Here is a 55,716-nt window from a genome sequence, read left to right on the forward strand (position 1 = left end):
CGGCCAGGTGAGCTTCAGCGCGGCCCGCTCACCGGAGGCACGGCGCACCGGCACCACCAGCGCACACTCGCCGTGCCACGCGTCGCCGTCGGGGGCCAGCTCCCACGCCGCCAGCCGATCGGCCAGGAGCGACGGCAGGCGGGCGAGCCACGCGTCCCCGCTCACCGGGCCCCCGGGGCCGGCGCCGCGGGCGTCCGGCTTGCGCCCGGCCACGGTGGCGCGGAAGGACTCCGGGATCGGCGTGCTCACCGGGCCATCCTCCCCGGGGCCGCAAGCGCGCGGGATGACCCCGGCACCTACGGAACGGTAACCTCGGGCAGGGAGAGCGGCCGCGGGGGCGATCGCGGCGCCACGACAAGGGAGTTCACGCATGGACCAGGCCCATCTTGCCGTCCGCATGGCGGAGGTCTACGCCCGCCACGGTCGCCGACCCGCGATGCGCATCCTGCGCGGGGACGACTGGCAGACCCTCACGTATGCCGACGTCGAGCGGCGCGTCCGCAGCCTCGCCCGGCACCTGGTGGACGCCGGCGTCCAACCCGGCGACCGCGTCGCGCTGTTCAGCACCAACCGGCCGGAGTGGTCGATCGTCGACCTGGCGCTCCTGACCGTCCGCGCCGTCGTCGTGCCGCTCTACCCGACGAGCACGCCCGACCAGGTGCGCCACATCCTGGCCGACTCGGGCGCGGTGTTCGGCGTCGTCGAGAACGACGGCCTGCTCGGCCGGCTCGCCGAGGTGTGGGACGACCTGCCCGACCTGCGCGGCGTGTGGACGATGGAGGACGCCGACAGTGAGGACGAGCGCGTCACGACCTTGGCCGACATCCTCGCGGCGCCGGCGTCCGACACGGCCGAGGGTGAGGTCGCGCAGCGGCTGGCCGACGCGTCCGGCGACGACGTCGCCTCGATCATCTACACCTCGGGCACGACGGGCGACCCGCGCGGCGCCACGCTGACGCACACCGGCTTCACCTACGAGCTCGATGCGCTCGACTCGTTCTTCACCATCACGGCCGAGGACAGCTCGCTGGCCTTCCTGCCGCTCTCCCACGCCCTGGAGCGGGCCTGGACGTTCCAGGTGCTCATGTCGGGGTGCCTCAATACCTATGTGGCGGATGCCCGCACGGTGGCCGACCAGCTCGTCATCGCCCGGCCCACCATGTTCGTCTCGGTGCCGCGCCTGTACGAGAAGGTGTTCCTGACGGTCCACGAGCGGGTGGCCGGCTCTCCGGCGAAGAAGAAGATCTTCGCGTGGGCGATGGGCGTGGGCGTCCGCGCCCAGCACGCCTTCCGGCAGGGACGCCGCCCCTCGGCTTCGGTGCGCGCCCAGCTGCGGCTCGCCGACAAGCTGGTCTTCACCTCCATCCGCGACGCCCTCGGCGGCCCCAAGACGGTCATGGCCTGTGGCGGCGCCCCCCTGCGGCCGGAGATCGAGGAATTCTTCGGTGCCGCCGGCATGCTGCTGTGCCAGGGCTACGGGCTCACGGAGGCCTCCCCGCTGATCTCGTTCAACGCGCCGGCGGCGTTCAAGTTCGGCACGGTGGGGCGCATCATCGACGGCGGGGAGGTGCGCATCGGTGAGGAGTCCGAGGTGCTGTACCGCGGCCCCAACGTCATGCGGGGCTACTGGAACAACCCCGACGCCAGCGCCGCGGCCGTCGACGACGAGGGCTGGCTGCACACCGGCGACGTCGGCTACGTCGACACCGACGGTTACCTCGTCATCACCGACCGGTTGAAGGACATCATCGTCACCTCGGGCGGCAAGAACATCGCCCCCGCTCCGATCGAGGGCCTGATCCTCGCCGACCCGTTGTTCGAACACGCCGTGGTGCTGGGCAACAACCGGCCCTACGTCACCCTGCTCGTGCGTCCCTCGCCGCCGGCGCTGGAGGAGCTGGCGTCCCAGCTGCAGATCGCCGCCGCGGACGCCGCCGAGCTCGTTCACGCGCCCGAGATCGTCGCCGAGATCAAGCGTCGCGTCGCCGTCCTCACCGAGCGGCTGCCCTCGCAGGAGCAGATCAAGGACCTGCGCGTCGCCTGGGACGAGTTCACGATGGACAACGGGCTGCTCACCCCGACCCTGAAGGTGAAGCGCCGCCAGGTCGAGGAGCGCTTCGCCGCGCTGATCGAGGACATGTACGCCCGCGTCCAGGACGTGCGGGGCAAGAAGGACTGATCGCGCCCGACCACGCTGCAACGCCGCGTGGCCCGCACGCGTGGGACGGGTGTGACGCTGGAGGTGGCCCGGGACATGGAACCCGACGAGCGGGCGGTTGAGCCGCAGACGTTCGACGCCTACGTGCGGGAACGCTCCGTCGCGCTCCAGCGCTTCGCCTACCTGGTGACGCGGCACCCCGAGGACGCCCGCGACGCCGTGCAGGACGCACTGGTCGGGCTGTTCCCGCGGTACGCGCAGGTCGCGGCGGCGGGCTCGGTGGACGCCTACGTGCACCGCTCGATCGCCAATGCCGCGGTGTCGCGGTGGCGCAAGGGGGGTCGCCTCGTCCCGGTCGCCGAGCCGGAGGACGTCCGTGCCGACGGGCGTCCGCTGGAGGAGGCCGTGACCGACGCCGAGGTCGCCTGGGATCTCATCGGGGAACTCCCGCCGGCCCAGCGCACCGCCGTGGTGCTGCGCTATTGGTCGGACGCCACCTTCGCCGACATCGGCGCGGCCCTCGGTTGCCCCGAGGCCACCGCGCGTTCACACGTGCACCGGGCGCTCGCCCGGTTGCGCGCCCACCTGGGGGAGGATGACCATGCCTGACCACCTGCGGCTCGTCGGCGACGCCCGCGACGGGGGGACCGACCGCGCCGAGGAGGCGTTGCGCGCTGCGTTGGCGTCCCGGGCCGCCGACGTCGACGCCGCTCCGCTCGACCCGGACGACCTGCGGGCGCAAGCGGTGCGTCCGGTCGACCTGGGCGCCCGCCGCCGGCGTCGCATCCTGCTCGCCGCCGCGGCCGCCGCCGTCGTGCTGGTGGTGCCCGCCGGGTTCCTGCTGCAGGGGGGCGACCGCTTCAGCGCGGTGCCCGGGGACTCCTCCGCCCGATCGGAATCCGCAGTCGCCGCGGGGGGTGCACCGACGCAGGACGACGCCGAGGCCAGCGACGACGCTGGCACCGGGGTGGATTCCGCGGACGCATCGCAGGGCGACGTCACCGCGTCGGGCGACACCGGGGCCTCCGAACCCGTCGCCTGCCCGACGGCGGGGCCACCGGTGGGGGGCATCGTCGACTTCGTTGCCGTGCTGGAGTGGCACGGGCGCACCTACGCGTGGGCTGCGGACGAGCCGGTGGCCGGGTTGGGGGCGGTGCTGGGTGAGGTGCGGTGTTCGATCATCGAGATCTCCGAGGACGGCACGCGCACGGTGCCCGGCCCCTGGCCGGACGGCACCGCGACATTCCTGCCCGTCGGGGCGACCATCCACGAGGTGCCGGGCTTCGACCCGCGCTGCGCCGTGGGCGTCCGCTTCAACGACGCCGACACCCTCCTGCGCGCCATGGACACCCCCGGCTGCCCCTCCTCCTGACGCCGGCCCCGACTGGTCCGCCGCGCCCGGTCTCGCCCACGGGGGCCCACGCCCTGGGGACATCACTTCGCTCCTTGGCCGTAGCGGGGCTCTTCGTGCACGAAGAGCCCTGCTACGGCAGGGGAGCGAAGTGCTTGGCGCATGAGAGCAGCGCTATGTCCGGAGAGCACCGCCACGTTCGGGGAGCGAAGTGGCCCAGGACGACGAGGAGCGCGGCTCCGTGCGGGGAGCCCGGCCAGGGAACAGGAGCGAAGTACGCCGGACGTGGGCGGCTCACGGCTCTCGCGCCCGCTGCCCGTGCCCAGGACGCCTACGGCTCGTGCCCAGGACGCCTACGGCGCAGCCTTGGACGCCCGCGGCTCAGCCCCCGGACGCCTGTGGCTCAGGCTTCGGGGTCGTCCGGGGTGTTCACCAGGAAGTGCGCGGCGCGCACCAAATATTCGCGGAGTTCGGCGTCCTCAGCCGCGGGCAGTTCGAGGCTGTCGACGGCGGCCAGCATGTGGAATAGCCAGCGGTCCCGCTGGGTGGGCGTCACGGCGAACGGGCCGTGGCGCAGCCGCAAACGGGGGTGGCCCCGGGTCTCGCCATAGGTCTTCGGGCCGCCCCAGTACTGCTCGAGGAACATGCGCAGCCGGGCGGCGGCCGGGCCCAGGTCCTCCTCCGGGTAGAGCGCGCGCAGCGGCGGGTCGTCGGCCACCCCGGCATAGAAGCGGTCGACGAGGGCCACGAAGGTCGCGTGGCCGCCGACCCGGTCGTAGAACGATGCCGTCACGGCGTCCATGGTGGCAGACGCCCCATTCCCACCCCCGCCGGCGGTCGCGTCAACGACGCAACTCCTCGATGAAGATGTCATTGCCCGGCCCGAGCGGCAGGCCGAGGGAGTAGAAGACGAACAGCAGGGCCAGCCAGCCCAACCAGAACGGCACGACGAACGGGACCATGCCCGACATCAGCGAACCGAACCCGGCCTGCGGGGTGTACCTCCGCAGGTAGGTGAGCAGCACGATCATGTACGGGTTCATGGGTGTGATGACCTGGGTGGCGGAGTCGCCGATGCGGAACGCGGCCTGCACGAACGCCGGTTCGAAGCCCACCAGCCCGAACATGGGCACGAAGACCGCGGCCATGATTGTCCACATCGCCGACCCGGAGATGATGAACAGGTTCAGCAGCGAGCACAGCAGGATGAACAGCACGATGACGCCGAAACCGGTGAGCCCGGTGGCCTCGAGGCCGTCCGCGCCAGCCACGGCGATCCACGAGCCGATGCCCGACCAGTTGAACAGCGCGATGAACTGGCCCATCACGAAGGCGAGCACCAGGAACGGGATCATGTCCTTCAACGCCAGGCCCATCAGGCGCGGCACGTCGTTGAAGCCCTCGATGGTGCGCGCGCTGCGGCCGTAGACGTAGCCGCCGACGGCGAAGAGCGTGAACACGATGAACACGATCGAGCTCAGCAGCGGCGAGCGCGGCAGGAAGCCGCCGGCCTCGTTGCGCCACGGGGAGAACGGGACCAGCGTGGCGGCCAGCATCACGACGCCGACGCCCAGGACCGCGAGCCCGCCCATCACCAGCCCGCGGCGTTCGTCGGCGGTGAGGGCGTGGTTGACCTCCGCCGCGGTGTCGACGACGACCTCGTTGCCCTCGTCGTCGATCGTGTGGGTGGTGGGCGCGCCCGGGTCGGACGCCTGCGGCGTGGTGGGGACGCCGGTGCGGACGAGACGCGGCTCGATCACCTTGTCGATGATGAACCCGGCGATGAGGCTGAGCAGCAGGGCGGCGACGATGTTGAAGTAGTAGTTCGACACGGGGTTCACCGGGGCGGCGGCAGCCTCGACGGTCGGGACGGTCGGCAGCACCGCGTTGGTGATGCCGGCGAACAGGGCATCCAGCGAGGTCGGGAAGATCGACGTCGAGTAGCCGGCGCCGGCCGCCGCGAACCCGCCGAGCAGCCCGGCGACGGGGTGGCGTCCGACCGCCGCGAACGCCAGCGCGGCCAGCGGCGGCAGGATGACGAACACCGAGTCGGCCATGATCGAGCCGACGACGCCGAGGAAGCCAACCATGTAGGGCAGCAGCCAGCGCGGCGCCGAGCCGATGGCCGCCCGGATCGCCGCGGAGAGGAAGCCGGTCTTCTCCGCGATGCCGATGGCGAGCAGGATCGGCAGCACTGTGACCAGCGGCGGGAAGCCGAGGTAGTTCGGCCCGAGGTTGGCCGTGAACCACGCCAGCCCCTCGCCGGTGAACAGCCCGCGGACGGGCGTGACCTCCTCGGCCCCGGGCACCTGGACGCTCACGCCCGCCCACGCCGCGATCGTGCCGACGACGCCGACGATGCCGAACAGCCACAGGAACAGGTTGAAGGGCTGCGGCAGCTTGTTGCCTGCCGCCTCGAGCCCGGAGAGGAAGCGGTCGCTGAGCGCGCGCTTCTCGACGGTGCCGTGGGTCATGGGGGCCTCCTCGGTCGGTGGGGGGATCAGGGGGGACGGATGGGGCTCAGGTCAGGTCGTCGAACAGGTGCTCGACGTCGACGACACCACCTGCGGCGGCGAAGTCCTCGGCCACGGCGGCGGCCAGGGCGTCGTCGGTGAGGAAGTCCAGCGCGGTCGCAGCGAGCCCGTAGGCGCCGTCGGCCACGGCGTCCTGCGCGGCGTCCGAGCCGGCGGCGTCGGCGAACGCGCGGGTGTGGAGGGCGACCGAGGAGTCGGCGATCTTGAGCAGCGGGTGGATGCCGGGGACGCGCAGGCTCACGTTGCCGAAATCGGTGGACGCGGCGAGCGTCTCGGGCACGACGCCGAACGGCAGCGCCTGGCGTCCGCGCCGCGCCTGGGCTTGGGCCCACCGCCCGGTGAGCGGGCCGTTGCTGCGGACGGGGAGCGAGGGCGGGTGGGAGTCCCATTCGAGCTGGACGCCCACGCCGGCCATGAGCGCTGCGCCGTGCGCGAGGTCGTTGACGCGGGCGGACAGATCGACGAGGCTCTCGGTGTACTTGGAGCGAACGTAGAGCTGCAGCGAGGCCGTCTCGGGGATGATGGACGGCCGCGTGCCACCGTCGGTGATGACGGCGTGGACGCGGTCCACCGGCAGCATCTGCTGCCGCAGCAACCCGAGCCCGGTGTAGAAGAGCGTGGCGGCGTCCAGCGCGTTGCGGCCCATGAACGGCTCGGCGGAGGCGTGGGCCGTCACCCCGGTGAACGTGAGCCGGGCGGTGCGGCGTCCGAGCCAGGCCTGGTCGGCCAGGTCGTAGCCGTAGGGATGCAGCATGATCGCGGCGTCGAGCCCGTCGAAGGCGCCCTCGCGGGCGAGGTACTCCTTGCCGGTGTGGCCCTCCTCGGCCGGCGTGCCGAGCAGCACGACGCGGCCACGGACGGCGTCCGGGTGGGCCTCGGCGAGCCGCCGCAGCGCCAGGAACGCACCCACGGCCGCCCCGGCGATGACGTTGTGGCCGCAGGCGTGGCCGATCTCGGGCAGGGCGTCGTACTCGGCGAGCAGCGCCACGGTCCGCCCGCCCTCGCCAGCGGTGAACTCGGCCCGCAGTGCGGTGTCGAGGCCGTGGACGCCCACGCTGGCCGCCTGGCCCTCGCGCTCGAGCAGGTCGGCGATCCGGGCGACGCTGCGGTGCTCGGCGAACGCGGTCTCGGGGTCGGCGTGCAGGGCGGCGGCCAGCTCGGCCACGGCCGGGTGGACGTCGGCGACGGCGCGCTCAAGTGCGGCGTGGGCGTCCTCGGGGGCGCCGGCGAAGTCGGACGTGAGCCGGCCGGCGGCGCAGCGTCGATCCTCGGTCTCCCGGGCGGTCTGCTCGGAGTAGAAGGCGGACGGGGTGCTCGGCGTCGTGGGGGAACTCACGGAAAGGCACCCTAGCCAGATCGGGGTGCGCGGGGTGTTGCGATCATGTGAACCCGGGGCGGCGTCACGTGGTGGGGCGCCGATTGGCCCGCCCTCCGGAGCGTGGAGTAACATGGGCCGTTGGTGCGTCCTTCGGGAGGCATCGGCATATGCCCTCCTGCCCCGGGAAGTCCCCGTGGCCGCCAGACCAGAGGAGGTGGGGATACACGTATGCGTTCCTACGAGATCATGGTGATCGTGCACCCCGACGTCGATGACCGCCAGGTCGCCGGCGTCGTCGAGAAGCCGCTCGAAGGCCTGAAGGCCGCGGGTGGCACGGTGGACAACATCGAGCACTGGGGCCGTCGCCGGCTGGCGTACGACATCCAGAAGAAGTCCGAAGGCGTCTACTCGGTCATCAACGTGACCGCCGAGCCGGACGTCGTCAAGGAGCTCGATCGCCAGTACACGCTGAACGAGCAGATCATGCGCACGAAGGTGCTGCGCCCCGATCTGCACCACTGACGCGAGTTCTCCACAGGGTTGGTCGCGGACGCTACCGCCGCCTCGGCGGGGCCTGCGAGACTGACCCAGAACTCACTCATCACGACCGATTTCGGAGACATCCATGGCAGGCGAAACCACCATCACGCTCGTCGGCAATCTGACCGCCGATCCTGAGCTGCGCTTCACCCCGTCCGGGGCTCCGGTCGCCAACTTCACGGTGGCGTCCACCCCCCGCACGTTCGATCGCCAGACGAACGAGTGGAAGGACGGCGACGCCATGTTCCTCAACTGCGCTGTGTGGCGCCAGGCCGCCGAGAACGTGGCCGAGACGCTCACCAAGGGCATGCGGGTGATCGTGCAGGGCCGGCTGAAGAGCCGCTCCTACGAGACCCGCGAGGGCGAGCGCCGCACGGTGTTCGAGGTGGACGTCGACGAGATCGGCCCCTCCCTGCGCTACGCGACGGCCAAGGTCAACCGCACCAGCGGTGGCGGCGGCGGTGGCTACAGCCAGGGCGGCTCCGGTGGGGGCGGCGACTCCTGGTCGTCGTCCAACAACAGCCAGGGCCAGGGTGGCTCCGGGGGCGGCGGTTACAGCAACAACCGTCCCCAGCAGCCGCAGAACGACCCGTGGGCCAGCGCGCAGAGCGACGAGCCCCCGTTCTGATCGGCGGTTCGGACGCCGCGGCGTCCGGTCGGCCACCCGTTCATCCACACCCACGTCATTCCGGCCCCGTGCCGGGCTCGCTTGAAGGAGCACCACAATGGCTGCACAGCGTAAGCCTGTGAACAAGAAGAAGATCGCCCCGGCGAAGTCGATCAAGATCGGACACGTCGACTACAAGGACACCGCGACCCTGCGGAAGTTCATCTCCGAGCGCGGGAAGATCCGCGCCCGCCGCGTGACCGGCCTCTCCGTGCAGGAGCAGCGCAAGGTCGCCATCGCCATCAAGAACGCGCGCGAGGTGGCCCTGCTGCCCTACGCGTCGACCGCTCGCTGAGAAAGGACGTCGGACATGAAGCTCATCCTGACTGCCGCCGTCGACCACCTCGGCATCGCCGGTGACATCGTCGAGGTCAAGGACGGCTACGGCCGCAACTACCTCCTGCCCCGGGGCTACGCGATCCGCTGGACGCGCGGCGCCGAGAAGCAGATCGAGGGCATCAGCCGGGCCCGCGAGGCCCGCACCGTGCGTGACAACAGCCACGCCCTGGAGCTGCGCGGTCAGCTCGAGGACCTGTCGGTCGAGCTGTCGGCCCGCGCCGCCGGCGAGGGTCGGCTGTTCGGTGCGATCACGGCCGCCGACGTGGCCGCCGCGATCAAGAAGGCCGGCGGCCCCGCCGTCGACAAGCGCGCCGTGCAGATCGCCAAGCCGATCAAGACGGTCGGCGAGCACAAGGTCGGCGTCAAGCTGACCGAGGCCGTCACCGCGCACCTGCCGGTGAAGGTCGTCGCCGCCTGAGGCGTCGAGCAACGCAACGCACCGCGCACGCCGGTCGGATCCCCGGGATCCGGCCGGCGTTCGCCTATCCTGACGCCATGACCGACGCCCCCGAACCCGACGTCGAGGCCCTGGACGAAGGTCCGCACGACGCCGGCGGCCCGGTCATCGGGCCGACCGAGCGCGTGGTGGGCCTGGCGGCGTTGGCCGCAGTGCTGGTGGCGGCCGGGTTCGGGCTCCAGGCGGTGCGTGGCGCGGCGTCCGACGCGGTATCACCCGCCCCGGCGCCGGCACCGACCTACACCCCCGTCGCGATCCCCGACGAGGCCCGCACCACGGTGTACCGCTCCGACGTGACGGCCACCGGTGAGTTCGCGGGCGCGAGCCTCACCATCGACCCGGTGACGGCGGGGGAGTCCACGAACGCCTACGCCCTGCAGGTCGAGACCGGGACGAACATCGACCCGGACGCCGCGGCCCGCGCCGTCCAGGCGGCGCTGGACGACCCGCGCGGCTGGGCCGGGTTCGGCCGCAACGACTTCCGGCTCGTGCCGTTCGGGTCGGCGCCGATGGCCGGCGCCACCGCCCAGAGCGACGCGGCGGCGTCCGGCCTCGCCTTCGTGGTCACGATCGCGTCGCCGACCACTGCGGACACCCTGTGCGGCGAGGATGCCGCGACCGAGGGCCTGTGGAGCTGCACGGTCGGCCAGCACATCGTGCTCAACAGCGACCGGTGGCACTACATGGTGCCGACCTTCAACAACCTCGACGAGTACCGCGCCTATCTCGTCAATCACCAGGTCGGATTGTTCCTGGGCCAGGCGGTCGGCTTCTGCACGACGCCGGGCGAGCCCGCCCCGGTGATGGCTGAGCAGGAGAAGGACCTCGCCGGCTGCCTCCCGAACGCCTGGCCCCACCTCACCTGACCCACCCCGTGGCAGCGCCCGTGCCCGACTCGTGACCGATTCGTGACCGCACCGGCCGCCACGAACCGGGCGGGTGGCGCGTGGGGCAGTCATGGACACCTTGCCACTGCCCCGGGCCCTCGGCGCCCTGGCCGCCGCCCTGATGCTGCTTGCCGGTTGTTCGAGCCCGGCAGGCACCGACACCGCCGCCTCCCAGCCGGCGCTACCGAGTGTCGGCGAGGTGTATCCCGGCGACGCCGCCGACGCGTCCGGCGCCGAGGAGGGCAGCGGCGGGGCACCCGTCGGGGCCGGGGACGAGCGTGCCCAGCGGCAAGTGGCGCGGTCGGCGTCCGTCACCGTGGCGACGCCGGACGCGGCGGCCGCGGCGCAGCGCGTCCGCGACATCGCGGCCCACCGCTCCGGCTGGATCGCCAGTGAGTACCTCGGCATGCAGCAGGACGGCACGCGGCCGAGTGAGGCCCACCTGACGCTGTCGGTGCCCGCCGACGCCTTGGACGCCACCCTCGACGACCTCGCCACGGTCGGCACCCTGCTGAACCGATCGATCCTGGCCGCCGACGTGACCGACATGGTCGTTGACGTCGATGCCCGCATCCGGAGCCTCGAGGCCTCCATCGCCCGCGTGGAGGCGCTGATGGAGCGGGCCGGCACGGTGGCGGAGATCGCGACGGTGGAGAAGGAGCTCGCCAGCCGCCAGTCGGAGCTTGAGGTGCTGCGCTCCCAGCAGGCGTACTACGCGTCGATCACGCAGCGGGCCAGCGTCGACGTGGCGCTCACCGCCCCCGCCACGGCGTCGGCCAACCCGCTGTGGGCCGGCCTGCTCGGTGGCTGGGACGCCCTCGGCGCCTCCGCCCGGCTGCTGCTCGTCGTCGTCGGCGCGCTGCTGCCGTTCGCGGTGGTGGCGCTGCTCATCGCGGCGCCGGTGGTCTGGTTCGTACGCCGCCGCCGGACGCGCCGGGACGCCGCTGCCGCCGCCACCGCACCCGGGGAGGCCGAGGCGTCGGGAGAGACATCCGGGGCCAGCTCCGTCACTCAGGGCTGAGGCGACGCGACGGCCTCGGGCGGCTGGTGGCTCCGGGCCACCCAGACAGCCCGGGCCACGAGCGCCAAGGTCAGCACCACGCCGACGATGCGCCACACGAGGCCCTCGGCGATGAACAGGCACACGAGCGCGGTCAGGGTGGGGACGAGGAAGACGAACGTCCAGCGCACGTAGCCGGCGAAGCTCGGCATCCGGACGCCGGCGGCGTCCGCCACGGACTTCGTCATGAAGTTCGGGCCGTTGCCGATGTAGGTGATCGCCCCGCACAGCACGGCGCCCAGCGAGATGGCGACCAGGTAGGCCTCGGGCACGTCGGCGACGCGCGGCTCCCCAGGCAGCTGGGCGGCCATCTCGAAGAAGGTGGCATAGGTGGGCGCGTTGTCGAGCACCGCCGAGAGCCCGCCGGAGAACACGAAGAACGTCACCCGGTTCAGCGGCAGCGACGGCGCGACCTGAGCGAGGTAGATCAGGGCGGGCACCATCGTGACGAAGATGCCGACGAACAGGGCGGCGACCTCGCCGATGGGGCCCCAGGTGAATTGATTGAGCCGGAACCGCACGTCGGAGTCGCCGAGCACGAACGAGAGGGCCGCCGCTGTCAGGAACATCAACTCGCGCCACGGCACCCATGCCGTCCAGGCGGCGTGGCCGGCGTCGATGGCGTGCAGGTCGACCGACGGCACGAACGCCACCGCCACGATGATCAGGGCGAAGAAGGCGAAGTTCAGGCCCCCGGCGATGCCCAGCGGACGCTGCGCGCTGGCGTCCCACGCGAGGGCCTCGGGGGTCTCGCGGGCGTACTCACGGCGGTCGAGGGCGTAGTAGGTGAGCAGCAGCAGTCCGTTGACGAAGAGCCACTCGGGGAACAGGGAGAGGGTCCAGGTGAAGGGGACGCCGCGTAGGAACCCCAGGAACAGCGGCGGGTCACCGAGCGGCGTCAACAGCCCGCCGCAGTTCGCCACGATGAGAATGGTGAACACGACGGTGTGGATACGGTGGGCCCGCTCGCGGTTCGTGTTCAGCAGCGGCCGGATCAGCAGCATCGCCGCCCCCGTCGTCCCGATGAAGGACGCGAGCACGGCGCCGACCGCCAGGAAGAGGGTGTTGTTGCGTGGGGTGGCGCGGATGTCGCCGAGCAGGAAGATGCCGCCCGACACGACGAACAGGGCGAGGAGCAGGGTGATGAACTGCACGTACTCCACCAGCGCGTGGGCGATCTCGGTGCCGTGACCGGCCAGCACGAACCAGGCGGCGACGGGGAGGGCGAGCACGAGCGCCACCGTCAGCTTCGTCGTGTTGCGCTCCCACACGTGCTCGGTGGCCGGCACCAGCGGCAGGATGGCGATGGCCGCGAGCAGCAGCGCGAACGGGATGATGCTCCACCATTCGACGACCATGATGCCGGGTCTCCTCGCGTAGGGGTGCGATGGAGCAAGTCTGGCAGGGCACGGACGCCGCCGCGGCCCGTTCCGCGGCCTGCAACAGGGCCGTTACGTCGCCGGGTCGTCCTTGGCAGCCGCCGCCCCGGTGGGCGACTCGAGCGGGGCAAACGTGAACGAGCCGAGCGCGGACGTCGGCGGCAGGTGACCCGGGCGGAACGCCTCCGGCTCGCTGCCGGGTGGCGGGGCCGTGGGATCCTCACCGGGCGTGAACGGGCGCGGGTTCTCACCGAGCGCAGCCTGGATCGCGCGATCCAGGTCGTCGCGCGCCACCGGGTGGTGCTTGCGGGTCTCGGGCATGCCCGAATCCTAGCCCGGGCGCCCCCGTCGACCCGGCTACGGCGTGGGGGTGGCCGAGGCGGTCGGCGTGGCCGACGCGGTCGGGGTCGCCGAGTTGGACGGGGTGGCGGTGGCAGAGGGGCTCGCGGAGGCACTCCGCAAGGCCGGTGCGAGGGCGGTCGGAGTCACCGGAGCAGCGGAGGCGTCCGAGCTCGGCGACGCCGAGGGCGTCGGGGTCGGGTCGGGGCTGGGCTCCGGCGTCGGCTCCGGCGTGGGCTCGGGAGTCGGGTCCGGCGTCGGCTCCGGCGTGGGCTCGGGAGTCGGGTCCGGCGTCGGCGTTGAGCCGTCGGTGGGCGGGGTCGGCTCACCGGAGGGATCCGGGACCGGCGTGCAGGTGGGCTGCGGCGCCGGGACGTTCTCACCGGGGGCACCCGGGTCGGCGGGATCGGTCGGAGGCGCGGGATCGGTGGGCGTGGGTTCCGGGGGGCATGGCGGCAATGGGTCGCCCGGCTGCGCCGGATCGGGCGTGGGCGTCGGCGTGGGGCTGGGCGTCACCGGCGCGCCCGGGTCGGGCGTGGGGGTGGGGGTGGCGGGATCGGGCGTCACGTCCGCTCCCGGGGCCGGCACCGGGGCGGCCGGCTGCGGCGTCACGACCGGCGTGGGCAGCGAGCTGGACGGCGCCCTCGGCGGGGTGACCCGCGTGGTCGGGAGCTGCGTCAGGGTGGCGGTGGTGGGCACCGAGCGGCGCGCCATGCCCATCAGCTGCGCGTGCGGGGCGCCCGCGAGCACACCGGCGGGGTCGACGAAGTGCCCGTTGATGAGCACCTCGAAGTGCAGGTGGCAGGCGGTGGACAGCCCGGTGGTGCCAGAGAGGCCGATCACCTGCCCGCGCGTGACGCGGTCACCCACCGCGGCGCCGAGCACCGACAGGTGGGCATAGCGCGTGGTGAGACGGTCCTCGTCCACCGTGCCGTGGTCGATCTCGACGAGGTTGCCGTAACCGCCGGCGGACGCCGAGCGCGTCACCGTGCCGTCGGCCATGGCGACGACGGGGGTGCCGCAGGCGGCGGTCATGTCCGAGCCGTTGTGCATGCGGGAGTACTTCAGGATGGGGTGGAACCGCATGCCGTAGGCCGAGGTGATCGGCCCGGGCACCGGGGACATGTAGCGGGCCAGGGCCAACGGGTTGGCGGTACCGAAGTACCGGGCGGCGGCATCACCGGTGAGCAGCGTCCCGGTCGTCGGGTCGAACACGCTCAGCGACGGCACGCCTCCCAGCAGCATCCCGGCGGGCCGCGGCAGCCCGCTCGCGCCCGTGGCCACGAAGCCGTCGGCCATGCTCAGGTCGCCCGAACCACCCGTCAGCGGCAGGGCGCGTTGGGAGGCCAGGAGCTGTGCGGCGTAGGAGTCGACCTCGGCGTAGCTGGCCCGCAACGGCGTGCTCGACGTGCCGGGGGTGGCACGCTCAGCCACCGGACGCGGCGCCGGCGCCGCCACCGAGGGGGTCCCGGTGGCCGCAGCGGCCAGGGGCGCCAGCAGAAGGCTGGACGCGGCGATGACGGAGACGGCGAGAGCAGGGCGAACAGCAGCGACGCGCCGGGGTGGCACTTCTCGCCGTGAGCGAGCGTGAACGCGTGACATGGCTTCCTTGGGCTAGGCCGGGCGGGGGGGAAGGCCCCGGACGGAACTGCTGCTCGAAGCTTCCCTCACCGGGCCCCAGAAGTCCAGTCCCCCGAGGGGGACGCAATTCAATCTTCCGCGGCCCTCGGACCCTGCCGAGGCGGGCTGGGAGGGGGTTCGGCCGGGGGCCCGTCCGCCCGGAGGGGTGGAACTGGCCGTTGGCTAGCCGCGAAATCGCACGGAGCGGGGTGCCCGGCGGTGTAGACTCTTGGCAGGTTGATGTTTGGCCGCACGTGTGTGCTTCAGCGTCGAGCTCATCCTGGACCCCCTGTCCCATGGGGAGTCACGCAACACAACGAAAGCAGGATCCATGGCAACCGGAACCGTGAAGTGGTTCAACCCGGACAAGGGCTACGGCTTCATCTCCCCCGACGACGGCTCGGCCGACGTCTTCGCGCACTTCACCGCCATCAACTCGCGCGGCTTCCGCTCGCTCAACGAGGGTGACAAGGTGGAGTTCGACACCGAGCAGGGTGCGAAGGGGCTTCAGGCCAGCAACATCACGCCCCTCTGAGCTGACCTCAGAAGAACGCCGCGGCCCGTGGGGCCGCGGCGTTCCGCATTCTCGGGCCGGTCGTCTCAGGCGGAGGCCCGCACCACGACCCGGAAGGGATCGCTGGGCGGCGGCGGATCGGTGGGGATGCCGAGCCCCGTCAGGATGGCGGCGGTGGCCCGGTCGATCCCCGAGTTGAGGTCGAGCGCGACACTGGTCAACGGCGGATGGGTGAGCGCCGCCAGGGGAATGTTGTCGATCCCGATCACCGCGAGATCGGTCGGGGCCGTGAGCCCGCTCAGCCGCAGCCCTGCCAGCACCGCGATCGCGTACTCGTCGTTGTAGGCCGCCACGCCCGTGACGCCCGCCCCGCGCAACGCCGCGACGGCCGCGACGGCGTCCTCACCGGTGAGCCCGAGCTCCACCTCGACGGGCTCGGCCAGCCCGCGTTCGGCACAGCGCCGTCGGACGCCCTCGGCGCGCGGCTCGGCGTACACGGTGAACTGGGCCGAGCGGGGCCGGGCGAAGCCGATGCGCCGGTGGCCCGCGTCGGCCAGGTGGTCCACCTGCCGCATCGCCATCGCGTCGTGCGCGTAGGAGGTTTCGCCCAGGGCCCCGCCGGGCCCCTCACCGAGCAGCACGATCGGCAGGGACGGTGCCGACGCCCAGCCCTCGTCCTCCGGGCCGAGCTCGCCCAGGCACAGCACGGCGGCGGGGCCGATCTCGGCGACGAGGTGCCCCATGTCCTGCCCGGTGCGCTTGCGCCGCGAGACAGCCAGGAAGCCGTGGGCGTCCATGGCGTCGGTGAAGCGCTCGGTCATGCGGGCCAGGTTCTCGCCGACGGGGGCGTCCGGCAGCAGGAGCAGGACGAGATCGGAGCGGCCCGAGCGCAGGGCGCGTGCGGTGCGCGACGGGGTGTAGCCGAGGTCGCGGGCGGCTTCGCGGACGCGCTCCTGCGTGGCTGGGGTGATGGTCTGCCCGGCGGTCTCGTTGAGGACGTAGCTGACCGTGGCCTGGGAGACCCCGGCGCGCTTGGCCACGTCCTTCACGGTGACGCGGCGCTCAACCATGGCAAGCCTCCCGGAGGTGTGACGATTCAGGCGGAGCGTAGCGCGTCGCTCGACCCCGGGCCAGCGGACGCAGGACTCGGCGGGCAACTCGACCCCGCCGTCCTGGGGCCACACGTGTCGCCGGCCACCTCACACGCCGAGCCGCTGCCAGGCGACGCCCCGGGCCCGGACGCCCAGCGCGACACCGCGGCCGAGCATCGACACTCCGTAGGCCACCCACAGCCACACCAGGCCGGCGCCCGCGGCGTCCACCGCCAGGGCGAGGGGCACGTACACGACCGTGACCGCCAGGCCGGCCAGCGCGAGGTAGCGGGTGTCCCCGGCGCCGATCAGGACGCCGTCGAGCACGTAGACCAGCCCCGCCAGCGGCAGCAGCGCCGCGAGCACGAGCGCGGTGCGGGCCACGAGGGCCACGACGGTGGGGTCGGGGCTGAAAAGCACCCCCAGCCACGGGCTCGCCGCGGCCAGCGCCAACCCCAGCAGCACCCCGAACCCGACGCCCCAGCGCACCATCATCGCGGTGAGAACGCGGACGGCCGAGGCGTCCCCGGCCCCGAGCCACCGGCCGATGATGGCTTGGGCCGCAATCGCGATGGCGTCGAGGGCAAACGCGAGAAACACCCACAGAGAATTCACCACCTGGTGGGCGGCGAGCGTGGTCGTGCCCATGCGGGTGGCGATCACGGTCGTCACGGTCACGGACGCCTGCAGCGCGAGCGTCCGCACCACCAGCCAGCCTCCCGACCGGGCCGCCCGCAGGACGCCCGCCCCACGCACCTGCAGCGGGACGCCCGACCGCCGGGCGCCGCGAACGACCACGCCCGCCAACAGCAGCGACGCCGCCGACTGCGCGAGCAGGGTGCCCCACGCCGCACCGCGGATGCCGAACCCGAAGCCGTGGACGAACGTGAGCGTGAGGGCCACGTTGGTGAGGTTGAGCGCGACGACCACCACCAGCGGCGTCCGCGTGTCCTGCAGCCCGCGGAGCACGCCGGTGGCGGCCAGCATGATGAGCAGGAACGGGAACGCGAAGGTCACGACGCGCAGGTAGGCCACCGCCTGCAGCGCCACGGCGGGCGGGGCGCCGTAGAGGCCGACGACGGCGTCCAGGCCCAGTTGGAGCGCCAGCGTCAGCGCTGCGCCGATCAGCGCGGCGAGCGCCATGCCGTCGATGCCGCCTGCCAGCGCCCCGCGGTGGTCGCCGGCGCCGAGCCGGCGGGCCACGGTCGCCGTGGTCGCGTAGGCGAGGAACACGCACAACCCGGTCAGCAGCCCCATGAGGCTGCCGGCGATGCCGAGCCCGGCGAGCTCCGCGGTGCCGAGGTGGCCGACGATGGCCGTGTCGGCCAGCAGGAGCAGCGGCTCGGCGACCAGCGTGGCGAACGCCGGCACGGCCAGGGCCAGCACCTCGCGGCGATGGGCGCGGGGGGTGCCCATCGGTGGGGGCGGGGCGGCGGGATCGGGCACGGTGCCCAAGGGTAGGACCTCTACCGAAGGAGGGTTGCGCGCGGCAGGGCGGCGCGCGCACGCAGGCCCCGGCTACCGTGGCCGTGTGACCCGGCCCACCTCCTCCGACGCCGCCCCGGCCGCCCCGGCCTGGTCGGCGGCGTGGTGGCTGCGGCTCGGCCAGGCCGTGCTGTTCGTCGGCCTGCTCGTGCTGGCCACGGCGTTGGCGGCCGGCCGCGGGGCCAGCTGGCCGGTGGTGGCCGCGTCCGGCGCGGTGCTGGCCGTGTTCGCGGTCGGCTTCGCCGGGCACGGGCGCCTTGGCGCCCGCGGCCGCGCCGTGTGGGTGGCCGTGCTGTTCGCCGGCGTTACCTGGCTGATCCTGCACGCCCCCGAGTACCTGTGGGTGGCGTTCCCCCTGTGGCTGCTGGCGGCGGCCGTCCTGCCACTGCTGGGCGCCCTCCTGCTCACGGCCGTGACGCTCGCCGCCATCGTCACTGCGCTGGCCATGGCCGGCAACGACGCGCCCGCCGCCGTCCTCGGCCCGGTCATCGGCGCCCTCGTGGCGCTCGGCATCGCGCGCGGCGTCCTGCGCTTCGAACACGAGGCCGCCGAGCACCGCCGGCTCGTCGGTGAGGTGCTCGTGGCGCAGGAGGCGACGGCGGCCGCGCAGCGCGAGGCCGGCGTCCAGGCCGAGCGGGCGCGCCTCGCCCACGACATCCACGACACCCTGGCCCAGGGGTTCAGCTCGGTGATCCTGCTGGCCCGCGCGGCCGGGCGGGAGCCGGACGCCGCCCGCACCGCCGCTCTGATCGAGCGCATCGAGGCCACCGCGTCGCAGAACCTCGCCGACGCCCGCCGCGTCGTCTACGCCCTGGCCCCCGAGGAGACGAGCGCGGGTGGCCTGGCGGCCCCCTTGCGTCGGCTGGCCGGCGAGGCGGCGGACGCCGTCGGCGCGACCGCGTCGGTGACCATCGACCCCGACCTGCCTCGCCTCGGCACCGCCACCGAGGTCGCCCTCCTGCGCGTGGCGCAGGGGGCGCTGGCGAACGTCCGCGCCCACGCCCGCCCGGGACGCGTCGCCGTCGAGCTGAGCCGCAGCGGCGAGACCGTCCGGCTCGACGTCGTCGACGACGGCGTCGGGTTCGACCCGACCCGGCTGGGTGCGGCCACCCTCGAGGGGGGCTACGGCCTCCGGGCGCTGCGCGAGCGCCTCGTCGAGCTGGGCGGTGGCCTGGCGATCGAGAGCGAGCCGGGCGGCGGCACGGCCGTCTCGGCGCACCTGCCATTGCCGGGGGATGCCCTGCCCTCCGGACAGGGGACGCGGCCGTGATCCGGGTGCTCGTGGTCGACGACCACCCCGTGGTGCGCTCGGGGCTGCAGGCGCTGCTCGCGTCCGAACCCGGCCTGAGCGTGGTGGGGGCGGCGGCGTCCGGGGAGGAGGCGCTGGCGCTGGTCGCCGCGCACACGCCCGACGTCGTCCTGTGCGACCTGCGCCTCGGCGAGGGACTCGACGGCGTCGGGGTGACGGCGGCGCTGCGGAAGGGCCCCGGCCCGGGCCCGGCCGTGTTGATCCTCACCACCTACGACAACGACTCCGACATCGCGCGCGCCGTGCTGGCCGGCGCGGCCGGCTACCTGCTGAAGGACGCCGAGCCCGCGGCCATCGTGCGCGGCATCGCGGACGCCGCCGCCGGACGCCTTGTGCTCAGCCCCGAACTGGAGGGCCGCGTCGTCGACCGGATGGCCCGCGGCGTCCCGCAGCTGAGTGCCCGGGAGATCGACGTGCTCCGCCTGGTGGCCGACGGCTTGGCGAACAAGGAGATCGCCCGGCGCCTGTTCATCTCCGAGGGCACGGTCAAGACCCATCTCGTCCACGCCTTCGGCAAGCTCGACGCGGACTCCCGCACCGCCGCCGTCGCGGCCGCGCGGCACCACGGCCTGCTCGGCTGAGCGTCGGTCACCCCGACTACTCGGACGCCGCCTCCTCGGCCGGCTCCACCGCCGGCGGTGTGGGGCTGCCGGGGAAGCGGGCGACGAACTCCGCCCCACCCTCGGCCGAGCGGCCGGCCTTCACCCAGCCGCCGTGCGCCTGGATGGTCTGGGCGACGATCGACAACCCGAGGCCCGAGCCGGGCGTGGTGCGGGCGTGCTGGGAGCGGTAGAAGCGTTCGAACACGTGGGGCAGGTCCTCCTCGGCGATGCCCGGGCCCTGGTCGGAGACGCGGAGGCGGTCGCCCTCGAGGTGGACGTGGATGGTGCCTCCGGGCGGGGAGAACTTCACCGCGTTGTCGAGCAGGTTGGTCACGGCCCGCTCGAGCGCGTCGGGCTCGCCCATCAGGTAGAGGGGGTCGAGCTCGACGTCCCACGTGATGCCCGGCCCGCGGCGCCGGACGCGTTCGAGGGCGTTCTCGACCACGTCGCGCAGGTCGACGGGTTCGGGTGCGGCCTGCACGGTCTCCTCGCGGGAAAGCTGCACGAGGTCACCCACCAGCGTGGTGAACTCCCCGAGCTGCCCGGCGACGTCGCGCAGGATGTCGGCCCGGGCGCCCTCGGGGAGCATGCCCTGGCGCTCGTCGGCCACCAGCAGTTCGACGTTGGTGCGCATCGAGGTCAGGGGCGTGCGGAGTTCGTGGCCGGCGTCCGCGATGAGCCGTCGCTGGCGCTCGCGCGAGCTGTCGAGGGCCTTGAGCATCCGGTTGAACGAGCGGCCGAGATCGGCCACCTCGTCGTCGCCCTGGATCTCGATGGGGGTGAGCTTGTTGGTCGCGGCGATGGAGGCCACGGCGTCCGACAACTTGCGGATGGGCTGGATGCCGGACTTGGCGATGCCGTAACCGGAGAGTGCGGCCACGGTGGCGCCGAGCCCGCCGAACAGCACCAACGCGAACCCCGTGGTGCGCAGGATCGCCAGCGTCGGGTCGAGCGGGCGGCCGAGCACGAGGGCGTACTGGACGCCGGCGTCCACGAGGGGGACGGCCACGATCCGCATGGGCGCTCCGGCAGTGTTGGGCCCGGTCCGCGACGACCAGCCCATGCCCGTACGGGCGATGGCCAGCTCGTCGGCGCCGGGCTCCAGCGTGGTCTGCCCGCCGGGCCCGGTGATGACGTGATTGTCGGCACGGACGAGCACGATGGTGGTGTTCGCGGCCTGCAGGGCTGCCGGATCGATGCCGCCCATGTTCTCCAGGTCCTCCACCAGACGCCCGGAGAAGATCGAGGCGACGTCGACGAGCTCGTTGTCGAGCTGGTCGTAGACGGTCAGGAGGGTGAGGAAGTAGGCGGCGACGGCGGTGGTGGCCACGGCCCCCGCCACGGCGGACGCGATGAGGAGGGCGAGGCGCTGTTGCAGGGGGCGGTGGGCGTTGCTGAAGAGCCGGCGCAACCGGATCACGGTGGGGCCGCGCTCACGGCGCCGTCTCGCGCAGCACGTAGCCGATGCCGCGGACGGTGTGGATGAGCCGGGAACCGCCGTTCACCTCGGTCTTGCGCCGCAGGTAGCCGATGTAGACCTCGAGCGAGTTCGCGGTGGTCGGGAAGTCGTAGCCCCACACCTCGTTGAGGAGCCACGAGCGCTCGAGCACGCGGCGAGGGTGCTCGAGGAACGTCTGCAGCAGGGCGAACTCCGTGCGGGTGAGGGACACGCGCGCCTCGCCGCGCGTCACCTCGCGGCTGCCCAGGTCGAGCCGCAGGTCCTCGAACGTCAGCACCTGGCTGGACGCCGGCGCCGTGCCCGGCTCCTCGTTCTCCGGACGCGAGCGCCGCGTGAGGGCGCGGAGGCGGGCCATCAGCTCGTCGAGCGCGAAGGGCTTGGCCATGTAGTCGTCGGCGCCGGCGTCCAGGCCGTCGACGCGGTCGCCGACGGCGTCGCGCGCCGTCAGCACGAGAATCGGCACATCGTTGCCCTGGCCGCGCAGCATCCGGGTGGTCTCGAGGCCGTCGAGGCGCGGCATCATCACGTCCATGATCACCGCATCGGCGCGGTGTGTGGAGAGGTGGGCCAGCGCCTCGACCCCGTCGGATGCGGACGCGACCTCGTAGCCGCTGTACTGCAGGGATCGCTTCAGCGAATCCCGCACGGCTTGGTCGTCATCCACCACGAGGATGTGCATGGGCGTCATCCTAACGGTGCTGGAGCTCGCGCACCTTCGCAAGCACGCCGGGCAGGGCCGCCTCGATGGCGGCCATGGTGGTGTCGAACCCCTCGGGCCCGCCGTACCACGGGTCGTCGACGCCGGAGCCGGGCTCGGCGTCCGGGTCGAAGTCGGTGAGCAGGGCGAGCTGGTCGGCGTCCGGGGCGATGCGGCGCATGCGGTCGAGGTGGATCTGCTCCAGGCCGATCACGAGGTCGGCCCCCGCGATCTCCTCGGCGGTGATGCGGTGGGCGCGGTGGCCCTCGGCGTCGTGACCGTGGCGCGTGAGCACGGCGCGGGCGCGCGGGTCGATGGGGTTGCCCAGCTCCTCGGAGCTCACACCGGCCGAGGTGAAGCGGACGCCCTCGAGACCCTCGGCGCGGGCCGCCGTCTGCGCCATCCGCTCCGCCATGGGTGAGCGGCAGATGTTGCCCCAGCAGACGAAGACGACCTCGATGTCGCGGGCCATCAGGTGTGCCGCTCCCCGCGGTTGCCGACGAACGAGTTGAGGATGAAGCTCACCACCGACACGATCACGGCGCCCCAGAACGCCGACCAGAAGCCGGTGACACCCCACCCGACGCCGATCTGGGCGCACACCCAACTCGTCAGCATGAGCAGCGCGGCGTTGATGACGAGGAGGAACAGCCCGAGCGTGATCAGCAGCAGGGGGGAGGTGACGAACACGAAGAGCGGCTTCACCAGCGCGTTCACGAGCCCGAAGATGGCAGCCACGATGAGGATGGTGAGCACGGCGTCGGCCGGCCGGTCGGTGACGTCGAGCCAGATGCCGTCCAGCACCCAGGTGGCGAGGCCCAGCGACAGGGCGCTGACCAGGAAACGAATGATCACGGCCCCCATCCTCCCATGTGCGCAACAATGGCGGCTCCGGGGCGCAGGCCCCGGTGCCCCCGATGACCCCCCGGCACCACAGAGAGGCCCCGCCGTGATCGACCTGGCCGGACGCCACTTCCTCAAGGAGGTGGATTTCACCCCGGACGAGTGGAACCAGCTCGTCGCGTTGACGCGGCAGCTGAAGGCCGAGCGCCGTTCCGGCACCGAGCGGCAGCGGTTGGCGGGCAAGAACCTGGCGCTGATCTTCGAGAAGGCCTCCACGCGCACGCGGGCGGCGTTCGAGGTCGCGGCCCGGCACCAGGGGGCCTTCACGACGTACCTCGACCCCGCGGGGTCCCACATCGGCGCCAAGGAGTCCGCGGCGGACACCGCCTGCGTGCTCAGCCGCATGTACGACGGCATCGAGTTCCGGGGAAACAGCCAGGACACGGTGGAGACGCTGGCCGAGTTCAGCTCCGTGCCGGTGTGGAACGGCCTGACCGACGAGTGGCACCCCACCCAGTCGCTGTGCGACGCGTTCACGATGGTGGAATCGGCCGGACGCCCCGGGAGCGACATCGCCTTCGCCTACCTCGGCGACGCCCGGTTCAACATGGGCAACTCGATGCTGGTGATGGGCGCGATGATGGGCATGGACGTCCGGCTCGTCGCCCCCGCGGCCTTCCAGCCCGACCCGCGGTTGGTGTCGGGGGCGCGGGAGATCGCGTCCATGACCGGGGGACGCGTCACCGTGACCGACGATGTGGCGCACGGCGTCGAGGGCGCCGACTTCGTCCACACGGACGTGTGGGTGTCGATGGGGGAGCCGAAGGGCGTCTGGGCGGAGCGGTGCCGCATGTTGGCGCCCTACCGGGTGACCCGCCAGGTGATGGAGGCCACCGGCAAGCCGGAGGCCAAGTTCATGCACTGCCTGCCGGCCTTCCACGACCTCAACACCTCCACGGCGCGCATCGTGCACGATCTGACGGGGATGCGGGAGCTGGAGGTCTCCGACGAGGTGTTCAACTCGGAGGCGTCCCTGGTGTTCGAGCAGGCCGAGAACCGGCTTCACTCCATCAAGGCCGTGCTGGTCGCCACGCTGTCGGGCTGCTGACCCCCCCCGCAACGCAGACGAGCGAGGCCGGAGGGCCTCGCTCGTTGCTGGGGGAAAGGGTCGGGGTCGCTAGAAGACCCGGATGCGGTTGCCGCCGATCGGAACCAGGTTGAGGATCAACCCCACGACGATGAGGATGATGCCGATCGTGGTCAACGGGAATCCGGTGTCCACCAACAGACCGATGATGAGCAGGATGACGCCCAGCGAAACCATCAGTTCGCTCCTTCCTGTTGCCCTTTCCCGGACGGTTGTCCGGTGGCGCGAGCATGGCACCCTTGGTGGCCGTCTGCCCGCGGATGCGGGCAGACGCGCCGCCAAATCCACCCTTTCGGGTGAGCTGTGGGGCGTGGGGACGCTGCGGACCGCCACTCGCCCCGCGAAGGCCCGCCCCGCGGCGCCCCGTCGCCCGTCATGATGGACCCTGTGCAGACGTGGGATGGCCCGACGATCGCCGCGACCGTGTTCCTGGTGGCCGAGTACCTCATCAAGATCTGGGCGATCGGCGTCGTCCCGGAGAATCGGCGGCCGTCGTCGTCCAACGCGTGGCTGCTGCTGATCCTGCTCCTCCCCGCGGTCGGCCTGCCGTTGTTCTTCCTGCTCGGCAGCCCGTTCATCAACGGGCGACGCCATGAGATCCAGCGCGAGGCGAACCAACTCATGGCGGCGCGCACCGACCACCTGCCCGACGTGCCCGCGGGGGTGGACGTGCCGGTGGAGCTCGAGTCGTTGATCCATCTCAACCGGCGGCTCACCGCGCTGCCTGCGGTGACCTCGGTGAATCGCGGCCTGAGCAGCGACTACGCGGAGTCGATCGCGCGCATGACGGCGTCGGTCGAACGGGCCGAGCACTACGTGCACATCGAGATCTACATCGTCGCGTGGGACGCGACGACCGACCCGTTCTTCACCGCCTGCGCGGCGGCGGCCGCCCGCGGCGTCCGGGTGAAGCTGTTGCTCGACCACATCGGGTCGCGCAAGTACCCCGGCTTCCGCCAGCTCCTGCCCCGCCTGCACGCGGCCGGCATCGACGCCCACCTCATGCTGCCGTTGCAGCCCTGGCGGGGACGCTGGCGGCGCCCGGATCTGCGCAACCACCGCAAACTCGTCGTCGTGGACGGCCGCGAGGGGCACATGGGCAGTCTCAACATGATTGACTCCAGCTACCTTGTCCGGAAGAACCAGAAGCTCGGGCGGCACTGGCACGAGGTGACCGTCGAGCTGAGCGGGGAGATCGTCGCGGCGCTGGATGCGGTGTTCGCCGTCGACTGGTACACCGAGACCCACCAGGCGACGCCGGAGCGCCACGTCGACATCGGGGACCGGCCGGTGGGGGGCCCGGTGAACCTGTTCCAGCTCGTACCGTCGGGCCCCGGGTTCGAGACCGAGCCGAACCTGCGGTTGTTCGTGAACCTGATGCACCTGGCCCAGGAGCGGTTGACGATCTGCAGCCCGTACTTCGTGCCGGACGAGTCACTGCTGAACGCCATCACGACGACGGCGATGCGGGGCGTCCAGGTGGAGTTGTTCGTCAGCGAGCAGGCGGACCAGTTCATGGTCGACCACGCGCAGTCGTCGTACTACCGGGCGCTGCTGAACGCGGGCGTGCGCATTTACCGCTACCCGAAGCCGGCGGTGCTGCACGCCAAGTTCTTCACGGTCGACGACCTGGTCGGCGTCGTCGGGTCGTCGAACATGGACATGCGCTCGTTCGGCCTCAACTACGAGATCAGCCTGTTGGGCTACGGGGGCGACATGGTGGACGAGCTGCAGCGCATCGCGGCGGAGTACCGCGAGGAGTGCATCGAGCTGACTAGCGAGGCGTGGGACGAGCGTCCGTGGCACCAGCGGTACCTCGATTCGGTCTTCCGGCTGACGTCGGCGCTGCAGTGAGGCCGGGGTGCGCCACGTCACGGCGAGGGGTGGCCAGCGGCGGACCATGACTGGTGACCTACGGTTACGTAACGGTAGAATCTTGGCGATGGACACGCGCGACGCCTCGGCACCGGATGCGGCCGACCTCATCCAGCTGCTCACGCCGACCGGGCAGCGGGTCGATCACGCCCGGTTCACCTGGCGTCACGATGACGCCGTCCTGGTCGACCATCTGCGCACGATGGTGCTGGCGCGGCGATTCGACAGCGAGGCGACGGCACTCCAGCGCAAGGGGGAGCTGGGGCTCTGGGTGCCCATGCTCGGCCAGGAGGCGGCCCAGGTGGGGTCCGGCGCTGCCGTGGGCCCGCACGACATGGTGTTCCCCAGCTACCGCGAGCACGCCGTGGCCATGATGATGGGCGTCGACCCGGTCACCATGCTCGGCACCTTCCGCGGCACCACGATGGTGGACTGGGACAGTCGGGCCCTCCGCTTCCACCTCTATTCCTTCGTCATCGGCACCCAGGCCCTCCACGCTGTCGGCTACGCCATGGGCCTGCAGCGCGACGGCCTGGTCGGCAACGACGATCCGGACGCCAACGGTGCGGTCGTCGTCTACTTCGGCGACGGCGCCACCAGCCAGGGTGACGTCAACGAGGCGCTCGTGTTCGCGTCCAGCTATGCGACGCCGACCGTCTTCTTCGTGCAGAACAACCAGTGGGCGATCAGCGAGCCGATCGCGCTGCAGTCCCGCATCCCGCTCTACCAGCGCGCGAGCGGATTCGGCATCCCGGCGGTGCGCGTCGACGGCAACGACGTGCTCGCCGTCCAGGCCGTCACCGAGTGGGCGATGAACCGCGCCCGCAGCGGCGAAGGGCCGACCTTCATCGAGGCCTTCACCTACCGCATGGGCGCGCACACCACGTCCGACGACCCCACCAAGTACCGCCGGCGCGAGGAGGAGCAGGCCTGGCGCGCCAAGGATCCGGTGGCCCGGCTCACCCTCTACCTGCTCGGGCAGGGGGCCATCGACAAAGCGTGGCTGGACGCCCTCGACGCCGAGGCGGACGCGTTCGGCGTCCGCATCCGCGAGGGCTGCCTGGCGCTGCCGGTGCCGAAGCTCGAGGACCTCTGGGCCCACACCTACGCCACCCTGCCGGACGCCCTCGTGGCGCAGCGGGCGGATCAGCTCGCCTACGAGGCGTCCTTCGAGGAGGCCTGATGGGGGAGCAGATGACGATGGCGCGGGCGTTGAACGCCGGCCTGCACCGCGCCCTCGAGGCGGATCCGAAGGTGCTGCTGGCGGGGGAGGACATCGGCAAGCTCGGCGGCGTCTTCCGCATCACCGAGCACCTGCAGCGCGACTTCGGGCCGGAGCGGGTGGTCGACTCCCCGCTCGCGGAGTCGGGCATCGTCGGTACGGCGCTGGGCCTGGCGTTGCGCGGCTACCGTCCGGTCGTCGAGATCCAGTTCGACGGTTTCGTCTACCCGGCGTTCGACCAGATCGTGTCCCAGGTCTCGCGGATGCGGTTCCGGTCGATGGGACGCCTCAGCGTGCCGATGGTCGTCCGCATCCCCTACGGCGGGGGCATCGGCGCGATCGAGCACCATTCGGAGTCACCCGAGGCCTACTTCGCGCACACCCCCGGTCTCGTCGTCGTGACCCCGTCGACGCCGCTGGACGCCTACTGGATGATCCAGCAGGCCATCGCGCACGACGACCCCGTCATCTTCCTCGAGCCCAAGCGCCGCTACCACGAGAAGGGCGAGGTCGACCTGTCCGAGCCCCCACTGCGTCTGGACGCCGCCCGCACCGTGCTGACGGGCGACGATGTGACCCTGCTCACCTACGGGCCGATGGTGAAGACCTGCGTCGAGGCGGCGCTGGCCGCGTCCGCCGAGGGCCGCAGCGTCGAGGTCGTCGACCTGCGCAGCCTCGCGCCACTCGACGACGCGACCGTCCTCGCCTCCGTCGAGCGCACCGGGCGCGCGATCGTCGTCCACGAGGCCGTCCGCACCGGCGGCATTGGCGCGGAACTCGCCGCCCGCATCCAGGAACGGTGCTTCTACGCGCTGGAGTCCCCCGTGTTGCGCGTCACGGGTCACGACCTGCCGTACCCTCCCAGCAAGGCCGAACACACCTACCTGCCCGACCTCGACCGCATCCTGGATGCCGTCGACCGCAGCCTCGCCCACTAGGAGTCCGCGCATGTTCGAGATGAAGCTGACCGACCCCGGCGAGGGGTTGGTCGAGGCCGAGATCGTCGCGTGGCACGTCGCGCCCGGGGACGCCGTGAAGATCAACGACGTTGTCGTCGAGGTGGAGACGGCCAAGTCCGTCGTCGAGCTGCCGAGCCCGTTCGAGGGCGTCGTCGGTGAGCTGCGCTGCGAGGTCGGCGACGTGGTCGAGGTGGGCAGCGTCATCATGACCGTGTTCGACGCGGACGACCCGGGCGAGAACCCGCCGGACGGGGCGACGACCGGGGCCGAGTCCGAGGGACAGTCCGCGACCCGGGAACCGGCCGGGGCCCAGACCGAGTCAGCGACGGATGCCGCGGGCGCCGGTGATGCGACGCCGGAGGCGTCCGGGGCGCTGCTCGTGGGCTACGGCGCGGCGCAGGCGCCAGCCACGCGGCGTCCGCGCAAGGGCGTCGCCCGGCCGGACGCGGGCCCGCAGGGCGGGCAGGTCAACGAGTCGTACGGGCTGGACGAGACGCCGGCCCACAAGGTGGACGAGGTCTACTACACCAGCCCCATCGACGACGAACCGGCCGAGCCGCCGCTGCCGCAGCCGTCCGAGGCGCGGGCCCGGGGGGCGGCGGTGGCGCCGACCGACCCGGTGGGGCGTCCGCTGGCCAAGCCGGCCGTACGCCGGCTCGCACGCGATCTCGGACTGGACCTCGCCACCGTCGCCGGCACCGGCCCGGGAGGCAGCATCACGCCGAACGATGTGGCGCAGGCGGCAGCAGGGGAGGCCGGGGGGCGGCGTCCGACCACCCGGATCCCGCTGCGCGGCGTGCGCCGGCAGATGGTGCAGTCGATGACCGCGTCGCTGCAGGTGCCGCAGGCGTCGGTCTGGATGGACGTCGACGTCACGAACACCGTCGAGCTGATCGAACAGCTGCGGGGACGCCGGGAGTTCGCGGGGCTGCGGATCTCACCGATCCTCGTGCTGGCCAAGGCCGTGTGCCTGGCGATGCAGCGCCACCCGGACGTGAACGGCACGCTGGATCTCGAGCGTGGCGAGATCGTCGTGCGGCCCGACGTGAACCTCGGCATCGCCGCGGCGACGCAGCGCGGCCTGGTGGTGCCCAACATCAAGCGCGCCAACGAGCTCAACCTGGTGGAGCTCGCCCAGGCGTTGAACGACCTGGTCGCGACCGTGCGGGAGGGCCGGATCACCCCGGCGGACGCCGCGGACGGCACGTTCACCATCACCAACGTCGGCGTGTTCGGCGTCGAGGGGGGCACGCCGATCCTCAACCCGGGGGAGTCGGCCATCCTGTTGCTGGGCACGTTCAACCGGCGACCGTGGGTCGTGGGCGAGGGGGCGGACGAGCGCATCGTCATCCGGTCGGTCGCGAAGCTCACGTTGTCGATCGACCACCGGGTGCTGGACGGGGAGCAGGCGTCGCGTTTCCTGGCCGACGTGGCCACGATCCTCACCGATCCGGGCCTGGCGCTGCTCTACTGAGTCGGCCAACCACACGTCGGCTTCCGTCACGGCGGGGAAGCGTCAGGAGGTGAACGGCATGACGAGGATGGGAAAGACCGCCGGGTAAGGCAACTACGTCGCCCAGACCCACGCCCAGCGCCTCGGGCAGCGTGACGCGGCGGCCGTCGCGACCGGGTGGGCCCTGGTGGCGGCGGTCGGCGGATGCGTCGCGGGGGCGTCCGGGTTCGCGGGCGGCTGGGCGAGTGGGGTCGTGGGCTGGGTCGCCACGGTGCTGTTCGGCGCCACAGCCTGGTGGATGTCCGGCACGCTCCGGCGCAATCCGGTGCTGCTGCCGCGCGGCGCGCCCGTGCGGCCGCCGCACCTGTTGCGTTCGACCCTCACGATCCTGGCCGTGCTCCTGGCGCTCCTCGCGGTTGCGTTCGCCCTGATCGCGCCGCAGTTGGACGCCGCCGGGCGCCTGGTGCTGGCCGCGTGCCTCGGTGGTGCGGGTGCGGTCATCGCGACGGGGATGCTGCCCACGGTGCTGCGGCTGCGCCGCAAGGAGCAACTCCTGGCGGACGCGCTGCGCGCCCGGCCCGACCTCAGGGCTGCCTTCGACGAGGCCCGGCGTCGCCACGACGGCCCCCGGTGACCTCTGGTCTAATGGACGCCATGTCGGACGACCCCAACCCCTGGCAGCGCTCCCAACCCCATCCGGACCCCTGGGCCCCACCCGCCCCCGCGCCGGGTGACGAACCGCCGGCACCTCCGCAGGCCGTCAACCCCTACGCTGCGCCGTCGCACACTCCGCCCCCGCCGAGCGGGGCCTCGGCCTACCCCACCAGCGCGCCATCCGCGCCCTACCCACCCCACCCGCAGCAGCCCGGCTACCCCCAGGCCACGTATCCGCCGCAGAATGGCCCCGCCCAGCAGCCCTACGCTCCGGGCGCCTACGCCGGCGGCGCAGCCTATGGCCCCGCGCCGACACCGTCGCAGCGGGGCAACGCTCTCGGCGGCCTCCTCGACTTCTCGTTCGCCACGTACGCGACGCCCGCTGCGGCGAAGGCCATCTACATCCTCGCGATCGTGGCGTTCGTCGGCGGCTGGCTGGGGGACGTGCTGAACGGTCTGCAGGGGTACCCCGTGGCGATGGCCTCGCCCTTCCTCACCCTGCTGTTCGGCTGGGTGCCCGCGCTGCTGGGCATCTGCTTGGTCCGCGCGGGTCTGGAGGGGGTCCTCGCCCTCATCCGAACCCACGAGCGGGCGGAGCGCACGGCCGACGATGCCGGGGATTCCTCGGATGCCGGGACCTCCGCCGCCTGACATGGCCGCGGCGTCCACCAACATTGCGTCCACCAGCACGGCGACCACCGATCTGGGGGCGATCCGGCACAATCTCGCCGGGGTGCGGGCCCGCGTTGGCGACCGGCTGGTGCTGGCCGCCGTGAAGGCGAACGCCTACGGCCACGGCGCGCTCGCGGTCGCCCGCATGATCGATCAGGCCGCCGCCGCGGACTGGCTCGGCGTCGCCACCGCCGCCGAGGCGCTCGAACTCCGGGAGGCCGGCGTCCGCCTGCCGATGCTGATCTTCAGCCCGGTGGTCTCGGACGCCGCGGCCCTGGCCTGCGTCCGGGCGGGAGTCGACCTCACCGTCGCCTCGGCCGACACCCTCGACAAGGTGAGCAGGGCCGCCGCCCAGGCGGGGGTTCCGGCGTCGGTGCACCTCAAGGTGGACACGGGCATGCGCCGCATCGGCTGCCCACCGGACGCCGCGCCCGACCTTGCCCGGCGCGCGGACGCCGCCGGCCTCCACCTGCGGGGGCTGTTCTCCCACCTACCCGTCTCGGACACCGAGGACGGCCGGGCCTTCACCGACGAGCAGACCGCGCGGTTCGCCGCGGTCGCGGACGCCGTCGCCGCGGCCCGCGGGCGGGTGGAGCTGGTTCACCTGGCCAACTCCGGTGGCGTGCTGATGCACCCGGGCACGTGGTTCGACCTGGTGCGGCCCGGCGTGATGGTCTACGGCAACCTGCCCGACCCCACGACCGACCCCACCGTCGACCTCCGGCCGGCCCTGCGCTGGACGACGCGGGTGTCGTTCGTGAAGCGTGTGGCGGCGGGGGAGACGGTCGGCTACGGCCGGACGTGGACGGCGGCGTCCGACACGATCGTCGCGACCATCCCGGTGGGGTACGGCGACGGCTACAGCCGGCAGCTTTCGAACCGCGGCCGGGTGCTGGTGGGGGGCCGGTCGTGCCCGGTCGTCGGCCGGGTGTGCATGGATCAGACGATGGTCAACCTCGGCCCGGACGCCTCAGCGCAGGTGGGCGACGAGGTCGTGCTGCTGGGGGAGCAGGGCTCGGACGCGATCACCGCCCAGGAGCTGGCCGACCTCATGGGCACGATCACCTACGAGGTCACCTGCCTGGTGGGGGCCCGGGTGGGTCGGACGGTCTCCGACCTCAGCTGAGTGCCGGTTGCTGTCGTCGGCCGGAGGGGGACGATGTCGGGGGGAAGGGGTTGGCTTCTCCTGACTCTGACCCCGTGTCTTGTCTCGGAGCCAGCGTTGCGGTGAGCTGAACGCATGAGTGTCAGCGCGCGAGTCCGAGCCACCGTCACCCGCCGAGCGGCACGTGACCTGGTGTTCTGCGGGCTGGGTCTCACGGCGATCACGCATGCAGCGGTGCTGGTGAAGGCTTTGCCGCACACTGCGGTGAGCGGGGGACGCGTGCAAGACCAGCTCCATGGAAAGGTCATCGCTGCTGCGAGCCTGGCCAGCCTGCTGCCAGCCGCGTTGTTGACGGCGCATGTCACGCACGGCCCGGGGCAGCCGAGCCGCCGCGCGACGCGGGCCATGGCTGTCGCAGCAGCTGTGTGTGCCGCCAGCGTCCCTGTACAGCTGGTTGGCACGAAGTTCGAGCGGACGGTCATGGCGCCCACAGCCGCCGCGCTGGCTCTGGGGTATTCGCGACTCGCCGTCAGATGACCGCAAGCGCCCGAACCGGAGCACCCGTGTCGTTGGGAGTCGGCCAGGGCAGTTGAGGTGAGCCCCTTGCATAGTTAGTAAATGGCGGTTTACTAATGGCGTGGCGCGACCGCAGACGTTGAGCGATGACGAGGTACTGGACAGGTTGGTCGACTTCCTGAATGGTCGGGAGGGTCTACGGGCGTGGACGTTGGCTGAGGCCGGTGGCGCGATCGGTCTCTCGCCGGCGGGTCTGCTGAAGCGGTTCGGGTCTCGCAACGGTCTGCTGGCGGCTCTCTCCACCCGGTGGGTGGCGGGGATCCCGGGCTCTCCGCGTCGCCCGGAGGACCCGGAGGGTGAGCTGGCCGCATGGGTGGCGTCCAAGGCTGAACTGGAAGATGGGCGACGTGTGCCCTTGGTCACCCGGCTCTCCCAACTCGTCGGTGACCTGGCCGACCCCGTGCTGGCTGCGTTGCTGGTCGAGGGGTGGCGGCGGGAGCGGGCCTACGTCGCGGCTCTCCTGACCGCTCACGACCTCGCCCGCCTGCCCGACCCTGACCTGGCTGCCGCCCTGCTCCTGGACGCCTTGACCGGGGCGGGTCTGCGTTCCGGTGCCGGCGACGGGGCACAGGCCGAACCACAACAGATCTTCGAGACCCTGATGGAGGCATGGAAATGACGAACCGTACCTGGCAGGGTCGGGTCTTCATCGGCGTGAGCTTGGACGGCTACATCGCCCGACCCGATGGTGGGATCGACTGGCTGACCGACCCACCGGCCTTGGGCCGGGATCACCAAGAGGTGGCCAGCACCGAGCCGGCGATCGAGTGGGAGACCTTCTACCCCGAGGTGGGCCACCTGGTCATGGGCCGCGGCACGTACGAGAAGGTGCTGACCTTTGACGACTGGCCCTACCGCGACAAGCAGGTCATCGTGCTGTCCACAACGCTCGCCGACACCGACGACCGCGTCCGCGTGGCCCGGTCGCTCACCGAGGCCCTCGACCGGCTGGAGGCAGGCCGGGCCAGCCAGGTCTATGTCGACGGCGGTCGCGTCGTGCAAGCGTTTCTGGCCGCAGGCCTGGTCGATGAGATCACGATCGGCACCGCCCCGGTCCTCATCGGCGCGGGCCGCCCGCTCTTCGGGAACATGGACCACGACGTGCATCTTGAGCTGAGAGCTAGCCACGTCAGCGCCTCCGGAATGGTCCACACCACCTACCGCGTCGTCCCCACCCCACCCGTTGCATCCACGAGCGTGGGAGCCAGCGGCGACGCCTGATTTCACCACTGGGTTCCCCACATCATGCGCCACGCCGTTGGGTGTACTCCTCAATGACGACGCCCGAGCGGAACGCGCGTGTGCCGACCAAGTCGAACCTGCGCGGCATTGAGGTCGCTGCGCCGAACAGCGGGACACCGGCACCGAAGGTGAGTGGATTCCGCTTCAGGACGAGGCGGTCAATCTCTGTGATCAGAGCGCCGGCCAGTTGCCCGCCCCCGCATAGCCAGATGCCCAGACCATTTTTCTGTTTCAGTTCTCGGACGGTGGCGAGCGGGTCCGCGGTGAGCGTGATCGTCGGGTCGACGTCACGGATCTGCCGGCTTGCGACGATCTGGCGCAGGTGCGGGTAGGGGTTGTCGATCCCCATGTCGAGGGCGGGGGCAAGGGTGTGCCACCCCATGAACACCGTGTCGAACCGGGTTCCCGGGGGCTGGATGCCCAGCGCGGTGTGCGCGTGGGTGGGGAGGGCGTCCGCGTACTCCCCCAGAACGACGGACATGTGGTCACCATCGGTAAGGAAGGCGTCAAAGCCCCCGGCGCAGTCGGCAATGTAGCCGTCGATGCTGGCTGCCACGTAGTAGACAAGTTCTCGCATTGCGCGCTCCAATCACAACAGATGTCGTGGCGAAACTACAGCAGGCGTCGTGGTTCCGGCTAGTCTTGCTACATGGCCCGCAACGAGGAACGTCGCTCTGCTCTCGCCGATGCCGGGATTCGCGTGCTGGCGGAGGAGGGTGCTCGTGGCCTGACCCATCGCGCGGTGGACGCCAGTGCTGGCGCTCCCCGCGGCACGGCGTCCAACTACTTCCCCACCCGGGACGCCCTCATCGCCGCACTGGTCGAACGCATCGAGGAACGCCTGACCCCCGACCCCGGTGCGATCCCATCGCGCGCGTCGCGGTTGCCCGATCGATCGCTGTTCGCCGACTATGTCCGCGACGTGGTGCGGCGGCTCAGCGCCGATCGGCACGTGGCGCTCGCGCTGCTCGAGCTGCGGCTCGAGGCGGCCCGCAGGCCGGCGGTGGCGAGAGCGCTCGGAACCTGGCGGCAGCGAGCCTTCGAGGGTGACGTCGAGTTCAATCACCGGTCTGGGCTCCCTGGCGGGCGCACCGAGATCGCTCTGATGCACCATGCCATCGACGGCCTCATGCTGGACCATCTCACCGTTCCACTCGAAACCGGATTGACGGTTGACGCAGCTGTGGACGCGCTCGTCGACAGGATCGTCCAGTCCTGACCGCCCCCGGTGGCTGCTTGCCGAGAGGGCGCCCGTGCGGTTAAACTTCGATGAACATCGAAGGAGTGACCCATGGACCTGGACGCACGTGTCCACCTGTTGAAGACCATCGCGGACGCCACGCGACTGCGCATCCTCGGGCTGCTCGCCGAGGAGCCGCGCAGCGGACGCCAGCTGGCCGAGGCCCTCGGGTTGGGCGCGCCGACGATCAGCCACCACATGGCGCGCCTGGTGGAGGTGGGCATCGTCCGCGTCACCCCGGACGGCACGCGGCGGCTCTACGCGCTCAACGCCGGTCTGCTGGACGCGGCGGCCGCGCCCGCGGCGACCGCCACGGTTGCCCCGATCGCCGACCCCGACCACGCGCGCCACGTCCGGATCTTCTTCGACGGGCCGCGCCTGCGCAGCATCCCCGCCAAGCGCAAGGCGCGCGTCAGCGTGCTGCTCGAGCTGTTGCGCCGCTTCGAGCCGGGGCGGCGCTACGCGGAGGCCGAGGTCAACGCGCTCCTGCGCGAGGCCCACGACGACGTCGCCTTCCTCCGCCGCGAACTCGTCGACTACCGCTACCTCGCGCGTGAGGGCGGTGTCTACTGGGTCAACCCTGACGTGCCCGACCGTGATGCCAACGAGGCCCAGGAGGTGCCCGCCGGTGAGGCGGCGTGGCTCGGTCAGCTGGTCCGTGGCGTTGTGGCAGGCTGACAGATGCACCGCTCATCGAACCGACGAAGGGATCCGCCGATGAACTGCCCCCGGTGTGGCAAGGTCATGGAGGAGGGACTCGTCCAGTCCACCGGCCACCTGGCCTGGGTTCGCGAACCGCGGCGCCTGTTGGCCTCGCTTGCTGAGGGTGACGTGCGGGTCGCCCGGTCGATCTTCGGGGCCGCCACGCTACCCGGGTACCTGTGCCGGGCGTGTGAGCTGGTCACGATCGCCTACGGCGAGGACGACCCCACCTGAGTCCAGGAGTCAGCCCCTCAGCTCTGGGTGATGCGCCGGCGGTTGACGAATTGCTCGCGGGCGTAGGTGCCGACGGCCAGCGTGCTGAAGGCGTCCAGGGTGCCGCCGACGCCGCCGCCGATCAGCGGGATGCGCCGAGCGATGAGGACGGCCGCGTGCCGGCCCCCGATGCGGGAGGCGAGCTCGGCGAACACCTTCTCGCACACCACCTGGTCGAGTGAGGCGTCGAACACGGGTGCGGTCGCGATCACGAGCGGGCTGGCCGGCAGCACGTCCGCGTCCATGAGGCGCTGGGTGCCCTCCGCCCCCATGAGGCACAGGGTGAGCGCCGTGCGAACGCTGGGGGAGTCGATGTCGTAGCCGCGCAGGTGGGCGATGGCGGCCACAAGGCGGATCTGCAGCACGGCCACGCCGGCGATGTTTGTTGGCAGGGCGACCGCCAGGGTGGCGAGACCGCCGATATTGGTCACGACGCCCTGGGCCGTCGCGAGCCCCACATGCGTGCGCACCAGGGCGTCCAGGGCGTCCTCGACGCCGTTGCGCTTGACGAGGTGGTTCGCAGCCGTCGCCTTCGCGCCGGGCACGACCCCCATCCCGTTGATCGCGGTCTCCAGGAGCTGGCGCAGCACGTTGCCGCCCATCTCCGGGCCGCGCGCCGCCAGCGTCTTGCTGACGTCCCGTGCGTTGGCCATGGCCCAAGGCTAGGCGCAACGCCGGCGTCCGCCCAACGAGGGCTTCCCCCATGCGACCCTGAACCGGTGCCACACTGCGCCCATGAGGTTGTCGGGCGTCTTCGGGCCGTGGCGCGAATGGCCCGACCAGGACCTCATCGCCCTGTCGTCCGAGTTCGACGCCGACCTGGTCGCGGAGGCCTACCTGGCGGGTGCGTTCCCCATGCCGCTGCACGACGCCGGTCTGCCGCCGGACGCCATGGGCTGGTGGTCGCCCGTGCACCGCGGCATCCTCCCGCTGGACGACGTGCGCGTCACCCGGTCGCTGCGCCAGTCGGCGAAGCGGTACAGCGTCACGGTGGACGCGGCCTTCGACGAGGTCATCGCCCGCTGTGCCGACCCGTCGCGTCCGTTGGGGTGGATCGACGAGGCCGTCGTCGGCGTCTACACCGAGCTGCACCGGCTGGGCGTGGCCCACTCCGTGGAGGCCTGGACGCCGGCCGGCGACCTGGCCGGGGGGCTGTACGGCGTCGGGTTCGGAGGGCTCTTCGCGGGGGAGTCGATGTTCCACGACCCGGTGATCGGGCGGGACGCCTCCAAGGTCGCGCTGCTCGGGCTGTGCGAGGTGCTGGACGACGGGGTGGACGGCCGGCTGCTCGACGTGCAGTGGGTCACGGGCCACCTCGCCTCGCTGGGCGCCGTGGAGGTCGACCGGGTGGACTACCTCCGGCTGCTCGCCGACGCCCTCGACCTGCCGGCCCCCGCCTGGGGGGCAGGTTAGGCTGGTCGCCACGTCGAGGACGAAGGGGTGGTGGCCGTGCCCGAGATGCCCGAGGTGGAGGGGCTGCGCGCGTTCCTGGCCGAGCGGCTGGTCGGCGCCACGGTGACGCGGGCCGAGCTCGCCGCCTTCAGCGCGTTGAAGACGTTCACGCTCCCGCTCTCCGCCCTCCTGGGGCAGGAGATCACCGCGGTGCAGCGACGCGGCAAGTTCCTCTGCCTCGATGTCAGCGGTACGTGGCTGGTGTTCCATCTGGCCCGGGCGGGCTGGTTGCGCTGGTACGAGCAGGCGCCCGCCAGCCCGGCCAAACCGGGCAAGGGACCCCTGGCCCTCCGCCTCGTCGCGGAGCCCGCCGGCGGGTTCGACCTCACCGAGGCGGGCACGCAGAAGCACCTGGCGCTGTACGTGGTCGCCGACCCGGGCGAGGTGCCGGGCATCGCCCGGTTGGGGCCCGACCCGCTGGCCGACGACTTCGACGAGGCCGCGTTCGGTGCAGTGCTGGCCGAGCACGCCCGCACCCAGATCAAGGGTCTGCTGAAGGATCAGTCGCTGCTCGCCGGCGTCGGCAACGCCTACTCCGACGAGATCCTCCAGGCGGCAAAGCTGAGCCCGTTCAAACTGGCCGGCAGCCTGACGGGGGAGGAGACGTCCGCGCTGTACGCGGCCGTGCGGAAGGAGCTCACGGCGGCGATCGGGCGGGCCGTCGGCCTGCCGCCGGCCGAGCTCAAGGACGGCAAGCGCTCCTCCTTGCGCGTCCACGGACGCAAGGGTGAACCCTGCCCCGTGTGCGGCACGGTCGTCGCCGAGGTGAGTTTCGCTGACAGTTTCCTCAACTACTGCCCCGGCTGCCAGACCGGCGGCAAGCTCTTGGCAGATCGGCGCCTTTCCAAGCTGTTGAAATAGCAACCACCCGCGGGGGCGGAGGATTCCCCCGTGCGGGGACGTTTCGCCACGCAATGGGCGGCGTAGACTCCCTTTCCAGCGCCCGGACGGGCCTGGTCAATGTGTCTCCATGCTGGAGATGCGGGGGGAATTACCATGAAATCGTCTGTCGCGCGGCTCATTGCTGCGTTCATTGCCATGTCGTTGGCCGTGCTCACCGCGTTGCCGGCGCACGCCGCCACCCAGCGATTCAGTGACGTCCCGGAGCACGCCCAGTTCTTCAACGAGATCAACTGGCTGGCCGCCTCCGGCATCACGACCGGTTACCCAGACGGCACGTATCGGCCGCTCGACCCGGTGAACCGGGACGCCATGGCGGCTTTCCTGTACCGCCTGCACGAATCGCCCGAGTTCGACACCCCGGGGCAGACGTTCTCCGACGTGCCCATGGGGCTGCAGTTCCACCACGAGATCGAGTGGGTGGCGGCCGAGGGCATCGCCACCGGGTACCCGGACGGGACGTACCGGCCGCTCGATCCGGTCAACCGCGACGCCATGGCGGCGTTCCTGTTCCGCATCTACTGCCACGGCGGCGTGTACGAGCCCACCGGGCAGACGTTCACGGATGTGACGCCTGACAACCAGTTCTACACAGAGATCGAGTGGCTGGCGTCCACGGGCATCACCACGGGCTGGGTGGCGCCGGACGGGTCCAAGACGTTTCGGCCCACGGCGCCGATCGCCCGTGACGCGATCGCCGCGTTCTTGTTCCGGGCCGTGCAGCGCTTCGGCATCCCGCCGCTGTTTCCGGACTCCCCGGCCGCCGTCACCGGGTTGACGGCCACGGTCACCGGCTCCGACGTGGTGCTCAGCTGGAACCCCAGCCCCGAGCGCGACGTCATCCGCTATGACCTGTATCGGGGGCAGAACGACATCGACCCGACGTTTGGCCCGGTGGAGGTCACGGAGTCGACGTACACCGACACGACCGCCCCGGCGGGCGACACGCACTACTGGGTCATCGCGGTCTCGCGGTACGGCGTCGTGTCCGAGCCGGCGACGCTCTGGGTCACCGTCGGCTGAGCGAACAATTCATCCCCCCTTGAGGGGACGTGTGCGACGAACCGGGCCGCGGTAGCGTCGAGGGTGGCGCCGCAATGGGCGCAACGGCCCGTGGGGCCAAGGGGGGAAAACTTCATGATCAACGTTCGGGCGCATCTGCGCGCCCTCATTCTCACGCTCAGTGTGGCACTGGGATTCACCCTGGTGGGTGTTTCTCCGGCCTCGGCGGCATCGCGATTCGCCGACGTCGGTGACGACAACATGTATGCCACCGAAATTGCTTGGTTGGCCGACAGTGGCATCGCCACGGGCTGGCCCGACGGCACCTTCCGGCCCTACGCCCCTGTGGCGCGTGACGCCATGGCCGCCTTCTTGTACCGCCTGTTCGACGAGCCGGAGTTCACCCCCACGGGGCAGACGTTCTCCGACGTGGCTCCCGACAACCAGTTCTACCGCGAGATCGAGTGGCTGGCCGCGTCGGGCATCGCCACGGGCTGGCCCGACGGCACGTTCCGCCCCTACGAGCCGGTGAACCGGGACGCGATGGCCGCCTTCCTCCACCGCGCCTGGGGGGCGCCCTCGTACACGGCATCGGGGGACGTCTTCACCGACGTGGCATCCCAGAACCAGTACGTGACCCAGATCGAATGGCTGGCCGACGCCGGCATCAGCACCGGGTGGCCCGACGGCACGTTCCGCCCCGTCCAGCCGATCGCCCGCGACGCCATCGCCGCCTTCCTGTACCGCGCCGTCACGACGCTCGGCCGCCCGGGTCCGCTCGTCGCCGACCCGCTCGCGGACGCCGACGTGGTCGTTGCCGCCGACGGCTCCGGCGACGTCACCACCGTCGCCGAGGCCATCGCGCAGGCGCCGTCCGACACTTCGGCGTGGCGCATCGGCATCCGCCCCGGCACCTACCGCGAGGTCGTGCAACTGCGCCGCTCCAACGTCACCCTGCTGGGCGGCGGGGGGTCTCCCGCCGATGTGGTCATCACCTACGACAACGCCGCGGGGACGCCCAAGCCGGACGGCTCCGGCACCTACGGCACCACCGGCAGCGCCACCATGCTCATCACGGGCAACGACGTCACGGTGCGCAACCTCACCATCGAGAACGCGTTCGACGAGGCCGCCCACGACTACGCCTCGGAGCAGGCCGTCGCGTTGAAGACCCAGGGCGACCGCCTCGTGTTCGACACGGTGCGCCTCCTCGGTGACCAGGACACCCTGTACGCCGACTCACCCGCCGCGGGCCGGCTCGCGCGCTCCTACTACGTGAACTCTTTCATCGAGGGGGATGTGGACTTCATCTTCGGCCGGGGCACCGCGGTGTTCGACCGGAGCACGCTCCACGCGAGCGACCGCGGCAGCACGAGCAACAACGGCTACGTGACGGCGGCCAGTACCGACGTGTCGCTGCCGTACGGCTTCCTCATCACCGACTCGACCATCACCTCCGACGCGCCGGCGGGCACGTTCCACCTCGGCCGTCCCTGGCAGCCGAGCGGGGACGCGCAGGCCATCGCCCAGGTCGTCGTGCGCAACACGGTGCTCCCGGACGCCATCGCGCCGGCCCCCTGGACCGACATGACCAGCACCTTCTCCTGGCGCAACGCCCGGTTCGCCGAGTACGGCAACACGGGCCCGGGGGCGGTCGTGAACGCCGACCGGCCGCAGCTCACGACCGTCGAGGCGGCGGACCACACGAAGTTCACCTACCTCGCCGGCCCCGACGGGTGGAACCCGACCGGTGAGCAGCCCCCGGCCGACGTGACGGCGCCGGCCACCCCCACCGGGCTGGCGGCGGAGGCGTCCGACGGCAGCGTGGTGCTGACCTGGCAGCCGGTCACGGACGCCGACCTGGCCGGCTACACCCTCTACCGCGTCGAGGGCGCCGGTCCGGTGGATCTCGCCTCGGCGACGGCCGTGGCCACCGATCTCACCGACACCTCCTTCCGCGACCGCGGGGTCGTGAACCAGACGTCCTACACGTGGGTGGTCACGGCGGTGGACGCCGCCGGCAATGCGTCGGCGCCCTCCGCGGCGGTCACCGCCACGCCGGTCGGGGCCGTCCTGCCGGCGCACGACGTGCTGGTCGCCGCCGACGGCTCGGGGGACTACACGACGGTGCAGGACGCGCTCGACGCGACGGCACCGGGCACGGCGTCCGACCCGGTGGTCATCGCGATCAAGCCCGGGGTGTACCACGAGCTGGTCACGGTGGCGCAGTCGCACCTCACGCTGCTGGGCACCACGGGGAAGGCCGCAGATGTCGTGCTGACCTACGACAACGCCTCGGGGACGCCCACCGCCGGCGGGGGCACCCTCGGCACGTCGAAGAGCCAGAGCGTGAAGATCACCGGCAGCGACGTGACGGTGCGCGACCTGACGATCGAGAACGCATTCGACGAGGCGGCCCACGACTACCAGGCCGAGCAGGCCGTCGCCCTGCACACCACCGGCGACCGGTTGGTGTTCACCGACGTCCGGCTGCTCGGCAACCAGGACACGCTGCTCGCCAACTCCCCGGACGCCGACGTCGTGTCGCGGGTGTACTTCTACGACTCCTACATCGAGGGCGACGTGGACTTCATCTTCGGCCGGGCGACCGCGGTGTTCGACGCGAGCACGATCCACGCGCTGAGCCGCGGCAGCAACTCCAACAACGGCTACCTCACCGCCGCCAGCACGTCCGACCAGAACCCGTTCGGGTTCCTGGTGGTCAACTCGAGGGTGACCTCCGACGCGCCCGCCGGGACGGTGTCGCTCGGACGCCCCTGGCGCGGCTGGGGTGACGGCTACACGAAGGGCGGTGTCGTGTACAACAGCCGGGGCCAGGTGACGTTCCGCAACACCGAGCTCTCGGTGGCGATCCGCACGGCCCAGCCGTGGGCCGACATGACCCCGCTGGCGTGGACCGACGGCCGCTTCGCCGAGTTCGGCAACACCGGCGCCGGTGCGGCGATCGTCGATCCGGCGACCCGGCCGCAACTGACCGACGCCGAGGCGTCCGACGCCACACCCCGGGCCTACCTGGCCGGGTCCGACGGGTGGGATCCCGTTCTGGGCTGATCGGGGCATTCGTCACTAGACTCCTCGCGACGTGGGTGGGGAGGAGCGGCGGATGCGGGTGGCCATCCAGGGTGACATCGGTCAGCCCGTCTACCACGTCGGGGACGAGGCCATGGTGCACGGTGCCCTCGACAAGCTGGGCGCCCGCGGAGTGACCGACGTCGTGCTGCTGACGCGCGACCTCGACCACACCCGCCGGCACTTCGGCCCCGGGGTCGACGTCGCGCGCACCCTGGTGTTCCCCTGGCCGCCGGTCGATCGCGAGCGCTACCTGGCCGAGATCAAGGCCGTCATGGCCGGCCAGCCCGACGTGCTGCCCGCGCACGACCAGGTGTTCGGCGTGATCGAGACGCTCCGCGGCGTCGACGCGCTGTTCATCGCCGGGGGCGGCAACATGAACTCCCGCTACGGCTGGCTGCTGTACGAGCGCGCGGCGATGGCGCACATCGCGGTCGCTCTGGGCAAGCAGGTGGTCATCGGCGGGCAGACGCTCGGTCCGGAGCTTTCGGACGCCGACCGCTCGACGCTGGCCAACCTGCTCCGCAACGCCTCCCTGGTCGGGCTGCGGGAGGACGCCTCCCTCCGCCTCGCCCGGGAGCTGACGCCGGACCACCCGGGGCTCCGGCCGTGTTTCGACGACGCCAGCGAGCTGCCCGACCCGCCCGTGCCGGTGCCCGAGCGGCGTCCGGCGCCCTTGGCCGCGACGTTCGCCGCGCCCGAGGGCGTCGAGCGTGACGCGGCGGCCCGCGCCTACGCCCGCCTGCTGGACGCGGCAGCGCGCCGGGTGGGGGCGCCGGTGCTCTTCGTGCCCCACATGGCCACGCCGGGTGAGGGGGACGGCGACGAGGCCTTCCACGCCGAGATCGCGGCGCACCTGACCGTGGGGCACGAGCTGGCGCCGGTGGCGTCCGCCCTTGAGAGCGCCGCGGTGGCGGCCCGCGCCCGGGGTGTCCTGACCTCGCGCTACCACCCGGTCGTGTTCGCGTTGAGCGACGGGGTGAGCGTCCTGGCCGTGGTGCCGGACGAGTACGGGCGCGTCCGCATTGAGGGGGCCTTCGGGCGCGTCGGCAGGGAGCCGGCCGTGATCGGGCTCGACGACCTGATCGCCGCCCCCACCGTCCGGTCGTCGTGGCTGGCGCCGCTGGAACGCAGCGCCACTCCGGCCCCCCACCTCGCCACCGTGCACGCGCAGTGGTGGGACGACATGGCCCACGCGCTGGGCTCGGACGGCGGTCGGCGCCGCAAGCTGGCGCGGCACTGGCTCCGCAGCCGCCGCCACGACGCCCGCCGCCTCTATCGCCGGCTGCGGGGCGGGGGCTGACAAGATGGGCCCCCGGCCCCGGCGTTGTTTGTTAGCGTGCGAGGCACCAACCTCTTCGAGAAGGCGAGTCCCATGCAGCGTTCCCTCCCCGGCCTCGCGGCCGGGCTGGTGACCGTCAGCCTCCTGACGGTCGTGCCGGCCCCGCCGGCCACGGCGGCGACGCGGATCAGCCCCATGGCCGCCGCTTCGACCGTGGCATCCGGCGCCGCGGCATCCCTCCTGTCGGACGGCGTGATCTTGACCGACTACCGGGTCGAGTGCGTGGGTGCGCGCGCGGTCGTCACCCTGGCGTTCGTGAACGTCACCGGCGCGGACGCCGCCGGCAGCTACGCCCTCACCGCCCCGGACGCGCTGCCCGCGGTTCAGGTGGCGGTGGACGTGCCCGTCACCGAGGACCCGGCCGAACCCACCGTCGTGACGGCCACGGCCCCGCGGGGCGCTTTCCGCGTCTGGGACACCTCGAATCCGTCCGAGCACTTCTACACCCCCTCGCTGTACGGCCGTGACTGCGCCGCAGGCTTCGGCTTCAGCGACCTCTACGACGGGCTCCAGTTCTCCACCGAGATGGACTGGACGGCGTGGGCAGGCATCTCCACGGGCTACCCGGACGGTACGTACCGCCCCTTCGAGCCGGTGGAACGCGGCGCGATGGCCGCCTTCCTCCATCGCCTCTCCGGGAGCCCCGACGTCACCGTGCCCGCCACCCCGACCTTCACCGACGTGCCCCGCTCCCACCCCTTCTTCCGCGAGATTGAGTGGATGGCGTCAACCGGCGTCACGACGGGGTACGGCGACGGCACCTACCGGCCGGACGCCCCGGTCAACCGTGACGCCATGGCCGCCTTATTCTCCCGCCTGAGCGAGCGGAGCGGGTTCGACGGCTACCCCCCGCGGGACGTCTCGCCGTTCGGCGACGTGACGCCGGACACCCAGTTCTACGCGGAAATGGCGTGGATGTACGACGCGGGAATCTCCACCGGTTACCCCGACCGGACGTACCGACCGGTGACCCCGGTGCTGCGCGACGCCATGGCGGCCTTCATGTACCGCTACGTCGACCTGGTCACCCCACCCGCGTGAGCACCGCCAGGGCGGCAGCCCGGTGGCGCCACCTCGGTGAGCGCGGCTGGACCCACGACGGACGCCTGGGGCTGCGACTCATCGTGACGAGCTGCCTGACCACGATCGTGGTCGGGTTGCTGGGCCCGTCGCCGGTCACGTTGAACGTCGGGCCGGCGTCCAGCCCGCTGCCGCCCTGGTTCATCCCCACCGAGGTGGGGGAGCGCCTCGGGCTGCCGCTCTCGGAGTGGGTCGTGGTGCCCGCGCTGTGGGTGGGTCTGTTGGTGGGGGCGGTCGGTCTGCTGGTGTGTTGGCGGGCGATCGAACTGGGCTGGCGTCCGTCCATCCACCGCCTGTTCGGCCTCGGTGCGGCCCTGACGGTGGGCACCGCGCTGGTGCCGCCGCTGACCAGCGCCGACGTGTTGATGTATGCCGCCTACGGCCGGCTGCAGCGCCAAGGCCTGAACCCCTACCAGATCACGCCCGCGGAGATCTTCCGGCAGTCCTACGACCCGGTGTTGGTGTGGACCGAGCGGCCGTGGCAGGACACGCCGAGCGTGTACGGCCCGATCGCGTCGGCCACCCAGTGGCTGGCCAACCTGCTGGGCGGCGACTCGATGCACGCGGTCGTGTTCTGGCTGCAGGTGATGAACACCGTGCCGTTCCTGGTGATCTGTGCGGTGATGATCAAGCTGGCTCACGGCAACGCCGCGGTGCAGACGCGCTCGGTGCTGTTCACCGTCCTCAACCCGCTGCTGATCTGGGCTGTGATCGCCGGCGCGCACAACGAGGCGCTCACGTTGGTGTTCGCCGTCATCGCGCTGTGGTTCGTGCGGCGCTCGGCGTTCGTCACGGGCATCTTCATTGGGCTGGGCGGCGCGGTCAAGGTGTCGTTGGTCTTCTACGGTCTGGCCCTCATCTGGGGCTACCGGCACGACTGGCGCAAGGTGGTGGCCCTGTGCGCCGGGGCCCTGCTGCCCATCGCCATCCTCTACGGGGTGTTCGCCCCCGAGGCGCTGCTCGCCGCGGGCCGCAACACCGGGTACATGTCGGGCGGCTCCTGGGCGCCGTGGCTGCACCAGGTGCTCGCCTGGATCCTGGGCCCGGGGCCCGCCTTCAGCATCACCGCGGCCGTCGCCTGGGTGGGGCTCGTGGTGATCGCCTGGATGCTCTCCCGCGTGCTGCCCTGGCACCCCGCCCCCGGGGCCATCGGCCCGGCGGAGCGGGATCCGCTCACCATTGCGCTCCGCACGGCGGTGATCCTGTGCACCGCCTGGCTCGTGACGTCGCCGTACACGCTCGCGTGGTACGACCTCATCGTCTGGGTGCCGCTGGCGCTCATGGTGCCGAACCGCCTCGACTGGCTCCTCGTGCTGCGCGGCACCGCGCTGAGTGTGGCCTACGTGACGGGGCGCACCGTGGGGTTCAGCGACGAGATGCTGTTCCTCGGGGCGGTGGTCGTCCGCGACACGCTGTGCACCGCGGTGCAGTGGTTCGTGCTGGCGGCGATCATCCACTGGTTTTGGACGCGGAACCGGCAGTGGCCGTCGCGCGCCTTCGTCGCCGGCGGTGTCGCCGACCTGCTGCGCGGGACGGCCCGGCCCCCGCGCGTGCGGGCGGTGCGGCGGCCCTAGACTGCTGCGGTGCTCGGATACTTCGGCCCTGCGGGAACCTTCACCCACCAGGCGCTGCGGCGCATCACGACGGAGGAGGCGCTGCCGTTCGCCACGGTGCCACGGGCGCTGGACGCGGTGCGCGACGGTGAGGTGACCGCCGCGCTGGTGCCGATCGAGAACTCCGTCGAGGGCGGCGTCACGGCCACGCTGGACAACCTGGCCTCGGGGCGTCCGCTGGTGATCGCGCAGGAGGTGATCATGCCGGTGTCGTTCGTCTTGGCGGTGCGGCCCGGCACGGCGCTGGGTGACGTCCGCCGCGTCCTCACCCACCCCCACGCCCACGCGCAGACGCGGGCCTGGGTCGCCGGCCACCTGCCCGGTGCGCTCGTCACCGAGGGGGGCTCGACGGCGTCCGCCGCCCAGGAGGTGGCCGATCCCGAGAGCCGGCATGACGCGGCGATCTGCGCCGCCGTGGCCGCAGAGCTCTACGGGCTGGAGGCGGCGGCGTCCGACATCGCGGACAACACGGACGCCGTGACGCGCTTCGTGCTCGTCCGGCTACCGGGGGAGACGCCCGCGCCGACGGGGGCCGACAAGACGACGCTGGTGGCCTACATGCACGCCGACCGCTCGGGCGCCCTGCTGGAGATCCTCGAGCAGTTCGCGATGCGCGGGGTGAACCTGACCCGTATCGAGAGCCGCCCGACGAAGAAGGCCTACGGCGAGTACTGCTTCTCGATCGACGCGGAGGGGCACGTTGGCGAGCCCCGCATGCGCGGCACGCTCAAGGGGCTGCACCGGGTGTGCCGCGAGGTGACGTTCTTGGGCAGCTACCCGCGCGCCGACGGCGTCCGCCCCAAGATCGCCCGCGGCTTCACCGCGGCCGATTACGACGCCGCCGAACACTGGATGGACGACCTGCTCGGCCGCCCGCACCGCGCCTGAGCGCTTACGACCGGGGTGTGCTGGCCGGTGTCATCACGCGCACGGCGCCGGGGACGATGGTGGCCTCCAGGCGGCGGCACTCGCCGACGGCGTCGCCGTCGAGCTGGTAGGCGACGGGCTCGGACGTCTCGATGACGAGCGTCTTCGCCTGGGCGCGGTGGACGCCGCGGGTGTCGGACTTCGTGAGCATGCTCGTGGCCATGGCGGCCCATTCGCCCACGTTCTGGGGGGTCGCGACGAGGATGTCGAGGAGCCCGTCGTCGGGGCTCGCGTCCGGGGCCACGTCGAGCTGGCCCTGGATCTGGCCCACGTTCGCGATGAGCACCATGGAGGCCGTCACCTGTTCGGGGGTCTTGGTGTCGGCCTCCAGGCGCGCGTCGAACGGCGGCCGGTTGAGCGCGTTCGCGGCGGCGACCACGTAGGCGGCGGGGCCGACGACCTTCTTCAGGTCCTCGTTCGTGTCACCCATGATCGCGGCGTCGGTGCCCATGCCGGCCATCACGGCGGACGCCTCCGCAGCCTGGTCGTCGGCCTTGATCTCGACGAGGTCGATGGTGCGGGGCGTGCCGTCGAAGGCCGTGGTGAGCGCGTCGGCCATGTCGAGGGGGACGTGCAGGTTGCGGGCCAGGAGGTTGCCGGTGCCGGCGGGCAGAATCGCGACGGGTGTCGAGGAGCCCGACATGGCGCCGCACACGGCGCGCACGGTGCCGTCCCCACCGGCCACCATCACCAGGTCGGCCTTGCGCCGCAGGGCGCGCCGGGTGGCGGACTCGCCGGGGTTGTCGGCCTCGGTCTCCAGCCACAAGGGCACCTGCCAGCCGCGCTCGGCGCACTCGCCCTGCACGTGGCGGCGGAAGACGACGGGGTCGGGGATCTTCGTGGGGTTGTAGATGACGGCGGCCAGGCGGGTGGGCTTGTCGTCCTTGGTCGCGGCCCGCGTGAGCTCCGGGAGCTTGCCCACGTGAACGCCGGCGAGGGCGAGAGCCAGCGAGGCCAATGCGCCCCCGAGGAACCCGCCGCCGATGATGTCGGTGAGGTGGTGGGCGCGCAGGGCCCAGCGGTCGTAGGCGATGAACCACCACACGATCGTCAGGCCGCCGGCCGCGAGCCAGATGAAGAGGTGACGCTGGCGAACGAGGATCAGGCCGGCGACGAGCAGGACGCACAGCACGGTGAGGGCGGCCATGTGCGCCGAGGGGTAGGAGTACCCCTCGGCGGTGATCAGCGGGGGCACGCCGGCCGGGCGGGGCCGCGCGAAGAGGGCCTTGAGGCCCTGGTAGGCGCCGAACGTGAACGGGATGGCCAGGCCTGCGGCCCAGGCGAGGTTGTTCAGCCGGCGGCGCGAGGCCCAGAACGCCAGGAGGGCCAGCCCGACGAACTGGACGACCGGCACGGTCACCACCGCGATCGCGGCCAGCACCTGACCCCAGGGCGAGGCCGGATCGACGCCCGGGCCATCGGAGAGTGCGTCCAGACCCGCGAGCGCCGACGTGCCCAGGGTCAGCCACGTCCACAGGATGAACAAGGCGGTCGTGACAAGGAAGAACACGTGGGCGGGGCCGATCTTCGCGCGCATGCCCCCAGTGTGGCACCCGGGGCCGACAGTCCGCGTGACGGGGCCCGTTCTGGACGCGCCGTGGCGCCGGCGTCCGGCGATAGACTCGGGGACCGTGATCGACCCGAAGATTCTGCGCACCGACCCCGACCGCATCCGCCGCAGCCAGGCGGCGCGCGGTGAGTCCGTCGAGCTGGTGGACGAGCTGCTGGCCGCCGACGAGCGTCGCCGCGAGCTGATCGCCACCTCCGAAGGGCTGCGGGCCGAGCAGAAGGCGTTGTCGTCGCGCATCCCGCGGGCCCAGGGCGAGGAGAAGCAGGAGCTGCTCGGCCGCACCCGGGAGCTGTCGGCCGAGGTCAAGGAGGCCCAGGCCGAGGCGGAGCGGGCGAAGGAGACCTACGAGACCCTGATGGGGGCGCTGGGCAACCTGGTGATCGACGGCGTGCCGACCGGTGGCGAGGACGACCTGTACGTCATCGACACCTGGGGCACGCCGCGCGACTTCGCGGCCGAGGGGTTCACCCCGCGCGACCATCTCGAGATCGGCGAGCTGCTCGACGGCATCGACATGGAGCGGGGCGCGAAGGTGTCGGGTTCCCGCTTCTACTACCTCAAGGGGCAGGTCGCCCAGCTCGAGTTCGCGTTGCTGCAGCACGCGATGGCCAAGGCGGCGTCGTGGGGGTTCACGCCGATGATCGTGCCCTCGCTGGTGAAGCCCGAGGCGATGGCGGGCACCGGCTTCCTCGGCCAGGCGGCCGAGGACGTCTACCACCTCGAGCGCGACGACCTGTATCTCGTCGGTACCTCCGAGGTGGCGCTGGCGGCCTACCATGCCGACGAGATCCTGCCCGCCGAGACCCTGCCGCGGCACTACGTCGGCTGGTCGTCGTGCTTCCGCCGTGAGGCCGGCGCCTACGGCAAGGACACGCGCGGCATCTTCCGCGTCCACTGGTTCGACAAGGCCGAGATGTTCGTCCACTGCGCCCCGGAGGACGCCGAGGCCGAGCACGCGAAGCTGCTGGGCTTCGAGAAGGAGTTCATCGAGTCGCTGGAGATTCCCTACCAGGTGCTCGACGTGGCGTCGGGCGACCTCGGCTCGTCGGCCGCCCGCAAGTACGACTGCTACGGCTGGCTGCCGACCCAGGAGCGCTACCGCGAGATCACGTCGACCTCGAACTGCACCGAGTTCCAGGCCCGGCGGCTCAACATGCGCATGAAGGACGCCGACGGCACCCGTCCGCTGGCCACGCTCAACGGCACGCTGTGCGCCATGACGCGCACGATCATCATGATCCTGGAGAACCACCAGCAGGCCGACGGCTCCGTCCGGCTGCCCGAGGCGCTGCGGCCCTACTTCGGCGGCCGGGACGCCCTGACCCCGGTCGGTTAGGCGCTCGGCGGCAGGGGTTTGGCGGTCCGGGGCTTGGTGGCAGGGTCTTGGCGGCAGGGGTTTGGGCCGATCGGGGCGTCGTGGCCATCACGTGGCGCCCGCTGGCCCCACGTGGCGGGGTTGCTGATCACGTGGCGCAGCGGGGCTCACGTGGCGGGCCTTGCACGGCCCTCCAGGTGAGCCGCGCTGCGCCAGGTGGGATTGAGGTGCGCCAGGTGGCGATGCCGAGCGTGGGGTCGACGTTCGCCAGGTGAGCCGGGCTGAGCCACGAGGAGCCGCCGCCGGTGCTGGTTGCCGTGCCTGGGGCCAGGGGCTCCGGCGGGTCGCGATGGGCAACATGTGAGTGCGGCTCTCGCTCTCCCCGCGCTCATTCGACGCCCCCGATCGCTTTTCGCAATGAGACGATCACCGGTCTCGCCCCGGCCGCGGGCAGGGAGATGCTCATGCGCTTGCAGGAATCGAACACAGGTGCTAATCGAGAGTCATGAGCCAGTCCCGCACCTCTATCGCCGCATCCATCGCGGTGGTGCCGGCTGTGCTCTCGGATGCCTACAGCGCGTTCGAGCATGCCCACGCGGCGAAGCGGGCCGACGAGGTGGCCGAGTTGATCGCGCTGTGCCGCGTCTGCGACGCGTACGCCATTTCCGACACCACGGTCGTGGAGGGTTGCGAGCGCCTGGTGCGGTTCGGCGGCGACGGGACGCCGGAGGTGGGGGAGTTCGTGGTGGCCGAGCTCGCGGCGCTCATGCGGTGCGGCACCGATACGGCCCGGGCGCAGGTGCGCCGAGCTCTCAACCTGCGGCATCGGCACCCCCAGCTGTGGGAGGCGACGGTCGCGGGCCTCGTGCCCGTGTGGCAGGCGTTCCTCGTCACGGACGCCTGCGCGGGCCTCGCGCAGGATGCCTGCCTGTGGGTGGACGCGCAGGTCGCCATCGCTTCGTGCCTGCAGCCCTTCCCCCGGGTGATGCGCCAGGTCGAGGGCTGGGTGCTCGCGGCCGATCCGGCTGCGGCCGCTGAGCGCGCAGCACAGGCGGAGAGCAGCCGCTACGTCCGCGTGGAGGGCATCGTGGACGGCGCGTGCGGCGTTTCGGCGCGGCTGAGCGCGGGAGACGGCCTCGCCCTCGATGATGCGCTCACGGTCGTCGCCGCCGCGCTTCCCGTCGTTGAGGACCATGAGGTGCGGCGCGCGACCGCCTTGGGCGTGCTGGCGCGCGCCGTCCTCGGCCAGGACGCGCTCCTCGCACCAGAGGTGCCCGCGGAAGAGCTGCCCACGGCACAGGGGTCCACTTCAGAGGCGCCCACGTCAGAGGCGCCCTCGGCACTGGTGCTCGCAGCAGCGGCCCCCTCGGCAGTGATGCTCGGAGCAGAGCGGCCCGCCACCGCTGCCCACGACGGTTTGGCAGTGCTCGGTCGTCTGGGTGATCACCTCACGGCAGGGCAGCCACGCCGGGCGACGGTCGTCGTCCACATCAACCGCGTCGACCTGCCGGCCCCCGAGCGTGGGGTGGCCGAGGTGGAGCGGTGGGGCCATGTGCTCGCCTCGCAGGTGCGCGAGGTGTTGTCCGGTTGTCAGGTGACGGTGAGGCCGATCCTTGATCCGGAGGCGCTCGCTCCCTCGGACGCCTACGAGGTGCCCGAGGTAATGCGGTTCGCGCTCCACCAGCGCAATCCGGTGGACGTCTTCCCCTTCGGGACGCGCGCCGCTCGGGCCTGCGACACCGACCACACCCAACCGTTCGACGCCGGGGCGCCACCCGGGGCTGGGCAGACGAATCTCACCAATCTCGGGCCGCTCGCCCGCTTCAGCCATCGAGTGAAGACCCACGGTGGTTGGCAGGTGACCCAGCCGACGCCGGGGACGTATTGCTGGCGCAGTCGCGCCGGCTATGAGTACACCGTCTCGGCGGCCGGCACGGTGATGGCCCGGCGGCCCACTGCGCCGGGTGACCGGTGGTGGTTGCGCGAGGAGCCGCCGCCGCTGGAACCCGAACCCCCCGCCTGAGGAAGCCCCGGCCCCCTGCGTGTGAGCGCAGGGGGGCGCTGTCATGCCCGCGCCCTGAGCCACGTCACCCACTGAGCCACTCGGTCAGGGGGCCATGCAACTCAGCCACGCTCGTGCGCGTCATCACAACCAGTCGCGGCGGCGGAAGGCGACGTAGAGCGCCAGGCTGCAGACGAGGATCAGGGCGGCGGACAACCACAGGCCGAGCGGCTGCCCGTCGCCGGGGAACGGGATGTTCTGCCCAAACCAACCCGTGATCGCCGTGGGGACGGCGATGATCGCGGCCCAGCCCGCCAGCTTCTTCATGATCGTGTTGAGGCGCGCGTCGGTGAGGGACAGGTTTGTCTCGAAAGCGCTCGTCACCAGGTCGCGCAAGGACTCGGTCCACTCCGAGGCGCGCAGCACGTGGTCGTACAGGTCGTCGTACCAGGGCCGCAGGACGGGGGCGTCCGTGCCGGGGTGCCGCAGCAGCCCGCTCACGACCTCCCGCATGGGCAGCACGATGCGGCGCAGAGCGACGAGATCCTTGCGGAGGGCGTAGACGGATCGCGCGAACGCCGTGCTCGTGGGCCGGTCGTCGAACAGCGTGTCCTCGATGGCCTCCAGGGCGTCGTCCAGGGTCTGGATCGCGGCGAAGTGGCCGTCCACCACCGTGTCGAGCAGGCCGTGCACCAGCCCGCCTGCGCCGGCCGCGAGCAGGGCGGGGCTGTCGTCCCAGCGTTGCTCGACGGCGCCGATGTCGAAGGTGTCGTCGAGCCGGATCGTCACGAGCGCGTGCGGGAGCATCCAGCCCGAAACCCGGCTGAAGCCGAGCCGCGTCCCCTCGCGGTGCACCGCGTAGACGGTGAAGAACACGTGCGACTCGTGCCGGATCAGTTTGGGGCGCTCCTTGGGGGCGAGGGCGTCCTCCACCGCGGTGACGGGCAGGCCCAGCTCCTCCGACACCTCCGCCAGCTCGGACGCCTCGGGCGCGAGCAGGTCGACCCACACCAGGGTGTCCGGGTCGTGCGCGGCCGTCACGAGGTCATTGCGCGTGATCGTGTGCTCGACCGCCACGCCGTCGCGCCACGTGCGGGCCGAGACCAACGAATCCATGCACCCATCTTCCTGCCGCCCCGTCCCGACCGGGGGTGCGACGCGGCGTGCGCGCCGCCCCGGGGTCGGAGGTGGCCGCGCTAGCGTGGCGTCCGTGGCCGGAGTGAGGAGCCCGATGCAGCCCTACCAGCGCGAGCCGGAGTATGTGACGACCCTGGCCGATGGCACCGTCAAACAGCTCAACCCGTTCACGGGCACGGAGGTGTGGACCGTGCCGGGCCGGGGCAACCGGCCGCTCGGCGGGGCGTCCGGCCCGGCGCTGCCGTTGGATCCGGACGCCGACGGCGCGCACTGTGCCTTCTGCGAGAAGCGCTACCTGGAGACCCCGCCGGAGAAGTCGCGCGTGGTCCACCGGGGCAACGACACCTGGGAGACCCACTACCGGACGCCCGCCGACGAGCTGCACGCCACCACCGCGGCCTTCCGGCGCATCCCCAATCTCTTCGAGATCCTCAGCTACGAGTACTGGCACCTCAACTACGGCTACGCGCTGCCGAGCCGGGTCGCGGCGCGCCGGGAGGCGTACCTGGCCTCGCCCGCCGGCTGGGAGCACGTGCGGCGGGTGGTCGCCATGAAGCTGCGCGCCGCCGGGCTCAGTGACGCGCAATTGGACGCCCTGGGCCGCGACGAGGTCGTGGCGGCGGCGTCCGGCTTCTTCGGGGGCGGGCACGATCTCATCGTCGCCCGGCGCCACTACGTCGACGGCGCCACCGACACCACCCAACTGGCGTCCTCGGGCACCCTGTCGGTCCAGGAGCACCGGGAGTTCATCCGGTTCACCGTGGAGTCGGTGAAGGCGCTGTACGAGCTGAACCGGTACGCGCGGTACGTGACGGTGTTCCAGAACTGGCTCAAGCCGGCGGGGGCGTCGTTCGACCACCTGCACAAGCAGCTCGTGGCGATCGACGAGCGCGGCGTCCAGCACGAGGCGACGCTGGCCAAGCTGCGGCAGAATCCCAACCTCTTCAATGACGTGGCGACCAACTACGCCGCGCGCAAGAACCTCGTCATCGCCGAGAACGATCACGCGATCGCGTTCGCGGGCTTCGGGCACCGGTTCCCCACCATCGAGATCTACAGCACCTCACCCACCTCCGACCCGTGGGAGCTCAGGCCGGAGGAACTGCGCGGCATGGCCGACATGATCCACGCCATGCAGGCCGCGACCGGCGCGGACATCCCGTGCAATGAGGAGTGGCACTACCGCCCCATCGACGTCGACCTGGCCATGCCGTGGCGCGTCATGCTGAAGTGGCGCATCTCGACGCTGGCGGGGTTCGAGGGGGCGACCAAGATCTACCTCAACACCATCACGCCGGTGATGCTGCGCGATCGCGTGGTGGAGCGACTGTTCGCGCTGCGCGCCGAGCACAGGGTGGCCGACGACCTCAAGATCGCCTTCGAGGCCCCCTGCCGGCCCAACACCTTGCGCTACGCCCGTCCCTCACGCTGAGCGGGGGCGGCCCCGGGCGGGCGGCGGCGTTAGGCTCGCCGCAGGACGACGGAGAGGTGTTGCATGTCTGAGTCCCTGCCCGAACGCCCCCTGTGGTCGCGTTTCAGCGCCGACCCGCACACACACGGCGACATGCGCGCGAGCGACGCCGACCGCGACGTGGCCGCCGAGGTCATCAACGCCGCCTTCAGTGACGGACGCCTCGACTCGATCGAGCACGGCGAGCGGCTCGCCGGGGTGTTGAACGCCAAACGGCTGGGGGAGCTCGTGCCGCTCCTGGGCGACATCACCGTGGCGGCCCGCCCCCAACCCCCGCAGACGCCGGTGCGCCGGGTGCGGGGCGCGGCGATCCGGTCGTGGCTCGGGCTCGCGGTGCTGTTCAACGTCATCTGGCTGATGAGCTGGCTGCTGTCGGGCAGCGAGCCGTTCTACTACTGGCCCATCTGGCCGATGATCGGCACGGGAATCCCCGTGGTGGTCGCCTACCTGTTCCCCGACCGCCAGGCAGAACGCGGCGATTGACCACGGTCGGGACGACGGCAGCGTAGGGCGCACCGGAACCCTTTGGCCAATGTCGGAGGCGGGCGGTAGCGTCACCGCCGTGTCCGTGATCGAGGCCCGAGAGCTCACCAAGACCTACGGTGACTTCACCGCCGTCGACGCCATCTCGTTCGACGTGGCGCCGGGGGAGTCCTTCGGCCTGCTCGGCCCCAACGGGGCCGGCAAGTCCACCACCATGCGCATGATCGGCGGCACGTCGCTGCGCACGGCGGGCACCCTCAGCGTGCTGGGGCTCGACCCGGAGCGCCACGGGCCGGAGGTGCGGGCGTCCCTCGGTGTCGTCCCGCAGGCCGATGCGCTGGACGAGGAGTTGCGCGCCCGCGACAACCTCTACGTGTACGGCCGCTACTTCGGGCTGCCGCGGGCCTACCTGAAGGCCAAGGTGCCCGAGCTGCTCGAGTTCGCCCAGCTCACCGACAAGTCGGACGCCAAGGTCACGGCCCTGTCCGGTGGCATGAAGCGCCGCCTCACCATCGCGCGCGGCCTCATCAACGAGCCGCGCATCCTGCTGCTCGACGAGCCGA

At 71.8% G+C, this 55,716-nt stretch carries 56 protein-coding genes (2 of these 56 running past the window's edge); 38 read left to right on the forward strand and 18 right to left on the reverse strand.

All coding sequences use genetic code 11. The features are described from left to right. Nucleotides 1–249 carry the start of an aminoglycoside phosphotransferase family protein gene (locus IFY26_RS00995; protein WP_232547141.1) on the reverse strand. It extends 690 nt beyond the left edge of the window, so 249 of the gene's 939 nt are visible here — the first part of the coding sequence; its start codon is at nt 247–249; its stop codon lies off the left edge, out of view. A gap of 121 nt (nt 250–370) precedes the next feature. On the opposite strand from IFY26_RS00995, the gene IFY26_RS01000 reads away from it, so the two are divergent. Genes IFY26_RS01000 through IFY26_RS01010 form a run of 3 tightly spaced genes read left to right on the forward strand, consistent with a single transcriptional unit; the run spans nt 371 to nt 3,530 of the window. Then, the gene (locus IFY26_RS01000; RefSeq protein WP_232547142.1) at nt 371–2,179 is read left to right on the forward strand and encodes an AMP-dependent synthetase/ligase; all 1,809 of its coding nucleotides are present in this window, start codon (nt 371–373) and stop codon (nt 2,177–2,179) included. A 27-nt stretch (nt 2,180–2,206) separates the two neighbouring features. Next, the gene (locus IFY26_RS01005; protein ID WP_232547143.1) at nt 2,207–2,767 is read left to right on the forward strand and encodes an RNA polymerase sigma factor; all 561 of its coding nucleotides are present in this window, start codon (nt 2,207–2,209) and stop codon (nt 2,765–2,767) included. Then, nucleotides 2,760–3,530 (forward strand): hypothetical protein, encoded by a 771-nt coding sequence (locus IFY26_RS01010; RefSeq protein ID WP_232547144.1) that lies wholly within the window; start codon nt 2,760–2,762, stop codon nt 3,528–3,530. Before IFY26_RS01005 ends, IFY26_RS01010 begins: the two co-directional genes overlap by 8 nt. Before the next feature lie 382 nt (nt 3,531–3,912). Here IFY26_RS01010 and IFY26_RS01015 read toward each other — a convergent pair whose 3' ends face one another. The 3 genes from IFY26_RS01015 to IFY26_RS01025 are packed head-to-tail and all read right to left on the reverse strand — an operon-like array spanning nt 3,913 to nt 7,379. Continuing rightward, nucleotides 3,913–4,311, reverse strand: coding sequence for a globin (locus IFY26_RS01015; protein ID WP_269778955.1), 399 nt, complete (start codon nt 4,309–4,311; stop codon nt 3,913–3,915). Nucleotides 4,312–4,351: 40 nt separating this feature from the next. Continuing rightward, nucleotides 4,352–5,983, reverse strand: a complete 1,632-nt coding sequence (locus IFY26_RS01020) for an AbgT family transporter (RefSeq protein ID WP_232547146.1) — start codon at nt 5,981–5,983, stop codon at nt 4,352–4,354. Nucleotides 5,984–6,029: 46 nt separating this feature from the next. Beyond that, nucleotides 6,030–7,379, reverse strand: coding sequence for a M20 family metallopeptidase (locus IFY26_RS01025; RefSeq protein WP_232547147.1), 1,350 nt, complete (start codon nt 7,377–7,379; stop codon nt 6,030–6,032). A 210-nt stretch (nt 7,380–7,589) separates the two neighbouring features. Here IFY26_RS01025 and rpsF point away from each other — a divergent pair, with 210 nt between their 5' ends. The 6 genes from rpsF to IFY26_RS01055 all read left to right on the forward strand — a co-directional run bounded on the left by rpsF (nt 7,590) and on the right by IFY26_RS01055 (nt 11,272). Further along, complete coding sequence (gene rpsF / locus IFY26_RS01030) at nt 7,590–7,883, forward strand: 30S ribosomal protein S6 (RefSeq protein WP_232547148.1); 294 nt, start codon at nt 7,590–7,592, stop codon at nt 7,881–7,883. Between the two features lie 103 nt (nt 7,884–7,986). Next, nucleotides 7,987–8,529, forward strand: a complete 543-nt coding sequence (locus IFY26_RS01035; RefSeq protein WP_232547149.1) for a single-stranded DNA-binding protein — start codon at nt 7,987–7,989, stop codon at nt 8,527–8,529. Nucleotides 8,530–8,626: 97 nt separating this feature from the next. After that, nucleotides 8,627–8,863 carry a 30S ribosomal protein S18 gene (rpsR, locus tag IFY26_RS01040; RefSeq protein ID WP_232547150.1) on the forward strand — a complete coding sequence of 79 codons (237 nt, stop codon included), beginning with the start codon at nt 8,627–8,629 and terminating at the stop codon, nt 8,861–8,863. A 15-nt stretch (nt 8,864–8,878) separates the two neighbouring features. Next, a complete protein-coding gene (gene rplI, locus IFY26_RS01045; RefSeq protein ID WP_232547151.1) occupies nt 8,879–9,325 on the forward strand; it encodes a 50S ribosomal protein L9 in 447 nt (148 codons plus the stop codon). 77 nt (nt 9,326–9,402) lie between these two features. Beyond that, nucleotides 9,403–10,230: a DUF3152 domain-containing protein gene (locus tag IFY26_RS01050; RefSeq protein ID WP_232547152.1), complete on the forward strand. Its 828-nt coding sequence runs from the start codon at nt 9,403–9,405 to the stop codon at nt 10,228–10,230. 91 nt (nt 10,231–10,321) lie between these two features. Further along, a complete protein-coding gene (locus tag IFY26_RS01055) occupies nt 10,322–11,272 on the forward strand; it encodes a DUF4349 domain-containing protein (protein ID WP_232547153.1) in 951 nt (316 codons plus the stop codon). Here the strand turns inward: IFY26_RS01055 and IFY26_RS01060 are convergent. From IFY26_RS01060 to IFY26_RS01070, 3 genes are all read right to left on the reverse strand, one after another. After that, complete coding sequence (locus tag IFY26_RS01060; RefSeq protein ID WP_232547154.1) at nt 11,263–12,669, reverse strand: sodium:proton antiporter; 1,407 nt, start codon at nt 12,667–12,669, stop codon at nt 11,263–11,265. The genes IFY26_RS01055 and IFY26_RS01060 overlap by 10 nt on opposite strands. Nucleotides 12,670–12,762: 93 nt before the next feature. Continuing rightward, entirely contained in the window at nt 12,763–13,011 is a 249-nt protein-coding gene (locus tag IFY26_RS01065; RefSeq protein ID WP_232547155.1) for a hypothetical protein, read from the reverse strand. A gap of 36 nt (nt 13,012–13,047) precedes the next feature. After that, a complete protein-coding gene (locus tag IFY26_RS01070) occupies nt 13,048–14,631 on the reverse strand; it encodes a M23 family metallopeptidase (RefSeq protein WP_232547156.1) in 1,584 nt (527 codons plus the stop codon). A 349-nt stretch (nt 14,632–14,980) separates the two neighbouring features. Here IFY26_RS01070 and IFY26_RS01075 point away from each other — a divergent pair, with 349 nt between their 5' ends. Further along, complete coding sequence (locus tag IFY26_RS01075) at nt 14,981–15,184, forward strand: cold-shock protein (RefSeq protein WP_232547157.1); 204 nt, start codon at nt 14,981–14,983, stop codon at nt 15,182–15,184. A gap of 65 nt (nt 15,185–15,249) precedes the next feature. On the opposite strand, the gene IFY26_RS01080 is transcribed toward IFY26_RS01075, so the two are convergent. Then, nucleotides 15,250–16,233 carry a LacI family DNA-binding transcriptional regulator gene (locus IFY26_RS01080; RefSeq protein WP_232547158.1) on the reverse strand — a complete coding sequence of 328 codons (984 nt, stop codon included), beginning with the start codon at nt 16,231–16,233 and terminating at the stop codon, nt 15,250–15,252. Nucleotides 16,234–16,362: 129 nt separating this feature from the next. Next, entirely contained in the window at nt 16,363–17,700 is a 1,338-nt protein-coding gene (locus IFY26_RS01085; protein WP_232547159.1) for an MATE family efflux transporter, read from the reverse strand. Nucleotides 17,701–17,785: 85 nt separating this feature from the next. Between IFY26_RS01085 and IFY26_RS01090 the strand changes: the two genes are divergently transcribed. Together IFY26_RS01090 and IFY26_RS01095 are read left to right on the forward strand one after the other, a co-directional pair. After that, a complete protein-coding gene (locus IFY26_RS01090) occupies nt 17,786–19,009 on the forward strand; it encodes a sensor histidine kinase (protein WP_232547160.1) in 1,224 nt (407 codons plus the stop codon). Further along, on the forward strand, nt 19,006–19,629 hold the full coding sequence (locus IFY26_RS01095) for a response regulator (RefSeq protein WP_232547161.1): 624 nt from the start codon (nt 19,006–19,008) through the stop codon (nt 19,627–19,629). Before IFY26_RS01090 ends, IFY26_RS01095 begins: the two co-directional genes overlap by 4 nt. Before the next feature lie 16 nt (nt 19,630–19,645). On the opposite strand, the gene IFY26_RS01100 is transcribed toward IFY26_RS01095, so the two are convergent. The 4 genes from IFY26_RS01100 to IFY26_RS01115 are packed head-to-tail and all read right to left on the reverse strand — an operon-like array spanning nt 19,646 to nt 22,661. Then, complete coding sequence (locus IFY26_RS01100; protein ID WP_232547162.1) at nt 19,646–21,061, reverse strand: sensor histidine kinase; 1,416 nt, start codon at nt 21,059–21,061, stop codon at nt 19,646–19,648. 22 nt (nt 21,062–21,083) lie between these two features. Then, nucleotides 21,084–21,788 carry a response regulator transcription factor gene (locus tag IFY26_RS01105; RefSeq protein WP_232547163.1) on the reverse strand — a complete coding sequence of 235 codons (705 nt, stop codon included), beginning with the start codon at nt 21,786–21,788 and terminating at the stop codon, nt 21,084–21,086. 10 nt (nt 21,789–21,798) lie between these two features. After that, on the reverse strand, nt 21,799–22,278 hold the full coding sequence (locus IFY26_RS01110) for a low molecular weight protein-tyrosine-phosphatase (protein WP_269778957.1): 480 nt from the start codon (nt 22,276–22,278) through the stop codon (nt 21,799–21,801). Continuing rightward, nucleotides 22,278–22,661 (reverse strand): phage holin family protein, encoded by a 384-nt coding sequence (locus IFY26_RS01115; protein WP_416046537.1) that lies wholly within the window; start codon nt 22,659–22,661, stop codon nt 22,278–22,280. Before IFY26_RS01115 ends, IFY26_RS01110 begins: the two co-directional genes overlap by 1 nt. A 94-nt stretch (nt 22,662–22,755) precedes the next feature. Here IFY26_RS01115 and argF point away from each other — a divergent pair, with 94 nt between their 5' ends. Further along, nucleotides 22,756–23,757, forward strand: a complete 1,002-nt coding sequence (gene argF / locus IFY26_RS01120) for an ornithine carbamoyltransferase (protein WP_232547165.1) — start codon at nt 22,756–22,758, stop codon at nt 23,755–23,757. A gap of 69 nt (nt 23,758–23,826) precedes the next feature. Here argF and IFY26_RS01125 read toward each other — a convergent pair whose 3' ends face one another. Further along, on the reverse strand, nt 23,827–23,973 hold the full coding sequence (locus IFY26_RS01125; protein WP_232547166.1) for a hypothetical protein: 147 nt from the start codon (nt 23,971–23,973) through the stop codon (nt 23,827–23,829). A 210-nt stretch (nt 23,974–24,183) separates the two neighbouring features. On the opposite strand from IFY26_RS01125, the gene cls reads away from it, so the two are divergent. The 9 genes from cls (at nt 24,184) to IFY26_RS01170 (ending at nt 33,533) form a co-directional block, all read left to right on the forward strand. Beyond that, the gene (gene cls / locus IFY26_RS01130; RefSeq protein ID WP_232547167.1) at nt 24,184–25,650 is read left to right on the forward strand and encodes a cardiolipin synthase; all 1,467 of its coding nucleotides are present in this window, start codon (nt 24,184–24,186) and stop codon (nt 25,648–25,650) included. Nucleotides 25,651–25,738: 88 nt separating this feature from the next. Then, nucleotides 25,739–26,854 (forward strand): pyruvate dehydrogenase (acetyl-transferring) E1 component subunit alpha, encoded by a 1,116-nt coding sequence (gene pdhA / locus IFY26_RS01135; protein ID WP_232547168.1) that lies wholly within the window; start codon nt 25,739–25,741, stop codon nt 26,852–26,854. Continuing rightward, entirely contained in the window at nt 26,854–27,831 is a 978-nt protein-coding gene (locus IFY26_RS01140) for an alpha-ketoacid dehydrogenase subunit beta (protein ID WP_232547169.1), read from the forward strand. Before pdhA ends, IFY26_RS01140 begins: the two co-directional genes overlap by 1 nt. Nucleotides 27,832–27,841: 10 nt before the next feature. Continuing rightward, nucleotides 27,842–29,326 carry a dihydrolipoamide acetyltransferase family protein gene (locus tag IFY26_RS01145; RefSeq protein ID WP_232547170.1) on the forward strand — a complete coding sequence of 495 codons (1,485 nt, stop codon included), beginning with the start codon at nt 27,842–27,844 and terminating at the stop codon, nt 29,324–29,326. A gap of 166 nt (nt 29,327–29,492) precedes the next feature. Further along, complete coding sequence (locus tag IFY26_RS01150) at nt 29,493–29,939, forward strand: hypothetical protein (protein WP_232547171.1); 447 nt, start codon at nt 29,493–29,495, stop codon at nt 29,937–29,939. Nucleotides 29,940–29,959: 20 nt separating this feature from the next. After that, nucleotides 29,960–30,610: a DUF4282 domain-containing protein gene (locus IFY26_RS01155; RefSeq protein ID WP_232547172.1), complete on the forward strand. Its 651-nt coding sequence runs from the start codon at nt 29,960–29,962 to the stop codon at nt 30,608–30,610. Beyond that, a complete protein-coding gene (gene alr, locus IFY26_RS01160) occupies nt 30,588–31,757 on the forward strand; it encodes an alanine racemase (RefSeq protein ID WP_232547173.1) in 1,170 nt (389 codons plus the stop codon). The genes IFY26_RS01155 and alr overlap by 23 nt, the downstream gene beginning before the upstream one ends. A 616-nt stretch (nt 31,758–32,373) precedes the next feature. Then, nucleotides 32,374–32,931, forward strand: coding sequence for a hypothetical protein (locus IFY26_RS01165; RefSeq protein ID WP_232547174.1), 558 nt, complete (start codon nt 32,374–32,376; stop codon nt 32,929–32,931). Further along, nucleotides 32,928–33,533 carry a dihydrofolate reductase family protein gene (locus IFY26_RS01170; RefSeq protein WP_232547175.1) on the forward strand — a complete coding sequence of 202 codons (606 nt, stop codon included), beginning with the start codon at nt 32,928–32,930 and terminating at the stop codon, nt 33,531–33,533. The genes IFY26_RS01165 and IFY26_RS01170 overlap by 4 nt, the downstream gene beginning before the upstream one ends. A 22-nt stretch (nt 33,534–33,555) precedes the next feature. Here IFY26_RS01170 and IFY26_RS01175 read toward each other — a convergent pair whose 3' ends face one another. Further along, nucleotides 33,556–34,131, reverse strand: a complete 576-nt coding sequence (locus IFY26_RS01175; protein WP_232547176.1) for a dihydrofolate reductase family protein — start codon at nt 34,129–34,131, stop codon at nt 33,556–33,558. A gap of 72 nt (nt 34,132–34,203) precedes the next feature. Between IFY26_RS01175 and IFY26_RS01180 the strand changes: the two genes are divergently transcribed. The 3 genes from IFY26_RS01180 (at nt 34,204) to IFY26_RS01190 (ending at nt 35,730) form a co-directional block, all read left to right on the forward strand. Beyond that, nucleotides 34,204–34,773, forward strand: coding sequence for a TetR/AcrR family transcriptional regulator (locus IFY26_RS01180; RefSeq protein ID WP_232547177.1), 570 nt, complete (start codon nt 34,204–34,206; stop codon nt 34,771–34,773). Between the two features lie 72 nt (nt 34,774–34,845). Continuing rightward, nucleotides 34,846–35,472 (forward strand): DUF2087 domain-containing protein, encoded by a 627-nt coding sequence (locus IFY26_RS01185; RefSeq protein ID WP_232547178.1) that lies wholly within the window; start codon nt 34,846–34,848, stop codon nt 35,470–35,472. Between the two features lie 39 nt (nt 35,473–35,511). Then, complete coding sequence (locus IFY26_RS01190) at nt 35,512–35,730, forward strand: PF20097 family protein (protein WP_232547179.1); 219 nt, start codon at nt 35,512–35,514, stop codon at nt 35,728–35,730. Nucleotides 35,731–35,747: 17 nt separating this feature from the next. Here the strand turns inward: IFY26_RS01190 and IFY26_RS01195 are convergent, their stop codons facing one another. Further along, nucleotides 35,748–36,422, reverse strand: coding sequence for an EcsC family protein (locus tag IFY26_RS01195; RefSeq protein WP_232547180.1), 675 nt, complete (start codon nt 36,420–36,422; stop codon nt 35,748–35,750). Nucleotides 36,423–36,504: 82 nt separating this feature from the next. Between IFY26_RS01195 and aat the strand changes: the two genes are divergently transcribed. From aat to pheA, 8 genes are all read left to right on the forward strand, one after another. Beyond that, nucleotides 36,505–37,182: a leucyl/phenylalanyl-tRNA--protein transferase gene (aat, locus tag IFY26_RS01200; RefSeq protein ID WP_232547181.1), complete on the forward strand. Its 678-nt coding sequence runs from the start codon at nt 36,505–36,507 to the stop codon at nt 37,180–37,182. A 45-nt stretch (nt 37,183–37,227) separates the two neighbouring features. Next, nucleotides 37,228–38,082 carry an Fpg/Nei family DNA glycosylase gene (locus IFY26_RS01205; protein WP_269778998.1) on the forward strand — a complete coding sequence of 285 codons (855 nt, stop codon included), beginning with the start codon at nt 37,228–37,230 and terminating at the stop codon, nt 38,080–38,082. A gap of 135 nt (nt 38,083–38,217) precedes the next feature. After that, nucleotides 38,218–39,144 carry an S-layer homology domain-containing protein gene (locus tag IFY26_RS01210; RefSeq protein ID WP_232547183.1) on the forward strand — a complete coding sequence of 309 codons (927 nt, stop codon included), beginning with the start codon at nt 38,218–38,220 and terminating at the stop codon, nt 39,142–39,144. 114 nt (nt 39,145–39,258) lie between these two features. Further along, a complete protein-coding gene (locus IFY26_RS01215; protein WP_232547184.1) occupies nt 39,259–42,195 on the forward strand; it encodes a pectinesterase family protein in 2,937 nt (978 codons plus the stop codon). A 52-nt stretch (nt 42,196–42,247) separates the two neighbouring features. Then, complete coding sequence (locus IFY26_RS01220; protein WP_232547185.1) at nt 42,248–43,516, forward strand: polysaccharide pyruvyl transferase family protein; 1,269 nt, start codon at nt 42,248–42,250, stop codon at nt 43,514–43,516. A gap of 72 nt (nt 43,517–43,588) precedes the next feature. Further along, nucleotides 43,589–44,596 (forward strand): S-layer homology domain-containing protein, encoded by a 1,008-nt coding sequence (locus IFY26_RS01225; RefSeq protein ID WP_232547186.1) that lies wholly within the window; start codon nt 43,589–43,591, stop codon nt 44,594–44,596. Continuing rightward, nucleotides 44,593–46,209: a putative hexosyltransferase gene (locus IFY26_RS01230; protein ID WP_232547187.1), complete on the forward strand. Its 1,617-nt coding sequence runs from the start codon at nt 44,593–44,595 to the stop codon at nt 46,207–46,209. Before IFY26_RS01225 ends, IFY26_RS01230 begins: the two co-directional genes overlap by 4 nt. A gap of 9 nt (nt 46,210–46,218) precedes the next feature. Continuing rightward, nucleotides 46,219–47,136, forward strand: a complete 918-nt coding sequence (gene pheA, locus IFY26_RS01235) for a prephenate dehydratase (protein ID WP_232547188.1) — start codon at nt 46,219–46,221, stop codon at nt 47,134–47,136. Between the two features lie 4 nt (nt 47,137–47,140). Here pheA and IFY26_RS01240 read toward each other — a convergent pair whose 3' ends face one another. Then, complete coding sequence (locus tag IFY26_RS01240) at nt 47,141–48,712, reverse strand: bifunctional phosphatase PAP2/diacylglycerol kinase family protein (RefSeq protein ID WP_232547189.1); 1,572 nt, start codon at nt 48,710–48,712, stop codon at nt 47,141–47,143. A 94-nt stretch (nt 48,713–48,806) separates the two neighbouring features. Here IFY26_RS01240 and serS point away from each other — a divergent pair, with 94 nt between their 5' ends. Beyond that, nucleotides 48,807–50,081 (forward strand): serine--tRNA ligase, encoded by a 1,275-nt coding sequence (gene serS / locus IFY26_RS01245; protein ID WP_232547190.1) that lies wholly within the window; start codon nt 48,807–48,809, stop codon nt 50,079–50,081. Nucleotides 50,082–50,565: 484 nt separating this feature from the next. After that, nucleotides 50,566–52,083 carry a DUF222 domain-containing protein gene (locus IFY26_RS01250; RefSeq protein ID WP_232547191.1) on the forward strand — a complete coding sequence of 506 codons (1,518 nt, stop codon included), beginning with the start codon at nt 50,566–50,568 and terminating at the stop codon, nt 52,081–52,083. Nucleotides 52,084–52,206: 123 nt separating this feature from the next. Here the strand turns inward: IFY26_RS01250 and IFY26_RS01255 are convergent, their stop codons facing one another. Beyond that, nucleotides 52,207–53,178, reverse strand: a complete 972-nt coding sequence (locus tag IFY26_RS01255) for a magnesium transporter CorA family protein (protein ID WP_232547192.1) — start codon at nt 53,176–53,178, stop codon at nt 52,207–52,209. Nucleotides 53,179–53,293: 115 nt separating this feature from the next. On the opposite strand from IFY26_RS01255, the gene IFY26_RS01260 reads away from it, so the two are divergent. The 3 genes from IFY26_RS01260 to IFY26_RS01270 form a co-directional block, all read left to right on the forward strand. Beyond that, nucleotides 53,294–54,631: a DUF4921 family protein gene (locus IFY26_RS01260; RefSeq protein WP_232547193.1), complete on the forward strand. Its 1,338-nt coding sequence runs from the start codon at nt 53,294–53,296 to the stop codon at nt 54,629–54,631. 63 nt (nt 54,632–54,694) lie between these two features. Then, nucleotides 54,695–55,153: a DUF1707 SHOCT-like domain-containing protein gene (locus IFY26_RS01265; protein WP_232547194.1), complete on the forward strand. Its 459-nt coding sequence runs from the start codon at nt 54,695–54,697 to the stop codon at nt 55,151–55,153. A 79-nt stretch (nt 55,154–55,232) separates the two neighbouring features. Then, on the forward strand, nt 55,233–55,716 hold the 5' portion of the coding sequence (locus tag IFY26_RS01270; RefSeq protein ID WP_463366314.1) for an ABC transporter ATP-binding protein. Its footprint extends 458 nt past the window's final position; only the first 484 of its 942 coding nucleotides appear in the window; its start codon is at nt 55,233–55,235; its stop codon lies off the right edge, out of view.

The organism is Propioniciclava soli, from assembly GCF_014858005.1.
GTDB lineage: Bacteria > Actinomycetota > Actinomycetes > Propionibacteriales > Propionibacteriaceae > Propioniciclava > Propioniciclava soli.

What these genes read in the sequence shown, in the direction of transcription:
- IFY26_RS01215 (WP_232547184.1), top strand. Translation starts at nt 39,259, where the DNA reads ATGATCAACGTTCGGGCGCATCTGCGCGCCCTCATTCTCACGCTCAGT.
- IFY26_RS01155 (WP_232547172.1), top strand. Translation starts at nt 29,960, where the DNA reads ATGTCGGACGACCCCAACCCCTGGCAGCGCTCCCAACCCCATCCGGAC.
- IFY26_RS01210 (WP_232547183.1), top strand. Translation starts at nt 38,218, where the DNA reads ATGAAATCGTCTGTCGCGCGGCTCATTGCTGCGTTCATTGCCATGTCG.
- IFY26_RS01055 (WP_232547153.1), top strand. Translation starts at nt 10,322, where the DNA reads ATGGACACCTTGCCACTGCCCCGGGCCCTCGGCGCCCTGGCCGCCGCC.
- IFY26_RS01075 (WP_232547157.1), top strand. Translation starts at nt 14,981, where the DNA reads ATGGCAACCGGAACCGTGAAGTGGTTCAACCCGGACAAGGGCTACGGC.
- IFY26_RS01065 (WP_232547155.1), bottom strand. Translation starts at nt 13,011, where the DNA reads ATGCCCGAGACCCGCAAGCACCACCCGGTGGCGCGCGACGACCTGGAT.
- IFY26_RS01255 (WP_232547192.1), bottom strand. Translation starts at nt 53,178, where the DNA reads ATGGATTCGTTGGTCTCGGCCCGCACGTGGCGCGACGGCGTGGCGGTC.
- IFY26_RS01205 (WP_269778998.1), top strand. Translation starts at nt 37,228, where the DNA reads ATGCCCGAGGTGGAGGGGCTGCGCGCGTTCCTGGCCGAGCGGCTGGTC.
- IFY26_RS01060 (WP_232547154.1), bottom strand. Translation starts at nt 12,669, where the DNA reads ATGGTCGTCGAATGGTGGAGCATCATCCCGTTCGCGCTGCTGCTCGCG.
- IFY26_RS01240 (WP_232547189.1), bottom strand. Translation starts at nt 48,712, where the DNA reads ATGCGCGCGAAGATCGGCCCCGCCCACGTGTTCTTCCTTGTCACGACC.
- IFY26_RS01070 (WP_232547156.1), bottom strand. Translation starts at nt 14,631, where the DNA reads ATGTCACGCGTTCACGCTCGCTCACGGCGAGAAGTGCCACCCCGGCGC.
- IFY26_RS01125 (WP_232547166.1), bottom strand. Translation starts at nt 23,973, where the DNA reads ATGGTTTCGCTGGGCGTCATCCTGCTCATCATCGGTCTGTTGGTGGAC.
- IFY26_RS01260 (WP_232547193.1), top strand. Translation starts at nt 53,294, where the DNA reads ATGCAGCCCTACCAGCGCGAGCCGGAGTATGTGACGACCCTGGCCGAT.
- IFY26_RS01190 (WP_232547179.1), top strand. Translation starts at nt 35,512, where the DNA reads ATGAACTGCCCCCGGTGTGGCAAGGTCATGGAGGAGGGACTCGTCCAG.
- IFY26_RS01050 (WP_232547152.1), top strand. Translation starts at nt 9,403, where the DNA reads ATGACCGACGCCCCCGAACCCGACGTCGAGGCCCTGGACGAAGGTCCG.
- IFY26_RS01220 (WP_232547185.1), top strand. Translation starts at nt 42,248, where the DNA reads ATGCGGGTGGCCATCCAGGGTGACATCGGTCAGCCCGTCTACCACGTC.
- IFY26_RS01145 (WP_232547170.1), top strand. Translation starts at nt 27,842, where the DNA reads ATGTTCGAGATGAAGCTGACCGACCCCGGCGAGGGGTTGGTCGAGGCC.
- IFY26_RS01250 (WP_232547191.1), top strand. Translation starts at nt 50,566, where the DNA reads ATGAGCCAGTCCCGCACCTCTATCGCCGCATCCATCGCGGTGGTGCCG.
- IFY26_RS01180 (WP_232547177.1), top strand. Translation starts at nt 34,204, where the DNA reads ATGGCCCGCAACGAGGAACGTCGCTCTGCTCTCGCCGATGCCGGGATT.
- IFY26_RS01195 (WP_232547180.1), bottom strand. Translation starts at nt 36,422, where the DNA reads ATGGCCAACGCACGGGACGTCAGCAAGACGCTGGCGGCGCGCGGCCCG.
- rpsR (WP_232547150.1), top strand. Translation starts at nt 8,627, where the DNA reads ATGGCTGCACAGCGTAAGCCTGTGAACAAGAAGAAGATCGCCCCGGCG.
- pdhA (WP_232547168.1), top strand. Translation starts at nt 25,739, where the DNA reads ATGGACACGCGCGACGCCTCGGCACCGGATGCGGCCGACCTCATCCAG.
- IFY26_RS01110 (WP_269778957.1), bottom strand. Translation starts at nt 22,278, where the DNA reads ATGGCCCGCGACATCGAGGTCGTCTTCGTCTGCTGGGGCAACATCTGC.
- IFY26_RS01170 (WP_232547175.1), top strand. Translation starts at nt 32,928, where the DNA reads ATGACGAACCGTACCTGGCAGGGTCGGGTCTTCATCGGCGTGAGCTTG.
- IFY26_RS01105 (WP_232547163.1), bottom strand. Translation starts at nt 21,788, where the DNA reads ATGCACATCCTCGTGGTGGATGACGACCAAGCCGTGCGGGATTCGCTG.
- IFY26_RS01140 (WP_232547169.1), top strand. Translation starts at nt 26,854, where the DNA reads ATGGGGGAGCAGATGACGATGGCGCGGGCGTTGAACGCCGGCCTGCAC.
- IFY26_RS01035 (WP_232547149.1), top strand. Translation starts at nt 7,987, where the DNA reads ATGGCAGGCGAAACCACCATCACGCTCGTCGGCAATCTGACCGCCGAT.
- alr (WP_232547173.1), top strand. Translation starts at nt 30,588, where the DNA reads ATGCCGGGACCTCCGCCGCCTGACATGGCCGCGGCGTCCACCAACATT.
- IFY26_RS01000 (WP_232547142.1), top strand. Translation starts at nt 371, where the DNA reads ATGGACCAGGCCCATCTTGCCGTCCGCATGGCGGAGGTCTACGCCCGC.
- IFY26_RS01185 (WP_232547178.1), top strand. Translation starts at nt 34,846, where the DNA reads ATGGACCTGGACGCACGTGTCCACCTGTTGAAGACCATCGCGGACGCC.
- IFY26_RS01010 (WP_232547144.1), top strand. Translation starts at nt 2,760, where the DNA reads ATGCCTGACCACCTGCGGCTCGTCGGCGACGCCCGCGACGGGGGGACC.
- IFY26_RS01225 (WP_232547186.1), top strand. Translation starts at nt 43,589, where the DNA reads ATGCAGCGTTCCCTCCCCGGCCTCGCGGCCGGGCTGGTGACCGTCAGC.
- IFY26_RS01080 (WP_232547158.1), bottom strand. Translation starts at nt 16,233, where the DNA reads ATGGTTGAGCGCCGCGTCACCGTGAAGGACGTGGCCAAGCGCGCCGGG.
- IFY26_RS01015 (WP_269778955.1), bottom strand. Translation starts at nt 4,311, where the DNA reads ATGGACGCCGTGACGGCATCGTTCTACGACCGGGTCGGCGGCCACGCG.
- aat (WP_232547181.1), top strand. Translation starts at nt 36,505, where the DNA reads ATGAGGTTGTCGGGCGTCTTCGGGCCGTGGCGCGAATGGCCCGACCAG.
- IFY26_RS01265 (WP_232547194.1), top strand. Translation starts at nt 54,695, where the DNA reads ATGTCTGAGTCCCTGCCCGAACGCCCCCTGTGGTCGCGTTTCAGCGCC.
- rplI (WP_232547151.1), top strand. Translation starts at nt 8,879, where the DNA reads ATGAAGCTCATCCTGACTGCCGCCGTCGACCACCTCGGCATCGCCGGT.
- rpsF (WP_232547148.1), top strand. Translation starts at nt 7,590, where the DNA reads ATGCGTTCCTACGAGATCATGGTGATCGTGCACCCCGACGTCGATGAC.
- IFY26_RS01020 (WP_232547146.1), bottom strand. Translation starts at nt 5,983, where the DNA reads ATGACCCACGGCACCGTCGAGAAGCGCGCGCTCAGCGACCGCTTCCTC.
- IFY26_RS01175 (WP_232547176.1), bottom strand. Translation starts at nt 34,131, where the DNA reads ATGCGAGAACTTGTCTACTACGTGGCAGCCAGCATCGACGGCTACATT.